Origin of the sequence: Aeromonas jandaei, from assembly GCF_037890695.1 — a bacterium.
In the GTDB taxonomy this organism is placed as follows: Bacteria; Pseudomonadota; Gammaproteobacteria; order Enterobacterales; family Aeromonadaceae; genus Aeromonas; species Aeromonas jandaei.
The window spans coordinates 1474689-1531341 of the sequence record NZ_CP149571.1 but is presented as its reverse complement, the minus strand read 5'-3'; the positions used below and the strand labels follow the sequence as shown (position 1 = coordinate 1531341).

Here is a 56653-nt window from a genome sequence, read left to right as displayed (position 1 = left end):
AGGCGCCGAACAGGTAGGGCACCAGCCAGCCGAAGCGGTAGACGTTGCGAATAAGCCCCATGTACTTGTCGGAGATAAAACGCTGGCTGCAGCACCCTTCGCACACCAGATCCTGCCACTCGCTCCAGAAGCTGTCGGGCATGGAGAAGTTGAAGTGCACCCCGGCGATCACCTGCATCAGGCTGCCGTAGCGATTCTTCAACCCCTGCCGGTAGAGGGTCTTCATTTTGCCGATGTTGGAGCTGCCGTACTGGGCCAGCCGGATGCTCTCCTCACCGCCGACGAAGCAGGGCATGGAGAGCGGCCAGATCCGCTCGTCACCCAGATGACGCATCACGTGGTGATGGATGTCACCCAGTTGCTCCATCAGGCTGTCGAGGGAGTCGGTAGCCGGGGTGATGAACTCCAGCAGGCTCTCCGAGTAGTCGGTGGTGATGTTGGGATGGGTCAGGGCCGAGCCCAGCGACCGGGGATGGTCACTCTGGGCGAGTCGACCATCTGGCGTGATGCGCAGACATTCACGCTCGATCCCGCGCCGGATCCCCTTGAGAGCAGTCAATCGCTCGGGAGATCCCAGCGCAGTCAGCAACTCGGTGAGTGACAAGCTTGTTGTAGTCATATTCACGGCTCATGTGAGGCCGCCCCATCCGGGGCGGCTCTTGATTTTTATAAAGCGTCAGTTACGGCAACTGCAGCGGATAGATGGGAAGATGAAGCTCCTTAAGGGGTTTTTCAAGCTTTTGCTTGTCTCCCACCACCACGATCACCATGTCGGCCGGATTGAGCCAGCGGGCTGCACTCGCCTTGAGCGTCTCGGCCGACACCGTCTTGATCAGGTTGTTCTGGGCCTGCACATAGTCCGGCTTCAGGTCATACATCACCATCTGCAACAGGAAGCCCGCCTTCTGGCCCAAGGTCTCGTAAGAGAGGGCATCCTGCTGGGAAACTGCGCTGCGCATATAGGCCAGCTCGACCGGCGTCGGGCCGCTCTTGCGGTAGTTGTCCATCTCCTTGAGGAACTGGCGAATGGCATCCACGGTCGCATCGGTACGCACATTGGCGCCGGTGGCAAAGGTGCCCACCTCGCGGTTGGCGGAGAAGCCGGAGCTGGCACCGTAGGTGTAGCCCTTGTCTTCGCGCAGGTTGAGGTTGATGCGGCTGTTGAAGTTGCCACCCAGGTTGAAGTTCATCAGCCCGGCGGTGAAGTAGTCACCCGTGGTATCGAACGGCATGGCGCGGCGACCAATGCGGATCACCGACTGGGGCGCCCCCGGTTTGTCCACCAGATAGATGCCCGGCTTGGCCTGCTTGCCCTTGAGTTTGAGATCCCCCAGAGCCGGCGTCGCCCCTTTCCAGTCGCTCAGGAAGCCGAGCTGCTCTTCGATCAGCTTCTGGCTCACATCGCCCGCCACCACTACCTTGCCGTTGGAGGGGTTGTAGTAGGCCTGATAGTAGTGCTTCACATCCGCCAGCGTCAGCTTGGCCACATCGGCAGGTACCCCGTCGGAGGGTTGGCCAAGGCGGTTGTTCTTGCCATAGACCAGCTCGCGGAACGCCTGTCCCGCCAGCCATTCAGGCTGCTGCTGGGCCTGTTGCATCCCCTGCAGCAGCTGCGCCTTGACCCGCTCGAAGTCCGCCTCCCGCATACCGGGGCGCTCGAACACTTCGCGCACCAGCGCCAGCGTCTGTGGCAACTTGTCGGCCAGCGAGCTGATGGTGATCAGCGTGTTGTACTGGGCACTGGAGACATCGATGCTTGAGCCCAGTTTTTGCAGCTCGTCGCTGAGCTGCCCCTCGGTCAGGCGCACCGACCCCTGCCCCATCATGGCGGCGGTCAGATTGGCCAGCCCCAGTTGCCCCTTCTCCTCTGCCCGGATACCGCCCGGCAGGGCGATCATGATGGAAACCGCAGGGATCTCGTCACTTCGGGTGCCGATGATCTCGATGTTCTTGTCGAGTTTGCCGTGCCAGATGGCGGGCACCTTGACGCTCACCGCATCGGCCGCCTTGGGCTGTACGCTGCGATCGAAACTGTCTTTTACCGGTCGCTCGGCCAGCGCCTGATCATGCTTGCTGTAGTCCGGCAGCTCGCGTTTGGCCGGGGTGAAATTCGGGGTGGCGACCTGCCACTCGGCCTTGCCTTTGGGTACCACGCTCAGCACTACCGCCGGCTTGTTGGCAATGAACTGGTCGTAGGCAGTTTTGACCTGCTCCGGCGTCACCTTGCCGATGGCGTCGAGGGTCTTGAAGACGTAGTTGGGATCCTGGGCAAACACCTGACCCATGGCGAGCTGACTCACCTTGCCGGAGACGCTGTCGAGCCCCCAGATGGCCGAGGCGCGATAGCTATTGATCGCCTTCTCCAGATCCTCCGGCTTGAGGCCGCGCTGGGCGAACTCGCCGATCACCTTGTCCACTTCGCTCTTGAGGGTCTTGAGGCTGCCATCCACTGCCGGGTTGGGGTAGGCGTAGACGGTCAGGGTACAGGCCAGCTCTTCGCAGTAGTGCGAGGCGCCCGCATCGATCGCCTTGCCGGTCTTGACCAGCGACTGGTAGAGCATGGAGCTGGCGCTGCCGCCCAGCACGTCGGCAAACATATCGAGTGCCGGCTCCTGCGGGTCACCAAGGGACACGGTCGGATAGCTGATATAGAGCAGCGGCAGGTGCACCTTGTCCTGCAGCGTCACGTAGCGGGTCTCGGGCAGGGTAACCGGTTTTGGCGTCGGCTCGGCCACTTCCGGGCCGCGCGGGATGGAGCCAAAGTACTTCTCGATCCAGTCGAGGGCCTGCTTGGTATCAAAATCGCCGCCCAGAGTCAGAGTCGCGTTGTTGGGGCCATACCAGCGCAGGAAGAACTGCTTGAGGTCGTTGACGTCAACCCGGTCGAGATCCTCCACATAGCCGATGGGCTGCCAGGAGTAGGGGTGAGTGCGCGGATAGAGCGCCTCGCCCACCTTCTCGCTCACCAGACCGTAGGGCTGGTTGTCGATGCGCTGGGCCCGCTCGTTCTTGACGGTGGCGCGCTGGATCTCGAACTTCTTCTGGCTCACCGCATCGAGCAGGAAGCCCATCCGGTCGGCCTCCAGCCACAGCACCTTCTCCAGCTGGTTGGCCGGCACGGTTTCGTAGTAGTTGGTGCGGTCCTTGTTGGTGGTGCCGTTCATGTCACCACCGGCTTCGTTGATGATCCGCATATGCTCCTGATCACCGACGTGCTTGGAGCCCTGGAACATCATGTGCTCGAAGAAGTGGGCAAAACCGGACTTGCCGACCGTCTCGCGTGACGACCCGACGTGATAGGTCACGTCGAGATGCACCAGCGGATCGGATTTGTCGGGCGCCAGAATGACGGTCAGGCCGTTGTCCAGCTTGTACATCTGATAAGGGATGGCGAGCTTGCCCTCCTCCTTGACCTGCTCGGAGACCAGAGTCGGAGCCGCCAGCACGGGCAGGGTGAAGCCCAGCAGAATGGTTAAAGGTATGACTTTGTTCACGGTAACCTCGTGAGTGACAAAAAGGGCTAGAAGATCTGACTGGCCAGTAGAAATACCAGAGCGTAACGCAACAATTTGCCGAGCCCTATCAGGACAAGAGAGCGCCAGAAGGAGAGGCGCAGCCAGCCGGCCAGCAGACAGAGTCCATCACCGACCACCGGCGTCCAGGCAAGCAGCAGACACCAGTGGCCATGTTGTTTGAGCCAGCCGAGGGCTTTTTGTTCCCCACGGCCTTGAAAATCTTCCGGTTTTTTCTTGAAGGTGGCGAGCCAGCCAAGCCACCAGGTGGTCATGGAGCCAAGGGTGTTGCCCAGCGTCGCCCACAGCAGCAGGCTCGCCATGCTCCACTCCCCTTTGGCCGCCATGGCCCCCAGCAGCACTTCCGAGCTGCCGGGCAACAGAGTGGCTGAGGTAAAGGCGCTCAAAAAGAGCCACCCCAGCCCCATCTCCATCATCCCGCTCATACAGGATAACCGTCGGCGGCGGGCATGCGCAGCAGCAGCTTGCCGCGTACATGGCCCCCTTCGATGCGCTGATGGGCCAGCGCCCCCTCGCTCAGGGCAAATTCACCAGCGATGGCAATCTTTACTTCGCCCTGGCGCAGCAGCATCAGCATCTGGCTCAGCTGCTTCTGATCGGGGTGCACCAGCATGCCGACCACCTCGATACCGGCAGCCGCGCCAGCATCCTTGATGAGCTGGGCTGTGATGGTGGGCACAGTCACCAGCCGGCCACCCGGCTTGACGCACGCCAGCGCAGCCTTGCCGCTCTCGCCACCCACCAGATCCAGCACCAGATCGAACTGGCCATCGGCGATCGCCTCGGCGAACCATTCGGCCTGATGGTAATCCACCATCCGGTTCGCCCCGAGACTATGGAGGAAGCTGTGGTTGTCGCCGCTCGCCGTGGCTACCACGTGGGCACCATAGGCAGCGGCAAACTGCACCGCCAGATGACCGACACCGCCAGCGCCGGCCAGAACCAGCACTCGATGCCCCGCCTTCAGCTCACCATGCTCGAACAGTCCCTGCCAGGCGGTGAGACCGGCCAGTGGCAACGCCGCCCCCTGCTGGAGACTCACCCCGTCAAGCTTGACCAGCTCATGCTCGCTCGCCACCACGGATTCAGCGTAACCACCGGCAGCAAGGGGAAAACCGACCATGCCACACACCAGAGCGCCCTCGGCCAGCGAGGCCACGCCGGGGCCCACTCGCTCCACCACGCCAGCCACGTCATAACCGGGCGTCCAGGGCAGCTTGTCCTTGTTCTGAGCCGCCGCCCAGCCAAGACCGGCCCGGGTCTTGGCATCGATGGGGTTGACCCCCGCAAAGCAGATGCGCACCCGTACTTCGCCATCGGCAGGCACCTTGTCGAGAGAGGGGTTGAGCTTGAGTACCGAGGGGTCGCCGAATGCGGTAATCTGTAGTTGCGTCATTGCACAAGCCATCCTGTTGATGCATCGAGGGTCAACAGAATAACAGCGAGGAGACCATGGCTCGAATGTTTCTTATTCCTCTGTTGCTGGCGCTGGGGTGGTGGGCATTCCTGCTCTACTTCCGCATCCCGCTCAAACAGGGGGCCAAGGGGTTTTACTGGATCATCGGCATCGGTGGCGGGCTGGCCGCCTTCCTCAGCCTGATGATGGTGCTGACCAACTAATGGTTACGCGTTCGATATCGAATAAAGGGAGCAACAATGCTAAGCGGACTGAATCATTTGACCTTGGCTACGGGAGATCTTGAAAAGAGCTTTACGTTTTACGTTGATTTACTAGGTTTTCGCCCCAAGGTGCGATGGGCTCGCGGGGCCTATTTAACCCTAGGAGAGTTGTGGCTCTGCCTTTCCTGTGACCCAGCTAAGCCCGCCGAAGACTATAGCCATGTCGCCCTGAGTATCTCCGCGGAACATTTCCCCGAATTCTGTGCCCGCCTGCGCCAAGCGGGCATCGAAGAGTGGAAGACAAACAGCAGCGAAGGGGACTCCTTCTATTTAAAAGACCCGGATGGTCATCAACTAGAGATCCATGTTGGCGACCTTGCCAGTCGCCTCGATTCACTCAAAACACGTCCTTATGAGGGCTTGGTCTGGTTCGAATAAAACGGGTTCAATCGCTGTCAGTACGCAGATGATAATGGCGATTGCTCCCCTGCCCCAACACCCCCTGCGACAGCAGATGGTGGAACACCCGATCCACCTCCTCCAGCGAGAGTGATAGCGCCTGCGCCACCGAGCGCTTGCTGCACTTGAGCTCACCGCTCTCCAGCGCGCCGCGCACCTGTGCCAGCACCTCGGGTGCAGGCTCGGGCGGCAGCATGGGCTCGGGCTGGGCTGCCTGAGCCAGTGCTTCCTGCTCCTCGGCACGGGCGCGTGCCTGCTGCCAGCGCCACATCCGGCGAAAACGGCTCTCCTCACCGATCAGGCTGACGAAGAAGGCACCGAATACGTCGAGCAGCACCGAGAGGAAACAGACCAGCAGAAACTGCACCTGGCTGATGCTCATCCCGACCCCGTCCGCCAGACTGCTCATCAGCCCCAGCATGGAGGATTGCTCATTGACCGGCTTGGCATCGCGCTGCTGACGCAACTCATCCTGCTGCAAGCGCAGCTTGGTGTTGGCGTGCTGCAACGAGGAGACGCCGCTGGAGATACGCTCCAGCTCGATATATTTGCGGGCCGCCTCTTCGTTTAGCTGGATCTGCCGCTCGATGCTGGCGATCTGTTCGTCAAAACGGGCGATCTCCCGTTCATGGCGCGCCTGCTGGCTCAGCACCGTATTGGTGGCACTGTTGATACCGCCGATACTGCCACCGATGGAGATGGCCGCCAGCACGCTGTAGAACAGCAACGACCAGAAGGCACCACTCAGATCCCGGCGCGCCTTGCGCTCGCCATACTCGTACCAGACGTAGAACTTGCCCAGCTCGAAAATGATCGCCAGACCGCCAAACAGCCACTTCATCAGCGGGTTGTCATCGATGGAGAGAAACAGCAGCAGGGAGAAGATGATGGAGGCCAGAATGGCCAGCCCGGTAAAACTGTATACCGTGGTGAGCGCGAACCATCCCTTGGGATAGCGCAGCGCGGAAGCGTCCTGTGTGGTCATGGTGAAACTGTGGTGCAGTGCAGGAAAAGTTGGCTGCCGATTATAGTCGGCAGAGCCGTTCAGAGAAGGGCAAACACCTGAATTCCTTCATATTGCAAACCAGCTGCCCAGAGTGCGACCAAAACGGACAAATTGGCAGCAGAAAAGCGCTACAATCCCCCTCCTGACTTCATCGTGTGGCGAGATGGGATACGATTCCGCCCGGGTTCAGCCCGCAGACGTATACTCATCCGCCGTTGCAATTATCCGAGGCCATCATGAACAGAACGACCCCTTTGCTCCTCTCACTCTTGCTGCTCGCCGGCGCAGCCCATGCCGACCAACCATCCCAGGAGAGCAGCGGCTCAACCTTCTCTGTCGATGCGATGACCTTCAATCTGGACTGGGATGACAAGCAGTTTGGCTGGAGCCAGAAAGAGTGCCTCGATCTGGGGGTAAACGACTATATTCCCTCTGACTGCAAGGGGATGAGAGTCAATGTCGAGAGCGAAGAGAATCGCAACCAGCCGCCCAGTACCAACCAGATGCCCGCTCCGCAGGGCAACAACCAGTAATCAGATGAGCAGGGGCCGAGTGGCCCCGCCGTTATGCTGCGTTACCAGTAGTTCTCCGCACTGATATTGCCGGGCGCCCGCCGCAGGTTCTTGGCCAATCCCAGTGCCAGCAAGGTTTGCTGGGTCTCTTTCACCATCTCCGGATTGCCACAGATAAGCACCTGACTCAGTTCGGGTGAGAACTCCAACCCTACCCGCTGCTGCAACTGGCCGCTGGCAATCGCTGCCGGGATCCTGCCAACCATTGCATCGTGCCATTCCTCTCGACTGACAAAGGGCACGTAACGAAAGCGCTCGCCATGTTGCTCGGCAAAGCTGGCGATCAAAGCCTGATAGCTCAGCTCTTCGCCTTTGCGCACCCCGTGTACCAGCACCAGATTCTCGAAACGGTTGAAGGCCTCGCCCTCGGCCAGCATGGAGAGGAAGGGGCCAATGGCGGTGCCGGTCGAGAGCAGCCAGAGATCGCGTCCGGCCGGAACCTCATCCAGTGTCAGAAAGCCGGTGGCCAGAGACTGCACCAGCAGGGTATCGCCCGCTTGCAGCGAGCCGAGGGAAGGGGTCAGCTCACCGCTCGGGATCTCGACCAGATAGAATTCGTGGTATGGCGCAGAGGGAGGATTGACGAAGGAGTAGGCGCGCTGAATGCGCCGCTCGCCCTGCTCAAGGGCCAGTTTGGTGAATTGACCTGCCTTGTAGGGGGCCAGATCGGCCGCTACCCGCAGGGAGAACAGAGTGGGTGTCCATTCGATGCGTTCGATGACGCGACCTTCGACCCAGGCCATAGAGATCTCCTCCAGAGGAACAGAGCTTCACTCTACCCCCGGGCCTGAAAATAAAAAACCCGCGCAAGTGCGCGGGTTTTCTCTGCAAAAGCGAATCGCTATTACAGGGCAACAACCTGGATCTGTACGGTTGCTTTAACGTCAGCGTGCAGCTGAACAGCAACTTCGTAGTCACCGGTGTTACGCAGAACGTTGCCCATGCGGACTTCGCTCTTGGCAACGGCTACGCCGGCAGCAGTGATGGCTTCAGCCACGTCACGGGTACCGATGGAACCGAACAGCTTGCCTTCGTCGCCAGACTTGGAAGCGATAACCACGGTAGCCAGTTCGGCCAGCTTGGCAGCACGCTCTTCAGCAGCAGCTTTGTTGGCAGCCAGTTTGGCTTCCAGCTCAGCGCGACGAGCACCGAAAGCTTCGATGTTGGCCTTGGTGGCCATAACAGCTTTGCCTTGCGGGATCAGGTAGTTACGGGCATAACCAGATTTCACGGAAACTTGGTCACCCAGACCGCCCAGTTTGGCGATTTTGTCGAGCAGGATAACTTGCATTACCTTTCCTCTATAAATTTCGTTGAGTTAGGCTTAAGTGCCGGACCGATTCTTACTTGTTGTGCAGATCGGTGTACGGCAGCAGAGCCAGGTAACGAGCACGCTTGATGGCGCGTGCCAGCTGACGCTGATACTTGGCGCGGGTACCGGTGATACGGCTCGGTACGATCTTGCCAGATTCAGTGATGTAGTTTTTCAGAGTAACGATATCTTTGTAGTCGATCTCGGTAACGTTCTCGGCGGTGAAGCGGCAGAACTTACGACGACGGAAATAACGTGCCATGGCCTTTATCCTCTAGTCAGTGATCCAGAATTACTCTTCGGAAGCAGCTTCAGTAGCTTCTTCGCGGCGCTCGTCGTCACGACGGGTGAAGCGCTCTTCTTTGGCCTTGGCCATCGGAGAAACTTCAGTCACGGCGTGCTTGGTGCGCATGATCATGTTGCGGATAACGGCATCGTTGAAGCGGAAGTTGGTTTCCAGCTCATCGATAACGGCTTGCTCTGCTTCTACGTTCATCAGAACGTAGTGGGCTTTGTGCAGTTTGTCGATCGGGTAAGCCAGCTGACGACGGCCCCAATCTTCCAGGCGATGAATGGTACCACCGGAAGTGGTGATGGCGCCGGTGTAACGCTCGATCATGCCGGGAACTTGCTCGCTCTGGTCCGGATGAACCATGAAGACGATTTCGTAATGACGCATTTTAGCTCCTTACGGATTAATTCAGCCTCCGCCCAGGTGCAGCCAGACCTCGGAGGCAAGGAACATAATGGTGTTTAGTCGCTGCTTTTCTAGGGCGGCGTATTGTACGAAATCGCATCCCTCACTGCAACTGACGACCTCAAAAGTTTTTCCCGATGGATATGATACAAAAGACCAATTGATAACAATTATCATTTAGATCTATTCTCTCTCCATATCCTGATGGAGGGTGATGCCATGCAACCCGCACTGACTACAACGATTCCAAGCCGCAAATTCAAACTGACCCTGCTCGGGCCCGCCTTTATCGCTGCCATCGGCTACATAGATCCGGGCAACTTCGCTACCAATATTCAAGCCGGCTCTACTTTCGGCTACCAGCTGCTCTGGGTGGTGGTGTGGGCCAACCTGATGGCCATGGTGGTGCAGACCCTCTCGGCCAAACTCGGCATCGTCACCGGCAAGAATCTGGCTGAGCATATCCGCGACCGACTGCCGAGACCGGCAGTCTGGGCATATTGGGTACAGGCGGAGATTATCGCCATGGCCACCGATCTCGCCGAATTTATCGGCGCCGCCGTCGGCTTCAAGCTGCTGCTTGGCGTGACCTTGCTTGAAGGAGCCTGTATCACCGCCGTGGTGACCTGGGGGATCCTGATGTTGCAATCTCGCGGCCAGAAACCGCTGGAATTCGTGGTGGGCGGTCTGCTGCTGTTTGTTGCGGCGGCCTACATCGTCGAGCTGATCTTCTCCCGCCCCCATCTGCCGAGTCTGCTGGAGGGTGCCCTCTTCCCGGGTCTACCCAACAGTGATGCCGTCTATCTGGCCGCCGGTGTGCTCGGTGCCACCGTGATGCCACACGTCATCTATCTGCACTCGGCGCTGACCCAGCACACTCAGGATCAGGGCTCGGTCAGCCAGCGGCTGCATACCACCCGGGTCGATGTGGCCATCGCCATGACCATCGCCGGCTTCGTCAATCTGGCAATGATGGCAATGGCGGCGGCCGCCTTTCATAGCTCGGGCCACCAGCAGGTAGCGGAGCTGGAGTCAGCCTACCAGACCCTCACCCCGCTGCTGGGTCAGGCGGCGGCCACCCTGTTTGGCCTCTCGCTGGTCGCCTCCGGCATCAGCTCTACCGTGGTGGGGACGCTGGCCGGGCAAGTAGTGATGCAGGGTTTTGTCCGCTTTACCATCCCGCTCTGGCTGCGCCGCGCCATCACCATGACCCCCGCCTTCGTGGTGATCTCCATGGGCTTCAACACGACAGAGATATTGGTATTGAGTCAGGTAATCCTGAGTTTTGGCATCGCGCTGGCGCTGATCCCGCTGCTGATGCTGACCGGTGATCGGGCGCTGATGGGGAAACATCGCAACCATCCGGTCACCCAGGCCATCGGCCGTCTTATCGTTGCACTGGTGATCGGGCTCAATGCCTACCTGCTGGTTGCCATGATCTAGCAACCAGTCACCAAACAGGAGGCTCATTAACACTGGTTAATGAGCCTCTTCGTACTTTGGCGTATGCTGCCGCTTTCTCTTCTCATTTATCGTTGCGGGAGCCTTGCCATGGAACATACCCGAGCCAGCTTCGTACTGGGCCATCATCAGGAGCAGGCCAGCGTGGTCTGCTGCCAGCCCGGTGACACCACGCTGCTGGTCACCGACCTCACCCCCTTTCATCCCCAAAGCCATCTCTGGCCCGATCAGCCGGGAGATGTGGGTCATGCATGCTGGGAAGGGGGCGAAGCCGCTATTGGCCCTTGCCGGATGGGGGCCATCAGCCCTGATGGCAAGCTGTTCGTCGACGCCGATATTCCGGTCAAACGGGGGGCGGAAGGATGGCATTTCGTGGTGGTACACCCGCTTATCGGTGACCACGAGCTGGCCGTCGGCAGTCAGGTCGAGTTGCAGGTCGATAGCGCGGCCCGCCACGCCCTGAGCCTTGGCCATAGCGGTTGCCATCTGGCGGCGCTCGCTCTCAACCGGACTCTCACCCCTTACTGGCGTAAAGAAGTGAGTGAGCGCGATGCACTGGGTCAACCCGATTTCGACCGCCTCGCCATTCAGAGCTCGCGAGTCGAGCCTTGCGGTTCGCGCGAGCAGTACCGCATCGGCAAGAGTCTGCGCAAAAAGGGGGTCAACAACGAGGCGTTGCTGGCAGATTTGGCGCTGATTGAAGAGAAGGTCAACCGGCAGCTGGCCGACTGGATCGCAGCCGGGGGCGAGATCCGCCGTAGCCGCGCTGGCGAGGCGATCATCGATTCGCGCTACTGGCACTGCACGCTGGAAGGCCAGGAGGTGACCATTCCCTGTGGCGGTACCCATGTTACCTCGCTCGCCGAGTTGGGAGAGGTAAGGGTAACGCTCAATCCTGCTGAGGAGGGATTCACGCTCCATACCCAAGTGACAGCGCCGGCAGCATAAGGGCGGGAAACGCGCCACACTGCTGCTGGTCAGCGACAAACTGCTTCATTTTTGGCCAGCGTCTCATTAGAATGCGCCTCCCACAGGAGGCACATCACCCATGAGTAGTACCCATCTGCGCACCACTTCGGATCGGCTCCGCTATCTGGTTCTCTATGAAGGCATTGGTCTGGCCATGGTTGCCCCGCTTATCAGCCAGCTGTTTGGCCAGGGTGTCGCCGAGGTCGGTTCACTGGCGATCTTCTTCTCCATCGTCGCCACTGCATGGACCTATGGCTGGAACCTGCTGTTTGACAAGGCGCTACTGACTCTGTGCGGGCGCACCAACAAGCGCCCTCTTGATCGCTTCCTGCATGCGTTTGGCTACGAAGCGAGCTTTATGATGCTCTCCCTCCCCTGCGTCATGTTCTGGCTCGATCTGGGGTTATGGGAAGCGCTACTGCTGGATCTCGGCTTCGTCGCCTTCTACCTCGTCTACATCATTCTCTTTACCTGGGCCTACGAGCAGATCTGGCCATTGCCAGCGACCGCGCAGCAGACGGCCTGATGCGCAGAGTGCGCTTGCGAAAACCAAGGTAGGGAAGGGTAAAACCGAAAGCCCCAATAAAAACAATGCCAGTCAGCAAGCTGACTGGCATTGGACAAAACAGACTTTAAGACTTACTTGACGGCGTCTTTCAGAGCCTTGCCAGCCACGAATGAAGGCACGTTGGCTGCAGCAATCTGGATCTCTTTACCAGTTTGCGGGTTACGGCCAGTGCGGCCTGCGCGGTGGGTGACCTTGAAGGTGCCAAAACCGACCAGCTGCACAGCATCACCTTCTTTCAAGCTCTGGGTAATACCATTGATGATCTCTTCCAGAGCCACTTTGGCCTGAGCTTTGCTCAGATCTGCTTTGGCGGCAATCGCATCGACAAGTTGAGCTTTGTTCATAACATTTCCTTTATGATCGGGCATTTAGCGCTGGGTCACTCTATGCAAAAAAAAACGCTCAAGCAAAGGCTTTATCGAGCAGGGGGCGTCAAACGCTGGGGTTTTCATCAAGATCTGCGGAAAAAGTCACATTCCAGCCCTGAAAAACCCTGAACCAACCGGCCTCTCATCCTTCAACAAGCTCAATTTGACACCCACCTCAATACCACTTAACAATATCCCGGCAAGCCTATTGACGCTTGGTCAGATTTTCCCTAGTTATAGGGAGTGTCACTGTTCAAACGGCTAGGAAGCCCCATCAATCGCCCGGCCTTGCCCCATGGAGGGATTATGTTGACGAAACTGGAACAGACCAAACAGGCGCTGGCAGGAAAACACAAGGCTATCGACGACTGGCTGGATGCACGGCAAGCCCTGCTGGTCGAATACATGCGGCTGGCTGGCCTTACTCCGGCCCGAACCAAACAGCGATGCCTGCCCAAACCCGAAGAGCTGCAGCACTTCTGTGACAGACTGGTCGACTACGTCAGCGCAGGCCACTTCGAAATCTACAATCACGTGGTCACCGCCTTCGAGCAGGCCAGCGGCGAAACGCTGGAGCTCGCCAAGCGCATCTATCCCCATATCCGTACCAGCACCGAACTGGCTCTCGAGTTCAACGACAAGTACAGCGAGGCCGATGAAGCCCAACTGCTGCTGCTCGATGATGACCTCAATGAACTGGGACCGGTGCTGGAGGAGCGCTTCAAACAGGAAGATCGTCTGGTCAAGGCACTCCATGTGGTGGAATCCCTTAGTGCACAACAGGCTTGAACGCCATTTTCGGAGCAAGTTCAAGATACGGGCAGTCAAGGTGGATTACACTCAAAGCAATGACCATCGGGTCCACACTGATTGCATACAAGGAGATGAGCATGTCTGAGCGCCGCCGTTTTGCACGGATCCTCTACTTGACCATGGCTGAACTCACGCAGGGGGAACGCAAGTGGCGCACTCAGCTTGTCGATATTTCCCTGCAGGGTGCGCTGCTAATCCGGCCTGACGACTGGGTGAGCAATGAGAACAAAGAGTACCAGCTGAGCTTTGTCCTGAGCGGCAGTGACATCGAGATCAAGATGCAGGTAGAGCTGAACCATGAGGCCAGCAAGAAGCTGGGCTTCTACTGCCATCACATCGACATCGACAGCGCCACTCACCTGAGGCGGATGATCGAACTCAATGTGGGCGATGAGGAGCTGCTGCACCGAGAGCTGGAGCAGCTGCTGAGCGAGCATCTGGAACACAGCCAGCCCTGACGTTCCATATTTCCCCGTAATCCCGTAATTAAGAAGAGCGCCTTGGCGCTCTTCTTATTTTCGTTCATCCCAAGACATAGTCTTTTAGCTGCACCGGATTACAGCGCCTCGAGCGCATCAGACAACTTCTTGACCGGTACTACTTCCATCCCTTCGATTGGGTGCTTGGGGGCGTTGGCGTGCGGCACGATGGCGCGACGGAAACCATGCTTGGCCGCCTCTTGCAGTCGCTCCTGACCGGACGGCACCGGGCGAATTTCGCCGGAGAGGCCGACCTCGCCAAACACCACCAGATCCTTGGGCAGTGACTGATCACGGAAGCTGGAGACCATGGCCAGCAGCAGCGCCAGGTCAGCACTGGTCTCTTCCACCTTGACCCCGCCAACCACGTTGATGAAGACATCCTGATCCGCCATCTGCAGACCACCGTGGCGGTGCAATACAGCCAGCAGCATAGCGAGCCGGTTGTGATCCATCCCCACCGCCACCCGGCGCGGATTGGAGAGCTGGGAGTAATCCACCAGCGCCTGCAGCTCCACCAGCAGCGGTCGGGTGCCCTCCCAGATCACCATCACGATGGAGCCGGGAGCCTGCTCCTCTCCCCTGCTAAGGAAAATGGCAGAGGGATTGCTGACCTCCCGCATTCCCTGCCCGGTCATGGCAAAGACGCCAAGCTCGTTGACCGCCCCGAAACGGTTCTTGTGGGAGCGCAGGGTACGAAAACGGGAGTCATGGCCACCGTCGAGCAGCACGGAGCAGTCGATACAGTGTTCCAGCACCTTGGGGCCGGCCAGCGTACCATCCTTGGTCACATGGCCCACCATGAAGATGGCCACGTGGTTCTGCTTAGCATAGCGAGTGAGCAGCGCTGCGGCCTCGCGCACCTGCGAGACGGAACCGGGCGCCGACTGCACATCAGCCACATGCATCACCTGAATGGAGTCGATAACCATGATCTGCGGCTGCTCCTGCTGGGCAATCAGGCAGATCTGCTCGACGCTGGTCTCCGACAGCATCCGCAACTTGTCGGTAGGCAATCCGAGCCGATTGGCGCGCATCGCCACCTGCTGGAGCGACTCCTCACCGGTGACATAGAGGGTTTTCATCCGCTCTGCCAGACCACACATAGTCTGCAGCAGCAGGGTCGACTTGCCTGCCCCCGGGTTGCCGCCGATAAGGATGGCAGAGCCCGGCACCACGCCGCCACCAAGTACCCGATCCAGCTCCTTGAAGCCGGAGGAGAAACGGGGGATCTCGGTGGTAGCTATCTCTGCCAGTGTCTGCACCTGACTGCCAATTGCACCGGCATAACCGGTATAGCGGGCACTCTTGCCGACAGGAGTCACCGACCCGAGGCGCACCTCGGTAATGGTGTTCCACTCCTTGCACTCACTGCACTGACCCTGCCAGCGTGTGAAGTCGGCACCACATTCGGAACAAACATAAGCAGTTTTATTTTTGGCCATTGATAACTCGGGGACAGGATGAATTCCTGCTTGATATACTTGTTTGCGACCGACAGATCAAACCCAGAATCGGAAAAGTGACTTTCCGTGGCAGGAACACATGGATTCAGAACACCAACAATATCTGATTGAACAACTTGTCCCCTTGTTGCGGGAGAAAGATTTCGAGGAGATCTTCAACCGCATGACCCAGGAAGAGAACAGCAACAGCCGTTTTCTGCTCAAAATGGAGCTAAAACGCAAATGCTCTCCGTGCCGCAGGGTCATCGACATGCGCGATGAGCTGGCAGATGAGTGTCTGATCCATGAATTCGACGGCATTACCCACTTCATGCCGGCCGAGGCAATCAACCTGTTCCAGTCCCAGTGCTATCTCTACCGTGACGCCTATACCATAGGAGTCAACGAGGCTCTGCAACAGTGGCAAAAACAGCAGCACCACGCTCGCGTCGATGGCCACCTCACCCCGCCGGCCAGTCCGTTCAGGCAATACGATGTCAACACCATCGCCTTCGCCAGCTATTACGGCCGCCGTCAGGAGCGGATGCACTTCAGCTCGCCAGTGCTGCTCAAGCTGCCGGATGGTGAAAAGCTGTTTGCCAAGAGTTCCGATCTCTCCCTCGGTGGGATGCGCATCTCGGTGCCCTATCTGCCCAGTTACCATACCGGCGCTCAGGTCGAGGTCTTCTTCACCGGGCTGGAGCGCGACAACCCCAACCCGGTACTGCACCAACCGGTCAACTACCAGATCCTCGGGGAAGAGAGCAAAGAGGGGAAATTCTGGCTGCGACTGGTACGCACTGGCGAGCAACCCGCCTTTGACGCTTTTTTGAAAGAGTTCATCGAAGTCAACAAGGTGCGTTACCGGGTCAGCGTCGACTACCTGCTCTCTGCCGCCATCATCAAGGGGTACGAGCAGTTCTACCTGCCACGCATGACCGGCATGCCGCTCTTCTTCGGGACCGGCGACAGCCCCTGCCTCGAGATAGCGCTGCGTACCGAGAACAACCAGCATCTGCTGGAGTACTGGCGTGACGAGAAGAACCGCGATGCGCTGGCGGGGCTATTCAGTGCCGAGCGGATGAAGCGACTCTGCCCCGCCCCCGGTGCCACCAGCGAAACCCTTATTTACTGCTTCACCCACACGGTGCGCAGCCATATCTACTTCTTCTCGGCAACTGCCGAGGAGCTGCGCCAGAGCGGCCTGACAGCCCTCTTCTTCCAAGTGGGCTCACGTCGCCCCAGCTGGCGCGTCTACAAGTTCACGCTGGAGGCGTGCGAACTGCTCGAAGCGGACGTTGGCCAGCTGCAGGGGCTCGAAAACCCGCAGTTGCAGGACATACTGCTGCTCGAGCGCCTCAAGCAGATCGGCTATTGCGGCCTGCTGCAGGAGATCAGTCAGGAGTCCCAGCGCGAAGAGTTCTATCAGGAGGGGGAACCTGGCAGCAACGCCAACGAGTTGCAGCGTTTTGGCCACGAGCAGGGGGTTGCCCCCTTCGAGATCGAGACCCTGCACTATGTCCAGCTGCGCAAGGAGCTGCGCTACATCCACAAGACGGCGGTCGCCATCCACCACAACGGCAAGTCCTGGCTGGGCTGGACCCGCGACATCTCGGCCCATGGCTTGCAGATCGAGCTGGAAGAGGCGTTTGTTGGCGAAAAGAACGATGTGGTGACCATTGCCCTGCCCCGCTTGCAGGAGCTCTCCAAGAGCATGGATTTGCAGCATCTCTCCTATCGGCTGGTCAGTCTCAACATGACCCGCACCGTGCTGCATCTCTGCATCGAGGGGGATTCCGATCGCCACACCGGTCGCCAGTTCTTCAGCCTGCTCATCGAGAGCAACCAGAACAAGCTCAAGGCGGCGCAGGAGCAGCGCCGTTACCGCGGGCTGGCCCGCGCCCTGCGCAACATCTACACCCACCACCTGTTCAACTCGCCGGTCTACATCAACAAGCTGAAGGGGGCCCCCAAACCCGCCTCCATCGGCAAGTCGCTCAAGCCGCGCAGCCTGCAACGGCTGCTCACCGCCTGCGCCGAGCTGCCGGAGCAGGAGAACCTCTATCCGCTGTTTCAGGGAGAGCTGCTCAAGGAGCTGCTTATGACGCCGCTGCGCAGCATAGAGCGGGAGGACAAGCCGAAGGAGGAGGAGGTCTACATCGCCAGCATCCAGACCAGAGCGGGCCTGCCCATCTTCCGCAGCCGTCTCGCCAGCGAGTTCACCGGCGTGAAGGAGAAACGCCAGTTTATCGAGCTGGCACTACAGGAAGGGGAGTTCTACTCGGTGCTGGTCGGCGTCTCCCGCACCGGGCGCCCCGACACCAACTTCATTGCCAACGAGCTGGATTACATCGCCAAATTTGCCATTCACAAGGCGAAAAAGCTGGAGGAGGAGCTCTGGAGCGTCGTCGGGGTCGGCGAGCTGACCGACACCACCCAGGCGACCCTGTTCCGCCTCGGCATCACGCAGCCACTCAACTGATCCCGGCCACAAGAAACAGGGCGCATCATGCGCCCTGTTTTTTTATCACGCGGCCTGCGGATCCAGCAGCCAGTCGAGGATCCGGGGGAAGTGATCCTCCTGCGCCTGCGGCGCGGTCAGCATATTGATATGGTCGTAATCGAGCCGGTTGCCATTGTCCCGGCCAAGCCGGGTATGACGGGTCTTTGAGCCCATCTCGTCGCTGAAACGGCGCACGTCGGTGGGGTGGCCCAGCACCTTGTCCGCCTTGGCCGAGATCATCCAGAGCGGCGGCCAGTTGACCTGGGCTGCTGCCTCATCATAGGCAAAACCGTCGTGCGGATCCTGCCAGGGGCCGCACTTGACCCAGGGGATGGTCTCCTGCAGGTAGCGCAGCGGCTCGTCATCGGCACCAATCTTGAGATCCCGGGCGGCCAGAAAACCACGGCGACGTGCCAGCCAGGGGGCCAGCCGGTTCCAGATTAGATCCACCTTCAACCAGCGCTCGGGATTTTGCACCGACACCCCGCGCTTGGTACCGAAGAAGAGCAGGCTGGCCACCTGCTCCGCCAGTTCGGGAAAGCGCACCAGCGTGGAGGCCATGATGACGCCGCCCCAGGAGTGAGCCACCCAGTGCACCTTGAAGCCGTGGTGGCGCGCGGCAATCCAGCGGTGCAGAGCGGGCAGATCCTCGGTGATGAGTTCATGCTGACCGTGCTCCGCCTGCTCGGCGATGGCGGGGGTACTGAGCCCGCGCCCGCGCAGATCTGCGACATAGACCTGAAAACCGTGGCGAGCCAGAAAGCAGGCCAATCCCTTGCCCGACTCGGTATAGAAGATGCGACCGTTCTCGATGGCGCCGTGCACCATCAGGATGGGTTCACCATGAACGGCCGCCCCCGGCTTGATATGGCGGACGTGCAGTTGATGCTCGCCACAGGGTACAAAGAGTGATTTCTGCAACAATTCCATTTCGATTGGTTTCCTCCATGAAACAATATCAGGGGCGATCCCAGCGCCTTTCGCTACAGGCGCGCGCCGAGAGCAGGCAGAGCACACCCTCCAGATCATGATGATTGAGGGTCGCGGCAGCCTGCGCCCGCACCAGCGGCTTGGCATGGATGGCAATGCCAAGACCCGCCACCGCCATCATTTTGAGATCGTTGGCACCATCGCCGATGGCCACGGTCTGGGAGGGCGCAATGGCATACTCGGCCGCCAGCTGCTGCAACACCTCGGCTTTGACGCTGGCATCGACGATACGCCCGCTCACCTTGCCGGTCAGCAGGCCCCCTTCCACCGCCAGCTCGTTGGCGAAGATGGCATCCAGCCCCAGCTCCCGCTGCAACTGGCCGGCAAAGCGGGTAAAACCGCCGGAAGCGATTGCCACACGCCACCCCGCCTGTTTGAGGGTATCGACCATCAGCTGCAAGCCCGGCATCCAGGGCATCCATGCCGCCACCTCATCGAGGATGGCGACGGGCGCCCCCTCAAGCAGCGCCACCCGATTGCGCAGACTGTCGGCAAACTCCAGCTTGCCCTGCATGGCGGCCGCGGTCACCGCCGCCACCTGATCGCCCACCCCCGCCAGCCGCGCTATCTCGTCGATGCACTCGATGCGGATCGCGGTGGAGTCCATATCCATCACCAGCAGGCCGGGCTCACTCAGGGTAGGCAGCGCGGGCAAATGACAGAGATCGCTCTCCCACTCCCTCTCCTTGAGCGCGACCACCAGCTCGGGCGAGAAGCGGTCGGTACCGAGCAGCAGCAACGGGCAACCCGCTACCTCGGTCGCCGGATAGAGGGTCGCCGCCACCCCGTGCTCAGCCAACAAGGGCGCCAGCTCTTCCAGAGAGGCCGGCCCCAGCGCCTTGCCAAACAGCACCAGCCAGCCAGCCGCAAGGGGCGTCCCGGTCGGTTGCAGGGCATCCGGGGTCAGCTGCCACCAGGGAGAAGATAATAGGTGGGCGGGCCATTCGGATAAGGAGGTGGGGAGCCGGGACAACAACATAAGCGATACGCCTTCCATGGTGATCAAGGGGTTAACAATAGTGGCCCAGAGTAGCGTATTGCTTTTTGCGCAGGCAAGCGCCAAGATCCCGCAACTTCCGGTCAGCATGAGGTCTCGCGCTTGCAGCGTCATCTTCCCATCAAACGTGTGCTCAGTCTGGTAGCCGGCCTGCTGCTCGGCTGCTGGGTACTGGTTGTGCTACTCCATATGCAGGGAGAGAGCCAGGCCGCCCTGCACAGCGAAGCGCGCAACCGCGCCCAGGCGCTGGTCGCCTATGCCGCCCGCGACATGAAGCGCTGGATCAAGGAGGACAACAGCAGCGAGCTGGAGCGACTGGCACGGGATCTGGCGACCGAGCCGGAGATCCTCGATGTCACCCTCTATGATGGACGCGGCATCCCGCTCGCCCAGTCGGAACAGGCCGTACCGCTGGAGAGCCTGCTCCCCATCGGCAGCGACAACAAGTCGATGCCGGAGCAGGGCAAGGGACGCATCCAGTTCGTGCAGGAGATCCAGGACGGAGCCCAGACCCTCGGCTATCTGCGCATCACGCTGGAAGAGCAGCAGATGCTGGCGGACAAAGATACCCGGCTGAAAGTGACACAGGAGAAACAGCGGCTGATGCTGCTGGTCGCCCTGCTGGCCGGCGTACTTATCTCCTACGGCATTCGCCGCAACTACATGCGGGTGCGCAAGCACAAGAAAAAGAGTGCGCCCCCCTCTCCGCCACCGGAAAACTGATGGCCCGGACAGAGTGCAGATAAAAAAACGGCGGCCCGCAGGCCGCCGTTTTTTTATTCGCAAGGAGATTACTTGTCGCCCAGCAGGACGGAATCCAGTGCGATTTCGATCATGTCGTTGAAGGTCAGCTGACGCTCTTCAGAGGTGGTCTGCTCACCGGTACGGATATGGTCGGAGACGGTGCAGATGGTCAGTGCCTTGGCACCGTACTCTGCGGCTACGCCGTAGATACCGGCGGCTTCCATCTCGACACCCAGGATGCCGTATTTTTCCATGACGTCGAACATGGAGGGATCCGGAGTGTAGAACAGGTCGGCGGAGAAGATGTTGCCCACACGCACGGCAACGCCCTTGTTCTTGGCGGCCTGTACGGCATTGGCAACCAGGTCGAAGTCAGCGATGGCTGCGAAGTCGTGATCCTTGAAGCGCAGACGGTTTACTTTGGAGTCGGTACAGGCACCCATACCGATTACCACGTCACGCAGTTTCACATCTTCACGCACGGCACCGCAGGAGCCGACGCGGATCAGGGTCTTCACACCGTAATCGGTGATCAGCTCTTTGGCGTAGATGGAGCAGGAGGGGATACCCATGCCGTGGCCCATTACGGAGATACGACGGCCCTTGTAGGTACCGGTAAAGCCGAACATGTTGCGCACGTCGCAGATCTGCTCGACGTTCTCCAGGAAAGTCTCGGCGATGTACTTGGCGCGCAGGGGGTCGCCCGGCATCAGCACGGTATCAGCAAAGGCGCCATCTTTCGCATTGATATGAGGAGTTGCCATTCTCTTGATTCCTTCACACTTGGGTTGAGTTTTATTGTCTTTATTAAAATTGCCCGCCACCAGAGTGGCGGGCGGGTAAATTACAGGAAGCTGGTACCGTATGCCAGTTTGGGCAGACCGTGGTACGCCGCAATGCTCTGGCCGATATCGGCGAAGGTCTCGCGACGGCCGACGGAACCGGCTTTGACCGGCTTGCCGTAGAACAGTACCGGGATGTACTCGCGGGTATGGTCGGTGCCGCTCCAGGTCGGGTCACAACCGTGGTCTGCGGTCAGCACCACCACGTCGCCATCCTGCAGCAGGTCGAACAGCTCCGGCAGGCGGGAGTCGAAATACTCCAGCGCATCGGCGTAGCCCTTCACGTCGCGACGGTGACCGTAAGATGAATCGAAGTCGACGAAGTTGGTGAAAACGATGGTGTTGTCACCGGCCGCTTTCACCTCTTCCAGGGTGCGATCCCACAGCTCGGTCAGACCGGTACCCTTCACCTTCTTGGTGATGCCCTGCTCGGCATAGATGTCGGCGATCTTGCCGATGGAAACCACCTGGCCACCCGCTTCTTTCATGTAGTCCAGCACGGTCGGCGCCGGCGGCAGCACGGAGTAGTCGTGACGGTTGCCGGTACGCTTGAAGTTGCCTTTGCCACTGCCCACGAACGGACGCGCGATAACGCGGCCAATGTTGTAAGGCTCCAGCAGCTCGCGTACGATGTGGCACAGCTCATAGAGCTTCTCGAGGCCGTAGGTCTCTTCGTGGCAGGCGATCTGGAACACCGAGTCGGCAGAGGTGTAGAGGATCGGCTTGCCGGTCCGCATATGCTCTTCGCCCAGATCATCCAGCACCTGGGTACCGGAAGCGTGGCAGTTGCCGAGGTAACCCGGCAGACCAGCCTTTTCGACGATGGCGTCCAGCAGCTCCTGCGGGAAGCTGTTGGTGTGATCCTTGAAGTAGCCCCACTCGAACAGTACGGGCACACCAGCGATCTCCCAGTGACCGGACGGCGTGTCCTTACCGGAGGAGAGCTCCTGAGCGTAGCCGTAGGCACCGACCACCTCGATATCTTTCTTAAGACCTGCCGGGAAGGTGCCGGAAGCCTGCTCGCAAGCGTGGCCGAGGCCCAGCTTGCTCAGGTTCGGCAGATTGAGGGCACCGCGGCCCTGCGCTTCACCAGCCGCACACGCCTTGGCGATATGGCCAAGGGTATTGGCGCCCGTGTCTCCGAACTTGTCAGCATCGGCGGCAGCGCCGATACCGAAAGAGTCCATCATCAGGATAAAGGTACGTTTCATGGGACTTCCCCTTGTTACAAATCAGCCAGGGTGATACGGCGGTACACTTCAGGCAGTGCCTCGGGCCGCTCGCCACCAATCCGGACAGCTGCCTGCACCATGCTGGCAGCCTGAGCATATTGCTCTTCAGTCTGAGCGTGGATCATGGCGATCGGCTTGTCAGCATCGACGCTCTGACCCAGGCGGATAAAGTCGGTCAGACCAACCGCATAATCAAGTTTGTCACCGGCAGCGCGGCGACCACCGCCCATGGCGACCACGGCCAGACCCAGTTCGCGGGTATCCATGGCGGTCACGAAGCCGCTGTTGGCCGCGAAGACCGGGCGCACGATGGCGGCCTTGGGCAGGTAAGCGTCGTAACGCTCCATGAAATCGGCCGGGCCGCCCAGGCCAGTCACCATGCGACCGAAGATCTCGGCAGCCTTGCCGTTATCCAGCACCGCCTGCAGCTTGGTGCGGGCATCGCGCTCGTCGCTGGCAAGACCGGCGGAGATCAGCATTTCGGCGCACAGCGCCATGGTCACTTCGTGGATGCGCGGATTGCGGTATTCACCGGTCAGGTAGCGCACCGCTTCACGCACTTCCACCGCGTTACCGGCGCTGGAGGCCAGCACCTGGTTCATGTCAGTCAAGAGCGCAGAGGTGCGGCAACCGGCACCGTTGGCCACGGCCACAATGCTCTTGGCCAGCTCTTCGGACGCTTCAAAGGTCGGCATAAAGGCACCGGAGCCCACTTTCACATCCATCACCAGCGCTTCGAGCCCGGAGGCGAGCTTCTTGGAGAGGATGGAGCCGGTGATCATGGCGACAGATTCGACGGTGGCAGTGATGTCACGTACTGCATAGATACGCTTGTCGGCCGGGGCGAGATCGCCAGTCTGGCCGATGATGGCGACACCCGCCTCTTTCACCACTTTCAGGAAACGATCGTTGTCGACCGAGGTCTGGTAGCCGGGAATGGCATCCAGTTTGTCGAGGGTACCGCCGGTATGGCCCAGACCACGGCCGGAGATCATCGGCACGAAACCGCCGCAGGCGGCGACCATCGGGCCAAGCATCAGGGAGACAACGTCACCCACACCGCCGGTGGAGTGCTTGTCGACAATCGGGCCACCCAGATTGAGGTGATCCCAGGTCAATACCATGCCGGAGTCGCGCATGGCGCAGGTCAGGGCAACCCGCTCATCCATGGTCATATCTTTGAAGTAGACCGCCATCGCCAGCGCCGCAATCTGGCCCTCGCCGATGGTGTTGTTGGTAATGCCCTGAACGAAGAATTGAATCTCTTGGGTACTGAGCGCTTCACCGTTGCGCTTCTTGCGAATAATTTCTTGAGGCAAAAACATCTTTCATTCCCTCCGCCATTGCTGGCGTTACACAAGCCTGAATCCTTGCCCGCGCACCACAGGTGGGGGCTTAACAGGGCGAACAGCAGTCCGCCCTCTCATCAACCTATTAGTAACCGCTGGTGTTGGCCGGCTTGTCGCCATGCCCCAGAGTGGCCAGCAGACTGGCCAGCAGGCTGGATGCACCAAAGCGGAAGGTACGGGCGGATACCCAGTCCTTGCCGAGGATCTCTTCGGCCATGGCCAGGTACTGACCCGCCACGGCGGCGTCTTTCACGCCACCGGCCGGCTTGAAGCCAACTTTCGGATTCTTGGCCTTGATCACTTCCATCATGATGCGCGCCGCTTCCGGGGTCGCATTGACCGGCACCTTGCCGGTGGAGGTCTTGATGAAGTCGGCACCGGCCTCGATACAGATTTCGGAAGCGCGACGGATCAACGCCTCTTCTTTCAGTTCGCCGGTTTCGATGATCACTTTCAGCAGCACGTTGGCACCACAGGCCTCTTTACAGGCTTTGACCAGATCAAAACCGATCTGTTCGTTGCCAGCCATGAAAGCGCGGTACGGGAAGACCACGTCCACTTCGTCGGCACCGTAGGCGACAGCGGCACGGGTCTCGGCCACGGCGATCTCGATGTCGTCGTTGCCGTGCGGGAAGTTGGTCACGGTCGCAATGCGCACGTCGGCAGCGCCGATCTCACGCAGGGTCTTGCGAGCGATGGGAATGAAACGGGGGTAGATGCAGACGGCGGCGGTCAGACCGGCCGGTGACTTGGCCTTGTGGCACAGGTCGATCACCTTCTGATCGGTATCGTCGTCGTTCAGGGTGGTCAGGTCCATCAGGTTCAGGGCGCGCTGGGCGGCCAGTTTCAGATCACTCATTCTGTTCTCCAAAGTCTCGATTTGATCCAGATAACCGGGCACCACCACAAGCTCCGAAAAGGAGATAGCAGTAGCAATTCCCAGCTATACGGGAATGGAATTACAGTGCGAAGGCTGAGGCACAACGACTGTAAATAAGGCAAGAGCCCTGTCACTTTCTTACAAAAGTGCGGACTTGGTTCCATGAAGACTTGAGAAAGGCAGAACAACTCCGACCCGACTTCCCAATCAATTCCATTTGACCGCCAACACCCGATTTCATCGAGCATTAGTCATTGCCAGCACCCTGCTGGCAACGCCTATTTCAGCCGAGATACCCCCTGTTTGCAAGCCGGATTTGCCAATTTCAGAGGTACCTCACATCTGGCAAATCCGCATTCAAAAATGCCTTACGAAAAGAAGCGCGTCAGGATCCAGGAGTAGGCCAGCCCCCCCAGATAGACCCCGACAATCCCCATCACCCCGGACAAAACGGGAGGTGCCGGGATCGGCAATTTGAGGAAAGAAAACAACAAACCGACTATAAAGCCGGCCACCATCGCCAGTAGCACTTCATTCATATAACCTCCGATTTGACTCATTTTATTATTAGTTTAGATAGGAAAACGGTTGTCACCGCTCCATACGCGAACGCCACGGCAGATGCCGTGGCGTTCGTGTTTATACCCTGTCAGTCAGGCTGATATTACATGCCGGACAGTGCCAGGAAGAAGCCTGCGATAGTCGCAGACATCAGGTTGGACAGAGAGCCAGCCAATACGGCTTTCAGACCAAATTTCGCAATGGTGCCGCGGCGGTTCGGTGCCATCGACCCCAGACCACCCAGCAGAATGGCAACAGAGGAGAGGTTGGCAAAACCACACAGGGCAAAGGAGATGATCGCCTTGGTGTGATCGGACATGGCCACACCGTTGATCAGCACCTCGTTTTTCAGGTACGGAGCGAAGTTCAGATAAGCCACGAACTCGTTCACTACCAGTTTCTGACCGATGAAGGAACCGGCAACAATCGCTTCACTCCAGGGCACACCGATCAGGAAAGCCAGCGGGGAGAAGATCCAGCCCAGCAGCAGTTCCAGAGAGAGCTGCGGATAACCGAACCAGCCACCCACACCGGAGAAGATACCGTTGATCATGGCGATCAGGCCGATGAAGGCCAGCAGCATGGCGCCGACGTTCAAAGCCAGTTGCATACCGGCAGAAGCGCCAGCAGCAGCAGCGTCAATCACGTTGGCCGGCTTGTCGTCCAGCTCGGCATCTGCGGAGCTTTCGTCATAGTTCGGGGTCTCGGTTTCCGGTACCAGCAGCTTGGCGAACAGCAGACCACCTGGTGCAGCCATGAAGGAGGCTGCGATCAGGTACTCCATCTTGACGCCCATGGAGGCGTAGCCAGCCAGAACGGAACCGGCAACAGATGCCAGACCACCACACATGACCGCGAACAGCTCGGAGTCAGTCATCTTGGAGATGTAGGGACGAACCACCAGCGGGGCTTCAGTCTGACCTACGAAGATGTTGGCAGTCGCAGAGAGGGATTCGGTACGGGAAGTGCCCAGCACTTTCTGCAGACCACCACCCAGCAACTTGATGACCATCTGCATGATGCCCAAGTAGTAGAGCACAGCGATCAGGGAAGAGAAGAAGATGATGACCGGCAGAACACGGAAGGCAAAGATAAAGCCGCCGCCACCGAACACTTCAAACATCTTGTTGCTGACCAGACCACCGAACAGGAATTCGATACCATTCTGGCCATAGCTGATGACGCTGGAGACTGCATCGGATACACCGACCAGAATATCGCGCCCTACCGGTACATAGAGTACAAACGCACCCAGACCAGCTTGAATTGCAAACGCACCGGCTACGGTACGGACGTTGATTGCCTTGCGATTGCTGGAGAACAGCACCGCGATAAGGACGAGCGTCGCCATCCCTACCAGACCCATGAACAAATTCATTATTATCTTCCTCTAGTAGCACCTGGCTTGTTAGTGAGTTGTAAACAAACCCAACTAATCAAGGGGAGCGCATTATACTAATTAAAGTCCGATAAAATAGAATGCTGGTCACATTTTATCGGTATCAAATTATTCAAGTGTCACAAAATTAGACAGCAAACGATTTTTACGCTTATTTTTTTCCCTGATAGCTCAACCACTTGTTACACCAATGTTTCATTGTCTTTTGCGATGCCGGAAAAGTCGCTCGGCATTATCAATTAACATGATTGAAACATATTCTGCGGGTTCTTCTCGTATCCCCATCAATATCGCCGCAATTTCCGGCAGCGCTTCCGGTGTATTTCGCTCTCCTTGCCGCCCCTGTAGCGGCATATCCGGTGCATCGGTTTCCAGCACCAGCGATTCAAGCGGCATGGCCCGAAATACCTCACGGGTTTTGTTGGCCCGCTCATAGCTGATGACCCCGCCGACACCAAGATAAAAGCCCAACTGCCAGAACGCCTCTGCTTGTTGCAGCGAACCGCTGAAGGCGTGGATCACGCCACCGCGAACCGGTTTGAAGCGACGCAGCAGCTTGGCCACAGTGTCATTGGCCCGTACCGAATGAACTATCAATGGCAGCTCGAAATCGACTGCCAGCTTGATCTGCGCCTCGAACAGTTCGAACTGCCCCGCCTGAGGTACATGGGAGCGCAGATCCAGTCCGCACTCACCGATGGCTACCAGCCCCTCGGGACGGCTCGATACCAGCTCCTGCAGCCGATCTATTACCCCCTCCTCTTGTTCACCGGCGTGCCAGGGATGAACACCCAGGCCATAACACACGCCTGTGTGCTGGTTGGCCAGCGCCATCACACGGTGCCAGTTGGTCTCGGCAATAGCAGGAATGATATACTCCGTCACCCCGGATGCCTGGCAACGAGCCAGCAATGCCTCCCTGTCCTCGTCAAAGTCAGGAAAATCGAGGTGGCAATGGGTATCTGTCAGCTGCATATCACTCACACCTGTTTGTGGGATTTAATGGGTCATTGAAGATGATGAACAACAAACACCGTGGTTTTACCCTGATTGAGCTGGTGCTGGTCATCATCGTACTGGGGATCCTGGCAGTGGTAGCCCTGCCCCGTTTTATCAATATCAAGGACGATGCGCTCAAAAGCATGGTATCGGCGACTGCGGGCAATTTTGCCAGTGCGGCCCGTCTGGCCAATGCCGGCTGGGCGGTGGTAGTGAAGGGGCAATCCGTCGCGCTCTACAACCTGAGCAGTTTTGGCAACAGCACGATAGATATCAATCGCTATGGCTGGCCGGTGGGCTCCGAAGAGGATTACAACAAGCCGGTAGACACCCCCTATCAACCGGGATCTGGCAACCATATCTCGGTCAGCAACCAGTCAGACTGCCGACTGCTTTTTACCGATCTGCTGGATGGCAGTCAGAGCGTTGCGTCAACGGATCAGCCTGACGCAGTGCAGAAGCGGGCTGATTACCTTTCCACCATGATTGGCCCGGGTCATCCGGATGAAGATGAAGGCAACGAGGTGCACTATAACTGCCGCTATATTCTGCGCGATTCTGTCGGTCGCTTCCCGGATTACCCGAATGGCCTGGGTTTTGAATACAACAGCGTTACCGGTGCCGTGACCCGCAATTTTCAGTAAGTGAACCATCACTGCCGGGATTGCACTCTTTCGATGGCTCCTCATCATAACGAACCGGCGTACAACAGCGCCGGTTATCCTGAGTAAGTCCCCACTCTTCACACCACTCGTCGTAACGGGCCAACCAGCGTAGCAACACCCCTTTCATCGGCACTCCCTCCCGCAGTTGAAACACAAGCAGGAGAACATCCTAGCAGAGCGGAGAAAGTGAACAAGTCATCACGATGCGACGCAAACAGCGATAAAAAAACCGGCCAGCATTGCTGACCGGTTTTTCTCATCTTGACTCGATAGCATTAGAGGCTTTTGAGCTTCTCTTCCGGCAGGGCCAGCTCGTCGTTGTGGTTAACGCCGATGCCACGCTCCAGCACATGGCGAGCGATGGCATGAGCCTCTTCCAGCGAATGCATGCTGTAGGTACCGCACTGATACTCGTTCAGCTCAGGGATCTTGCCCTGCTCCTGCACAGTCAGCACATCGCTCATGGCTGCTTGCCAGGCGGCAGCGACACGGGCCTCGTCCGGCGCGCCGATCAGGCTCATGTAGAAGCCGGTACGGCAACCCATGGGGGAGATGTCGATGATCTCTACACCGTTGCCGTTCAGATGATCACGCATGAAACCGGCGAACAGGTGCTCGAGGGTATGGATACCGCGCTCGGAGAGGATCTCCTTGTTCGGTACGCAGAAACGCAGGTCGAACACGGTAATGGTGTCTTTATTCGGGGTCTGCATGGTTTTGGCCACACGCACCGCTGGCGCTTCCATACGGGTGTGGTCAACGGTAAAACTGTCCAATAACGGCATTTCTGACTCCTGATTGGGTTACCAGAACCAGCCCCCGCGGGAGAGCTGATCCTTGCATTGTCGATACTGGGCGCCGTAGCGCTGGGCGCGAGCTTCCACCTTGCGCGAGGTTTTCATCAACCACCCCTTGCTGCGATAGCTGCCACGCCGATAGCCACCCCACCCTTCGTGATAATTGAGATACTGGCCATAGGCATCCCACTTGGAGGTGCCATTGAGCCGCTGGGCCTTGTTAGTGTACCAGCCCATAAAATCGATGGCGTCGGCAAAGTCATCGCGATCGCTCCAACTATTGCCGGTCTCTCGCTGGTAATCAGCCCAGGTCTCGTCTTTCACCTGAGCGTAGCCATAAGCCGAGCTCGCCCGCCCGGTCGGAATAAAGAGGAAATACTCCATCGGCGGCTGGGCGTCGTGTACGAAGGAGGACTCCTGATACATCATGGCCATCACCACATGGATCGGCGTCCCCCACTTCTCGTTCATCTTGAGCGCGGCCTTGTGCCACTCCGGCTTCTCGCGAAAGATCTGGCACAGGTTTTCCGGCTGAGCCGGCGGGCGGGTACTGCACGCAGTGAGTACTGCCAGCAGGCCCGCCACCGCCACGATGCGCTTTCGGGACATCAGAGCAGAACTTGTTTTGCTCTCCTGAACATAACGAGGCAAAAACGACATCAGATAGCGTCTTCGTTCTCTTCGCCGGTACGGATACGAATGACGCGCTCCACCTCGCAAACGAAGATCTTGCCGTCACCAATCTTGCCGGTGCGGGCGGTGTTCTGGATCGCTTCCAGACAGGCGTCGAGATCCTCGTCCTGCACTACCAGCTCCACCTTCACTTTCGGCAGGAAGTCGACCATGTACTCGGCACCGCGATAGAGCTCGGTGTGCCCCTTCTGGCGGCCGAAGCCTTTGACTTCGGAGACGGTCATGCCGTTGATGCCAATCTCGGCCAAGGCCTCGCGCACATCGTCCAGCTTGAACGGTTTGATGATGGCTTCAATCTTCTTCATGGTGACTCCTTACCAGTTCTGTTTGCCAAACCCGGAAGTAATGGGGTAACGGCGATCCTTACCAAAGTTGCGGGCCGTGATGCGGGGCCCAACCGCCGCCTGACGGCGCTTGTATTCGTTGAGATCCACGAGGCGGATCACCTTGCGCACCACCGCCTCCTCGAAGCCCTCTGCCACCATGTCGGCTACGGACGCATCCTCTTCCACGTAGCGCTTCAAGATGGCATCCAGGATGTCGTACGGCGGCAGGCTGTCCTGATCCACCTGATCCGGCGCCAATTCTGCTGAAGGCGGACGGTCGATAACCCGCTGCGGGATCACGTAGTCGACCGAGTTGCGATATTCGCACAACTTGAAGACCAGCGTCTTCGGCACATCTTTCAACACGTCAAAACCGCCCGCCATGTCACCATAAAGAGTCGCATAGCCCACCGCCATCTCGCTCTTGTTGCCGGTAGTCAGCACAATACGACGACGTTTGTTGGAGAGCGCCATCAAGAGCACACCACGGCAGCGCGCCTGCAGGTTCTCTTCGGTGGTATCGCGGGCGGTACCTTCAAACAGCGGCGCCAGCTGGGTCATAAACCCTTCGAACATCGGCTCGATGGAGATGATGTTGAACTCGACCCCCATCCGCTCGGCCTGCTCCTTGGCATCCTCCACGCTCATCTGGGCGGTATAGCGGAACGGCATCATCACCGCCTGCACCTTGTCGGCCCCGATGGCATCGGCCGCAATGGCCAGCGTCAGCGCCGAGTCGATGCCGCCGGAGAGGCCCAGCACAGCACCGTGGAAACCGTTCTTGGTGACATAGTCGCGCACCGCCAGCACCAGAGCCTGATAGGTCTCAGCCAACGGCTCCAGCGGCGCAGCCGGTTCCCGCTCTTTCACCGGTTGACCATCCGCAAAGCGTACCAGCGCCAGCTCTTCGGCAAACGGTGCCAATTTGTGGGTCAACTCACCCTGGCTGTTGAACACCTTGGAGCAGCCGTCAAAAATCAGCTCGTCCTGACCGCATACCTGATTGAGGTAAACCAGCGGCAGGCCGGTCTGATCGCAGCGTTCAGTCATCAGTTCTCGGCGGATCCAGGGTTTCTCCTGATCGTAGGGAGACGCATTGATGGTGAGCAGCAGATCGGCCCCTGCCGCCTTGGCGGCCAGCGCCGGGCCCGGCTGCCAGAGGTCTTCGCAGATGAGCAGCCCCAGATTGTGACCACGGAAGGGAACCACACAAGTTTCAGTCGCGGCGGTGAAGTAGCGCTTCTCGTCGAATACCCCGTAGTTGGGCAGGTCCTGCTTGAAGTAACGGGCAATCAGCTTGCCGTGCTCATAGAGGGAGGCTGCGTTATAGAGCGCCTCCCCTTCACGCCAGGGATGCCCTACCAAAATGGCGCAGTTCCCCTGCCATTCGGCAATGCGAGCCAGCGCGGCATCGACCCGGATCATCAGGTCGGCGCGCAGCAGCAGATCTTCCGGTGGATAACCGGTCAGGGCCAGCTCGGAGCAGACCAGCAGATCGGCACCTTGCTGTTCGGCTTGAGCGGCCGCAGCGAGCACTTTGTCAGTGTTATCTTCGATGGCGCCTACCGTCAGATTCAACTGGGCAAGCATCAGAGAGAGGGCTTTTGCCATGGCGATGCATCTTGAATTCGAAAATGATGGGGAATGATAAAGAAAAGGGGGGCGATCTGCCAGTTCAAGACTGGTGTAACCATGTGACAGCCATCGGCAGTAAGGATAAGCTGTAGATAGTCACGGAACGACACACCTCAGGCCACCATGAAACAACGCGGATTTACCTTGCTGGAGCTGATGATCGCCATTGCACTGGGGGTCATACTACTTGCCATTGGTATTCCTGCCCTAAGCGACCTGCTCAAAGAGAACACCGCCAACTATGAAAGTGAGCGGTTGATGAAACACCTGCGCTTCGCGCGTAACGAAGCAATCAGTGAGCAGCAAACCGTAAGCGCCTGCCTCATCAACAATGCAAGCCAGTGTGTTTCCAGCAATTCAACACAGTTCCTGGTATTTGCCGATACCAATAACAACTCCCAACTTGATAACGGTGAAACAGAGTTGGCACGTACCCCAACCTTTTCATCCAGCGCAGCTATCACCTCGACCAGAACCCGGGTTCTGTTTGCTCCAGACGGTACCAGCCTGGGTACCAATATGACCATTAAAGTCTGCGTGAGCCAAGAACCGGAGATTGACCTGGTTCTTGCCGTTTCTGGCCGCAGTAGCAGGACAGACACCACAACAATCTGTCCTTGAGCCAATCATCTTGCACTACTGCTATCTTGGCTGCTCTTTCTCTTGTTTTCGGGCGGACTCGAGAGTGAAAGGCCGATCGACAGGCTGACATTCCAGCACTTTCCTCACCATCAGCAGCTGCCCGTTCATCTCAAACCCCTTCTCCTGGAAGGCAATCTCAGGCTTTTTGTTATCCGCAATAGCGCCCTGCAATACAACATTCGCCCCATTCTCCAGTTCGACATAGCACTTACGATCTACCGCTGCATGAGCGCAGCTAACGCCCAGCAGAGTCAACAACAGCATATTCGCTCTCATTGGGGTTCATCCTCGTAGAGATATATCTTCTTGGGAGTCATATCCATTTCGGCCTCATCGGCCCCCTCTGAACATTGCCCAGCCCCGGTACAGCGGGTAGGTTGATTATTCCCATCACTTTTCAGAATAACCTCCTCACCCGGAGCACCACCGATAATACGGATCTTGGCATCATCACCAGCATGTACCACGAGGTCATCAGCTACTTTATTATTGACCTCGACATAGCGTTCCGGAGACTGATTACCAGCCTGATCGACCGTGTAGCGGAATGATGTGCCATAGTGCATATCGACCATATATTGACGCATGGCACCTATCGACTGAATGGTACACTCCTCAAAAGATTGCACCTGCGGCAGGAAGGAGGTGAAGTAAAGTTTGCCCTGAAGGACAACCCCTGCTCCCATCGACTTCTCTCCCGTTTGATCCAGCCAATATTTCCACCCCATCTTGCTGGTCAGGGTTTTCTTGATCGCCAATATCTGCGTATCCGTTTTACCAAGGAAGGGGTCAGTTGTTACATCGTATAGTTGATCAATAGTGATCGCCGATGGAGGAGTGACGGTGCGGTAGGATTTGGGTACAACCTGATAGTCCCGCAGCATGAAATAGGCATTGTTGACGGTCGATTCTGATGATGGGCGATTACGGTCGCCAGAACCAATCAAGACCGCATCGAAGGGGCGTTCGCTATAAACATACTGGCTATTTTTTACTTCCCACCCCTTATTGATTGTTCTTACCAATACAGGTTGAGTGAAGAAGCGCCGATCTTCACTTTGCTGTGTGTCGGAACCCAGACTGGCAAATTTGAATACACTCCAATCTGTTTTATTGGTTCCTGGCAAATCCATTCGCCAGATATTTCCGCCAGTATCGCTGGCATAAATACGGTCGACTTTACCATCTCCATCACTATCAAGAGTCGCCACACCACCGGGCATACTGTCCAGCATGGTGCTGACTTGCAGGTTTGTCGTACTGTTGGCTGCTGGCGTTGCACTGTATATCAGAGCACCGGTATTAGCATTCACTATATAAATACCTGTTCCACTGCTATCAGAACTACCCAACCCGAGAGTACTTTTATTCAGATCATAACCACCAGCAAAAATCACTACCGGATCGGAGACGCCGGGAACAAATGCCACTTCAGGGACAGACCAGGTCTGCCCCAACTGGGAAAAACCACTCGAATCTGGTGTAATGGACCACTTCAGTGTTGGTGCATCTGGATTTGTGACATCAAAGGCATAATAGTTTTTACCGCCACTGCGCAACCCGACAAACATCCAGACATAATCGCCCTCTGATGCTTTTATCACCCCATTCTGGTTAGCATCTTTGATGAGTGCTACAGGAGAGGAGTCGACACCAAATACGTGAGCAGATGACTCACTATTTTGCCGTAACGCTTTTTGAGTAGCTAGCAGCGGATAAGGCATCATGGCCCAGGTTTCATCAACAGATGAACCCAGATCCTTGAACATATGCAAAAAACCGGCATTGGTCCCCATGATAATACGCAAGTCCGGCGTACAGCTAGTCTGCCCTTGTGCAACCGTACAACCGTAGTTGATCACCAAAGGTCTGGAGTGCAGGGGATCACCCAATATATATTTCCTGATTGTCGTACTGCTGTCGTTATCTTCATTGTCGACATCACTACCAGTAATCCAGCTGAACATATTATCCAGTTCAGAGACGTCAGATAACTGCATGAGTGAACGTAGCGCCTCAGCACTGCCAGCCATTATCTGGGCATTGCTGCGCGTAAAACTATCAAGGCGTTTTGGCGATGCCTTGTCATTGATGAGATAAAGATTACGGTTGCTTTTATCGGCAAGCATCTCCTGCACACCACCTTTTGCAACCAGATTACCGTCATCCTCTGATGACCAAAAAGTTCTGGCCCCCTCCAGAATTGTGCCATCACTCTTTATCGCCGGTAATGTAGTGGTATCAACTACATATCCCTTGTCAGACAAGACCAGCTTTTTCAAATTACCTTTCCATCGTGGACCCGTATCAGGTTCAAACATGGCATAGTAAATATTATTAAGACTTCTGGTTCGGTCAAAGTTATTTGTTGCAATAGCGGGAGATACCAGAGAGGTATTGATGCGCAATATGGCCAGTAAAGATGACTTCAGTGCCTGACTGAGTGCTTCGGCACTGGTCGCAGGATAATATAGTCCGCCACCACGACGAGCTGTTTCCGCTAACAGGTTACCTGCACCAGTAACAGCATCATCACCGAATCCAACTGTAAATGTTGTAACAGTCTGAACTCCGGGGGAACCCGGGTTTATATCCTTGTTTCTCATATAGCCAGCCAGTGCAGCAATATAGCTGGTGCTGCCACTACTGCCATATCCAACAGTTGTACCATATGCAGCTTTTTCAGTCGCATTGAGATTATCCAGCAACCCCTGCACTAACGAGTTGGCATTGGTATCCTGGGTTGGTTCACCATCAGTTATATAAATGACATAGCCATTGTTAGAGCATTTATCATAAGGAGCTTTATAGGTTCCGACAGGGTTTTCTGCCAACGTATCCCGAGTCGGAGTTCGTGAGCTATCGTCATCACCATAATAAACTGAGCGGCCACCAAATAAACGATAGGCTTCATATAGCGTTTCACATAGCGGCGTATTAGTTTCTGCTCCAAGGCTATCTATGGTCGACAATAAGTTCTGTTCCGCCGTAACACCATTACCGATATCGGTATCGTTACTCAGAATACGACGAACGATACGCCCACCATTTCGGCCACCATTGCTGTCATTGTAGTTATATACAGCCAGTCCAAAATCAACACCAGGAGTTGAAGATATCAATCCCTTCACAGCATCCTTGGCAACCTGAAGTCGTGACTGGACGCTATGTCCTGACGGCCCATAATACCACCTGATGTAATTTGCACTATATAAGGTAACTGCAGTATTACTCCCCGCAGCAGCATTGCTGATATTCGTTGTGTAATACCATAAGCCACTACTATTTGAAGTCTTATTTACTGGGTAACCATTCGAGATGCTTCCAACAACCAAACTTGGACCAGAATAGGGGTTACTGTTGTTACTGGAAATTATATCTTGCTTGCAATCAACCAATACAATATTCGATTCAGTTCGGCCAGAAACTGATCCCCATGTACCCTGCCGCGGCTTCCCTCCAGAATAACTAGAGTAGGTATAGTTCCAGACTTGTGACTGAAAGTAACCAATGTTCGACAATGGTGTTTTTGAAGATGCACAGGCATTTATACTGTCTTGAAATCGCTGGGTATTGGTGATAGTTGGAACTGTACCATCAGTAGAAAAGTAGACATACTTTTTACTATTTCCGGTATCTGGATCATTACTGAGTGCTGGATATGTCGTATTTGGATCGTAAGCTTCTCTAACCACATCCATGGTTGAGCTCATACTCCCTGAATTATCAAAGATAACCAGGATTTTTGGTCTGAAGTCACCTGCTTTTGAAAAATCATAAATAAACAGTTCGGTGTCATCAGAATAACTGCTGCTTGCCAAGACCGGCATGGCGGCCATTACGGTGCAAAGCAGCAAGGCTCGTCCATGTTCGCGCATATCCTATGCTCCTATTCCGCCTTTAACAGGGGTTGCTCTACCCCGGCAGTCCAATTCATTGCACGACTGTTCTTGCCATATGTTGCTGCAGCCTGCAGCTCAACATAACGACAAGAAGGGATAACATTCTGGCTACTGGCATCCACTTTCCGCTTGCAGACACTTTCACCACGCCGTTCCATATTGACCGTATTTCCATTAACCGAGATTGCAGAACTGGCCCCCATTGTCGCAATCTTGCTCGACAGACCAGCTTGCAATAACGCACTCTCTATCATCCCTTCAATCCGATGCTCAGCCTGCTGCAAACTGGCTGCAGCCCCCGCCATTTTGAGATCCACACCACTGGACTGCATCATCACGACAGCGATCAGGGTCAGCGGTACCAGGATGACCAAAGCCACGATCAATGCAACACCTCTGGCTCGTCTCATTTGCCACCTCCAGCAATGGCTGCAGGGTTACGCAACGCGATGGATGTCTCCAGAAGCAATCGTCGAAAACCATCACCGCTACCGGCGACCTGAATATTACCAACCTGATATGTATTGTTATTTATATATTTCGATGAAGCTTGCAGAGAGCGAACAAGAATAAACAGACGGGCAGCAATGACACGCCCTTCATTCCATTCATTACTGGCAACAGAACTGATTGATACATATTTATCTATTCGCCCATCCTGAACTGGACTGGTATCTACACCGTATAGCAAAGTTATTTTTTCTATACCTTGTGCCAGTGCGCCAGATATATCCCATGATCCATCGTTGGCAGTCAGCATTCGCTTGTGTAATTCAGGGACTCCACTGTTATCCACAATATGGTAGATGTAATGCTGATACTCCCATAACTGTCTATTTGGCATAGCAGTATTATCAGGAGGGGCTTCGTTGCCGCGAAATATAACAGCAGACTGAGGCGTCGTTGCCATATAGAACCTATTTGCAGAGAGTGCACTGTCTGCCAAGGGGAAACCTATCAACCGCTTGATGCTGATGATGTCTGAATTCGCAACCCTGTTGGCCGATGCAATACAGCTGAATGCATTGCCTGTGATCAGCTTGTTGGCATCAATATGTGTCGCCCATACACCACGTACTGGTGCGGATGCTGATGGGAAACTTCCTTCACCACGCTCATCCAAGCAATCTTTGCTGGAGGTAATAGCAGCACCAGATGTTTTCGTTACCCCAACGTTCAGCTGCATCGGCATACCGGTATAATCGCCCCAAAAACCGGCCCACTTGAGATCCTGGGCTATCAGACGCATCGCCAATCGCCCGTTTTCCTGCAACTCGCTCTGGTCAAACGCATCTTCAGAAGTCGTTCGAGAAGCAACGAACACACTCAGCACACCACCTAGCAGAAAAACACCGATCACCATAGCAATCAGCCATTCCACCAAGGTAAAGCCACGGTTGTTCATAAGGTGGTCGTCAATACGTATTGACGCCTCGTCAAGTCGACCCCGGATATGCCGCAAGCATTGGTTGTGGCTGATGCGATAGCACTTGAACCATCATGGGAGGCCTTGCGACCAGCCCAGAAAATGGCCACGGTCAGCGAGTCACTCGCCCCCTTGATGATGCAACCGACAGGATTGTTGAGCGTGGAGCCGGCGCCCGATGCGGCACTACCTATCAGGGACTGACGCCAGTAGTAGAGATCGAGCGCCAGCATATTGGCATCACTGCAGTTGCTCATGGTGCCATCAGCATTGGCACAGGATGGTAGCGATGATGTACTCGAACTGACGATCCAGGTATTACTGGCTTGCGCCTCCCAGATAGCTCGATTGACCTTGATCCGCTCCACCATGTCGTTTGCCAGCCAGCTGGCTATGGTGCGTTGCCTCGCCTCATATCCTGCGAATTTGGATTGCGCCTGCATGGCGACCAGCCCCAGCAGGCCAAAAGAGAGCACAACAGCAGCAATCATCACTTCAAGCAGGCTGAAACCGGAGGGCACACTATCAAAACCTGTGCGTTTCATGACCTAGTTCCAGCAATTATTGTTGGTTGCATTGCTGATATTTTTTGCGCTCTTGGTGCCATTTTGGTCGATAGAGAAAATAATGCAGTCTCGGTCAGAGCCCTGTGCACCAGAGGCTGTCGCAGTCAGGGTATAGGTATTAGCGGCAGCAGAAATAACCAGATGGTAAAAACCGGAATCTGAATTGTCAGAGATATTGAGTGCCGACGCCGAAGAGGCGTACTGATTGAAGTCCATAAAATAGCTCTCTTGCCGGTTGGCGGTATCAAGCAGCATCTTTTTCGCATCGACACGATGACTGGTCAGCAAATATTGCTGATAAGCGGGATAAGCGATGGTGCCAAGGATCGCCACAATGGCGACAACAACCATCAACTCAATAAGAGAAAAGCCACGAAAGTATCCAATCATATCCCATCCTTGGTGACAGACTGCTTCATAAGTTTAACGCCGAGCCTGTCACTAGAACAAACCCGGCGTCAATATCATTGCACTTTATTCTTAAGCCTTGCTGGCGTCACTCAAATAATTCTAAGTTCCGGCGGCACTTCAAACACCACGTTCTCTTCGCGACCGGGGTGCTCGGCAACCACCTTGCCACCCAACTCACGCAGGCGAGCGATGACGGATTGCACCAGCACCTCGGGGGCGGAGGCACCTGCGGTCACGCCAATCGCCTTGACCCCTGCCAGCCACTCGGCATCAATCATGGAGGCATCGTCGATGAGGTAGGCCTTGGCACCCACCTTCTCGGCCAACTCCCGTAAGCGGTTCGAGTTGGAGGAGTTGCGCGACCCCACCACCAGCATGGCTTCCACCAGCCCCGCCATTTCCCGCACCGCATCCTGACGGTTCTGGGTGGCGTAGCAGATGTCATCCTTGCGCGGCCCCTGAATGTTGGGGAAGTGCTTGCGCAGCGCATCGATGACATCCGAGGTCTCATCCACGCTCAGGGTGGTCTGGGTGACGAAACAGAGGTCATCCGGGTTCTTCACCTTGAGTTTGGCCACATCTTCCGGCGTCTCCACCAGATACATGCCACCCTCACGGTTCTCGTACTGACCCATGGTGCCGATCACCTCGGGGTGGCCGGCATGACCGATAAGCACGGCTTCGGAGCCCTTGCGACTGGCACGATGGACTTCCATATGCACCTTGGTCACCAGCGGACAGGTTGCATCGAATACCTTGAGGGCGCGGGACTTGGCCATCTCGCGCACCGCCTTGGAGACGCCGTGGGCGGAGAAGATAACAATGCTGTCATCCGGTACCTCGTCCAGCTCTTCGACGAAGACGGCACCCGCATCTTTCAGCTTGTTCACCACATAGCGGTTATGTACCACTTCGTGACGAACATAGATGGGAGCACCGAACTTCTCCAGCGCACTCTCGACGATGCTGATGGCACGGTCGACACCAGCGCAGAAGCCACGGGGGTTAGCCAGCAGAATATCCATCAGTGAACCTTCTCCTCGTCATCAACCCCCAGGATCTCCACCTCGAAGGTGACGGTGTGACCGGCCAGGGGGTGGTTGAAATCGACCGTGACCGACATCCCTTCCACCGCTCGGATGATCCCCGGCAGCTCGCTGCCGTTGGGCTGGTCGAACAGGATGATGGTGCCAACCTTGGGCTCCACATCGGCGCCAAACTTGGCGCGATCCAGATGGTAGATGTTGTCGGGGTTGGAGAGGCCAAAGGCCTCCTCCGGCGCCAGCGTAAAGCTCTTGCTCTCCCCTTCGCGCAGCCCCAACAGGCACTGCTCGAAGCTTGGCGTCAGACTGCCATCGCCCATCCGCAGACGGGCCGGTTTACCGTGCAGCGCCGTGCTGTCGGCCACCGAGTCATCTTCCAGCTTGATGGTGAAGTGAAACAGCACGCTGCTGTCAGCGGTGATCTGCTGGCTCATGCCTGCTCCTTTTTCTCGCCACGAAAGCCATCCAGCACGATCATGGCGGCACCGATGAAGATGAAGCTGTCGGCCAGGTTGAACGCAGGCCAGTGAGCGGAACCCCAGTAAAAATCGAGGAAGTCGACCACATGGCCCAGCACCAGTCGATCAAAGACGTTACCGAGGGCGCCGCCAATGATGAAGGAGTAGGCGATGCCGCTCCAGTACTGGGTCACCGACTGCTTGCGTAACCAGTGGATCAGCAGGCCACAGATGGCAAAAGCGAGCAGGGCAAAGAACCAGCGCTGCCAGCCACCCTGATCAGCCAGGAAGCTGAAAGCAGCACCCTTGTTGTAGACGTGAACCAGGTTGAAGAAGGGGGTGATCTCCACCCCCGGGTAACCAAATGGCAGCAACTTGACCACGGCGAGCTTGCTCGCCTGGTCCAGAACAAAGGCCAGCACCGCCAGCCACAGCCAACGCAGGCCGCTTTTATGTTGAGTCATGTTCATCAGGCAAATTGACGCGTTTCGCCGTCACCCTCGACGTTGGTGACGCAGCGGCCACAGATCTCTTCGTGACCGGCGATGGTGCCCACGTCTTCTACGTGGTGCCAGCAGCGGTCGCACTTGGCGGCGGCAGACTGGGCCACACTCAGCCACAGGTCATCGCGCTCGGTCGCCACGGCATCTGCCGGTGCGGCATCGACGCTGACTACCTTGGCCTTGGAGGTGAGCAACACGAAGCGCAGCTCATCAGCCAGTGCGTTCAGACGCACAGCCAGCTCCGGTTTAGCGAACAGGGTCAGCTCGGCCTGCAGGGAACCGCCGATGCGCTTCTCGCCACGAGCCACTTCCAGCGCCTTGTTCACTTCACCGCGCACGGTGAGGATCTCGGCCCAGAACTCGTCGTTCAGCACTTCGCCCGCTTCCAGCCCGAACAGGCCATCGTACCACTCCTCGGTGAAGACGAACTCACCGCGTTCGCCCGGCAGCAGAGCCCAGATCTCATCGGCGGTGAAGCTCATGATCGGCGCCATCCAGCGCACCATGGCCTCGGCGATGTGATAGAGGGCAGTCTGGCAGGAGCGACGGGCCAAGCTGTCGGCCTTGGCGGTGTACTGACGGTCCTTGATGACATCCAGATAGAAGGAGCCCATCTCGATGGAGCAGAACTGCATCAGCTTCTGGGTCACGCCGTGGAAGTTGTACTCGTCGAACGCAGCCACGATCTCGGCCTGTACCGCTTTGGCACGGCCCACAGCCCAGCGATCCACCACCACCATGTCGGCAGGCGCTACCATGTCGGTCGCCGGATTGAAGCCGTTCAGGTTGGCCAGCAGGAAGCGGGCAGTGTTGCGAATACGACGATAAGCATCGGCAGAGCGCTTGAGGATCTCGTCGGAGACGGTCATCTCGCCGGTGTAGTCAGTGCTCGCTACCCACAGACGCAGAATGTCGGCACCCAGCTTGTTCATTACGTCTTGCGGGCTTACCACGTTGCCGATGGACTTGGACATCTTGCGACCCTGACCATCCACGGTGAAGCCGTGAGTCAGCACCTGGTTGTAGGGAGCCTTGTCTTTCATCGCCACGCCGATCATCAGGGAGGACATGAACCAGCCACGGTGCTGGTCAGAACCTTCCAGATACATGTCGGCCGGCTTGCCGTTGAACTCGGGACGGGCATCGACCACGGAGGCGTGGGTAGAACCGGAGTCAAACCAGACGTCGAGGGTGTCAGGCACTTTCTCGTAGTTGTCGGCATCGGCGCCCAGCAGCTCGGCCTTGTCCAGATCCCACCAGGCCTGGATACCGGACTGCTCGACCCGCTTGGCCACCTCTTCCATCAGGCGTACAGATTCCGGATGCAGTGCCTGAGTCTCCTTGTGAACGAACAGGGAGATGGGCACGCCCCAGGTACGCTGACGGGAGATACACCAGTCAGGACGGTTCTCGACCATCGCCTGGATGCGGTTTTTACCCCAGGCCGGCACCCAGCCGCTCTGACCGTGCTGGGCAATGCCCTCTTTCTCGATACGCTCGATCTCTTCCAGTGCGCGCTTGCGCAGACCCTTCTGCTCCATGCTGATGAACCACTGCGGGGTGGCACGGAAGATGATCGGGGTCTTGTGACGCCAGCAGTGCGGATAGGAGTGGTTGAACACCTTGTGGTGCAGCAGGGCGCCACGCTCGGTCAACACCTCGACAACAGCTGCGTTGGCCTTGAATACGTGCTGGCCGGCAAACAGTTCGGTATCCGGCAGATAGACGCCGTTGCTGCCAACCGGGTTGGCCACTTCCAGACCGTACTTCTGACCGACTACGAAGTCTTCCTGACCGTGGCCAGGGGCGGTGTGAACGGCACCGGTACCGGCATCCAGAGTGACGTGATCGCCCAGTACCACCGGCACATCAAAGCTGTAGAAGGGGTGGTTAAAGCGCAGCAGCTCCAGAGCCGCACCTTTGGCGTAGCCCAAGTTGTGGTAGTGCTCGATACCGGCGCGATCCATCACATCCTTGACCAGCTCGGCGGCCAGGATCAGACGCTCGGGGTTCTCCCCTTCAACCTGAACCAGTGCGTAGTCCAGATCGGCGTGCATGGCGATGGCGCGGTTGGCCGGCAGGGTTCACGGGGTAGTGGTCCAGATCACGGCAGAGAGGGTGCCTTTGCCGGTGTGGCCTTCGGCGCAGTCAAACTTGGCGGCAACAGCGGCCTCGTCGACGGCCTTGAAGCGCACGTCGATGGAGGGGGAGTTCTTGTCGTAGTACTCAACCTCGGCTTCAGCCAGCGCGGAGCCGCAATCGGTACACCAGTGCACCGGCTTGGAGCCTTTGTGCAGGTGGCCGTTTTCAACAATCTTGGCCATGGAGCGGATGATGTTGGCTTCGGTGCCAAAATCCATGGTCAGGTAGGGATGTTCCCAGTCACCCAGCACGCCCAGACGGATGAAGTCGGTCTTCTGCGCTTCGATCTGGGTCTTGGCGTATTTGCGGCACTCGGCGCGGAATTCGGCAGCGGAAACCTTCTCGCCCGGCTTGCCGACCATGCCTTCTACTTTCAGTTCGATAGGCAGACCGTGGCAATCCCAACCCGGCACATAGGGGGAATCGAAGCCAGAGAGGCCCTTGGACTTGATGATGATGTCTTTGAGGATCTTGTTGACCGAGTGACCGATGTGAATGTTGCCGTTCGCATAGGGGGGGCCATCGTGCAGAATGAAAGAAGGCTTGCCCGCTTTGGCGCGGCGAATAGCGCCGTAGAGATCCTGATCGTACCAACGTTTCAGCATGTTGGGTTCGCGCTTGGCCAGATCGCCACGCATCGGAAACTCGGTTTCCGGAAGATTCAGGGTGTGTTTATAGTCGCTCATCAGTCCTGGGTTCCCTTCTTTTCTAAAAGAGTGCTGGGTAAATGAAATTGCGGCAGCCCGAACCAGGCTCGGGCCGCCAGGGCATCTCGTTCGATCTGCTCCTTCAAGGCAGAGAAAGAGTCAAATTTCTGCTCTTCGCGCAGCTTGTGGCGAAGCAGCACCTTGACCTGTTGACCGTAAAGGTCACCAGAAAAATCAAACAGATGTACTTCCAATCTGGCTTGTGTACCGCTCAAGGTCGGCCGTACACCCACATTGGCTACACCGGGGAAGGTCTTGCCGGAACATATCACTTCCACCGCAAACACGCCACCGACCGGGATTACCTGACGCTTGAGGGCCAGATTGGCGGTGGGAAAACCTATGGTGCGCCCCAGCTTGTCGCCGTGGGCCACCCGGCCGCTGATGGCATAAGGACGGCCGAGCATCAGCTCAACCTCCGCCATGCGGCCCGCCTTGAGCGCCTCACGCACCAGCGTGCTACTGACCCGCTGACGGGATAGCTGGAAGCTCTGGGTGCTGATCACCTCGAAACCGAAGCGCTGGCCCGCCGCCTCCAGCAGGTGGAAGTCCCCTTCCCGCCCCTTGCCGAAGCGAAAATCGTCGCCGACCACCAGATAGCGCACGCCAAGCTTCTCGACCAGCAGTTGCTCGATGAAGGTGGCAGCAGCCTGACTGGCAAAGCGGTGGCTGAAGCGTACGCAGAGCATGCGGTCGATCTGCAACTCCTTGAGCGCTTCATACTTCTCGCGCAAGCGGCTCAGGCGTGCCGGCGCCTCGCTACCGGCAAACAGCTCCAGCGGCTGCGGCTCGAACAGCATGACGCAGGCGGGCAATCCCAGCTGGGCCGCTTTCTCCCTGAGACGTGCCAGTACCGCATGGTGACCCTGATGAACCCCATCAAAGTTGCCAATGGTCAATACACATCCCCAGTGACGGGGCTTGAGATTGTGAATACCGCGAATAAGCTCCATCGCTGCCTTGTGCGTTGCTGCTGTCGAAATCGCCGGATTATATATCAGGCGGCCATCAGGGTCAGCCCTGTTGCGGCCCCGATTTCAGCTCTCGGGGCCGAAATACCAACTCACTTGACGCCTTCAAGCCTCGGACATGGATCAATCTTCACGACCCGATTTCAGATCTCTTGGCCGGATCCCCAGTGCCAGCAGGACTCCGGCATAGATGGCCCCCCCCAGCACCAGCAACATGGTCAGCTGCAGGCTCGCCTTGCCCATGCTCCATTCCCCCCATTGGGTCAGGTCTGGCGACAGGTAGAGGAGTACTCCCCCCATCAGCAGGCTCGCCGTCAGCAACTTGAGGCAAAAGATCCCGGTATGGCGGGAAGGCCGGTAGACGCTCTGCTGATGGAGCCCCTTGAACAGCAGGGCTGCGTTCAGCGTGCCCGAACAGGCGGTCGAGAGCGCCAGCCCCACGTAACCGAGCGGATAGATGAAGAGGAGGTTGCAGACCATGTTGGCGGCCATAGAGATCATCCCGATCCGTACCGGCGTTTTGGTGTCCTGACGGGCGTAGTAACCGGGCGCCAGCACCTTGATCAGCATCAGCGACAGCAAACCGGAGGTGGATGCCAGCAAGCTGGCGCTCGACATGGTCACCTCATGCAAGCCGAACTCGCCGCGCATGAACAGTACCCGCAGGATCGGCTCACGCAGCACGGCAATCCCCACCATGGCGGGCAAACCGAGCAGCATCACCATCCGAACCCCCCAGTCCATGGTGCGGGAGAAGTCGGCCGGATCGGCATCCACATGCTTCTTGGCCAATGCCGGTAGGATAACGGTACTGATGGCGACACCGAACATGCCGAGCGGGAACTCCAGCAAGCGATCCGAGTAGTAGAGGTAGCTGATGGCACCGGTCGCCAGAAACGAGGCAAGCATGGTGTTGACCAACAGGTTGATCTGGCTGACCGATACCCCGAACAGCGCCGGGATCATCAGGGTGCGGATCTTCACGACCCCCGGATGGTGCCAACCCCACTTGGGCCACACCAGCATGTTGATCTGGCGCAGGAACGGGAACTGGAACAGGAACTGTACCAGACCACCGAGGAAGACACCGATGGCCAGCGCCAGTTCGGGATCGTCCAGCCAGGGCGAGATCCACCAGGCGGCAGCGATCATGGTGATGTTGAGGAAGATCGGCGTGAAAGAGGAGACCCCGAAGCGACCGAAAGTATTGAGAATGGCCCCCGCCATGGCGGTAAAGGTAATGAACCAGAGGTAGGGGAAGGTGATTTTGAGCATCAGGCTCGCCATCTCGAACTTCTCGGCAGCCGGCCCGCCATGGAGCCAGTCCCAGAACCAGCCCCAGCCAAACAGGGCGGTCAGCACGCCGGAGCCCAGCACCCCGAGCAGGGTCACCACAGTCACTATCCCGCCGAGAGTCCCCGCCACCGCAGCCAGCAGTTCACGCACTTCACTCTCATCGCCCTTTTTCCGGTACTCGGTCATCACGGGGACAAAGGCCTGATTGAAGGCACCTTCTGCGAACAGACGACGCAGGAAGTTGGGAATGCGATTGGCAAAGAAGAAGACGTCTGCGGCAACCCCGGCACCGAGCAGATTGGCGATGACCACATCGCGCACCAAGCCCATCACACGGGATGCCAACGTCATTCCGGACACAATAATTCCGGATTTGATCAATTTCTTACTCAAGACGAGGCCTCTGGAACTGTCAGAATGAAAAGAATGCTGCTAGAATCGGCCGACAGTTTAACCGTCTCCCATCTGACACACCACCGGGGGGCGGTGTTTATTTGCACAAATCATTTGACAATATGTGGTTGGGAAGGCATATTTCCGGGCCTTTTCAATACACTCGCTAAGACAGTTTTAGGAGTTTTACCTTGGCTAACATCAAATCTGCTAAGAAGCGCGCTCTTCAGTCAGAGAAACGCCGTCAGCACAACGCCAGCCGTCGTTCCATGACCCGTACCTACCTGAAGAAAGTCATCGCTGCTATCGCCTCTGGCGACAAAGCTGCCGCGACTGCCGCTTTCGCTGTTGCTCAGCCGATCATGGATCGTATGGCGACCAAAGGCCTGATCCACAAGAACAAAGCTGCTCGTCACAAGAGCCGCCTGTCTGCCCAGATCAAAGCTATGGCTTAATCAGCTTCTGCTGATAAAAGCTGAAAAAACCGGCCTAGTGCCGGTTTTTTATTTATCTGCGCTGCAGTAAAGCCGATGCAGCAAGGAGATCATCTCGCGCACCTCGTGGCTGCGCAGCGAATAGTAGACCGTCTGGGCCTCTTTTCGCGTGTTGACCAGCTCATCGCGCCGCAGCAATGCCAGATGCTGTGACAACGCAGACTGGCTCAATCCCAACCGCTCGTTGAGTTCCCCCACCGACAGCTCCCGCTCCAGCAAATGGCACAGGATAAAGAGCCGCCGCTCATTGGCCAACGCCTTGAGCAGGGCGACCGCCTGACCCGCACTGGCTTCCATCTCTTCAAGTTGCATCACACCTCTCCTCTGCCACTCATCGCCGATGATACGTGGTGACGGGTCGTTTTAAAACGACAGTGATGCTGGCTGGATGGCGGAGAAGTTCTCCTCCCCGGCAAAGAGGAAGGTGAAATCACTCTCGCACACCCGTTTTACCGCCGGATGCTGGATCATCCGCTCGGCGAAGATGACGTAGTACTCCTCCATCAGATCCTGGGTCTCGCCCAGCAACATCACCCCCTCCCCCTCAAGGATCTCCTCCCGATAGATGGTGGGGGCCATAAAGATACCCTGATTGAAGAAGCCAAACGCCTTCATCAGCGCCGCATCGTCAAACTCGCCAAGGATGCTGGGGGAGACCCCCTGCTGTTCAAACCACTGGGTAAGCTGGCGCCCCATGGCTGTTCGGCGCCCCGGGATTAGCAGCTTGCGCTCCTCAAGGCAGGCCGGAAAAGGGAGCGATGGCAGCGGCGCCTTACAGAAGAAGCTGACACCACAGCCACCAAGCCGCTTGGAGAGCAGGCCCGCATGCTGGCTGGAATCCACCGGACAGTCGGAGAGGATCATGTCGAGCTTGTGCTCGCTCAGCTGCTCCAGCAGCAGTTCGTGGGTCGATTCGAAGCAACGCAGGTGGATGGAGCCATCGTTGGGGATGACTGAGAGCAGCACACGACTGGCAAGGCGCTTGGAGAGGGCATCGGCGATGCCGACGTCGAACAGGATCTGGCTCTCCTTGCGGTAGTTGACGATATCGAGCATCTCGTAGGAGAGGCTGAACATCTTGTCGGCGTAGCGAAACACCAGCTGACCCAGCTCGGTTGCCTCAAGGGTGCGCCCCTTGCGCTTGAGCAACTTGCCGCCCAAACGCTGCTCCAGCAGCTTGATCTGGCCGGTCACCGTCTGCGGAGTCAAAAAAAGGGCTTCTGCCGCCTGAGTGACAGAGCCCTTCTTCTGCGTCATCCAGAAATAGTAGAGATGGTTGTAGTTAAGGTGTGACATCCGATGGGGTTCCCGCCTGGCGCGGGCTCCGGTAGCAGCTGAGTTCAACCGCCAGAATGTCATACATGTCGCTGACCGAGTCAACCTTGTTCGCACCGAACTGCGCCATCAGGTCGGCCTTGAGCCGCGCCTTGTCGGGCTGGCGATCACCGCAGTAGCGCTTGTTGGAACGCTTGACCATCTCCCCTGCCCGGCTGCTCAGCGCCCGCTCGGAGAAGGTTTCGCCAAAGCGGGCCTTGGCCTGCTTGTCCCCCAGCAGCACGGCGCTATCCACCACACCGTTGAGATAGGCAGAGCAGCTTGCCGAAGCGGCATCCTGCCTGCAATCCTCAAACCCGCCCGCCCATGTCAGCGGGCTTAGCAACATTACTGCCAGCCATGCCTGTTTTTTCATAGTCCCTCCGCACTCTGATCCCCGTCACACTTGGGAAGAGCCAATCGCAAGGCCAGATAACCGACTACCGCCGCCAGGGTGGAGCCCACCAGAATACCGAGGCGAGAGTAGCTGCCGTAATCCAGCCCACCATGCTCGAATGCCAGCGATGCGATAAACATCGACATGGTGAAACCAATGCCACAAAGGATGCTGACCGCAAAGATCTGCTTGAAGTTGACTCCCGGTGGCAACTGCGCCACACCCAGCTTGACCGACAGCCAGCTGATGGTGAATACCCCGAGCGGCTTGCCGATAAACAGCCCCAACATGATGCCCATAGGCACCGGGCTCAGCAGGGATGAGAGACCGATCCCCTCCAGCGATACCCCCGCGTTGGCAAAGGCAAACAGCGGCAGGATCAGGTAGGCACTCCAGGGGTGCAGGGCATGCTCCAGATGCTTGAGCGGCGAGGCATAGCGCTTGCCGTTAAGCGGGATCATGAAACCAACCACCACGCCAGCCAGGGTCGCATGGACACCGGATTTCAGCACCGCCACCCAGAGCACCAGCCCGACCAGCATGTAGAGGCTGATCCGATCCTCGCCGCGGCGGTTCATCCAGAACAGCGTCAGGGTCGCCAGAATACCGACCGTCAATGCCGCCAGCGACAGCTGCTGGGTGTAGAACAGCGCGATGATGATGATGACACCCAGATCATCCATGATGGCAAGCGCCAACAGGAACACCTTGAGGCTCACCGGCACCCGCTTGCCGAGCAGCGCCATCACCCCGAGGGCAAAGGCAATATCGGTCGCGGCCGGAATCGCCCAGCCAGCGCGCGCCACTTCGTCCGAGTAGTTGAAGAAGGCGTAGATCAGGGCCGGAGCCAGCATACCGCCCACCGCAGCAATGGCCGGGAAGGTCGCCTGCACCCGGGATGAGAGCGCACCTTCCAGCATCTCGCGCTTCACTTCGAGCCCGACCAGCAGGAAGAAGATCGCCATGAAGCCATCGTTGATCCAGAGCAGCAACGGCTTGTCGATATCCAGTGCCGCAATGCGTACCTGCACCGGCGTATCGAGGAAGGCCTGGTAGCTTCCAGAGAGGCCGGAATTGGCCAATATCATTGCCAGCATGGCCGCCATGATCAGAATAATTCCGGAGGCGGCCTCCAGCTTCAGGAACTTTTTGATTACGTCGCTCATGGTTAAAATATCCACAGAATTACTTTACGTTGAGTCTATAACCGATAACAACTCTTGGAAAATCGTTTCTTACTGCTCAATACAACGAAAAAACCGAAATAAAACCAAAACAGCTCCGCCAAAGGCATCTTTCATAGCGGTGTGGCCAGTTCTCGATTTTCAATCACAAAAATGAATATCTAACTGTTTTTAAGCATAAAAAAGGCGCCCTGGGGCGCCTTGCAATCAGATGGCGACGGGCGCCTTGATGCCGGGATGGGGGTCATAACCCTCTATCTCGAAATCCTCGAACTTGTAATCGAAGATGGAGTCCGGCTTGCGCTTGATCACCAGAGTTGGCAGCGGACGCGGCTCACGGGTGAGCTGCAGTGCAGTCTGCTCCATGTGGTTGGAGTAGAGGTGCACATCGCCGCCGGTCCAGACAAAGTCACCCACTTCCAGACCACACTGCTGGGCCATCATATGGGTCAGCAAAGCATAGCTGGCAATGTTGAACGGCAAGCCGAGGAACACGTCACAGCTGCGCTGGTAGAGCTGGCAGGAGAGCTTGCCGTCCGCCACGTAGAACTGGAAGAAGGCATGGCAGGGAGCCAGCGCCATCTTGTCCAGCTCGCCCACGTTCCAGGCGGAGACGATGATGCGGCGCGAATCCGGGTTGTGCTTGATGTCATCCACCGCTTTCTGGATCTGATCCACCACGCCACCGTCGGCGGTCGGCCAGGAGCGCCACTGGGCGCCATAAACCGGTCCCAGATCGCCGTTCTCGTCGGCCCACTCATCCCAGATGCTGACGCCGTTCTCTTTCAGATAGGCGGTGTTGGTATCGCCATTGAGGAACCAGAGCAGCTCATGAATGATGGAGCGCAGGTGGCACTTCTTGGTGGTCACCAGCGGAAAACCCTCTGCCAGATTGAAGCGCATCTGATGACCAAACAGAGAGACGGTGCCGGTACCGGTGCGATCGGACTTGACGGTCCCCTCGTCCAGGATCTTCTGCATCAGGTCGAGATAGGCTCTCATTGCTTTGCCTCCTTCACGGCGTTACCGAACAACTGCGGGCGCTTGTAGGCAGCCCAAATCATCAGGGCTCCGATGAAGATCATCGGGGTGGAGAGGATCTGGCCCATGCTGATCTCGTTGAAATAGAGGCCCAGCTGGCTGTCTGGCTGGCGGACAAACTCCACCAGGAAGCGGAACAGGCCGTAGAACAGCAGGAACATGCCGGAGATGGCACCGCGCGGCGGGTTCTTGCGCCAGAACAGATTGAGGATGATGAACAGCACCACCCCTTCCAGCGCGAACTGGTAGAGCTGGGAGGGATGACGCGGCTCGGGGCCGGCCTCCGGGAAGATGATGGCCCAGGGCACATCGGTGATCCGGCCCCACAGCTCGCCGTTGAGGAAGTTGCCAATGCGGCCGACGCCGAGGCCAAACGGAATGAGCGGAGCCACAAAGTCGGCCACGGTGAAGAAGTGGCGCTTGGTCTTGTGGGCAAACCAGATCATGGCAGTGATCACCCCGATCAGACCGCCGTGGAACGACATGCCGCCGGTCCAGATCTTGAACAGGTAGGTCGGATCCGCAAGGAAGAGATCGAAGTTGTAGAAAAGTACGTAACCGACACGGCCACCGAGGATCACCCCGAGGAAGCCGTAGAAGAGCAGGTCAGAGACCTCGTTGCGTGTCCAGCCGCTGTTCGGCGCATCGGCGCGACGGCCAGCCAGCCACATGGCAAACGCAAAACCGAACAGGTACATGAGACCATACCAGCGTACCGATAGTGGTCCCAAACTGAATGCTACGGGATCAATCTGCGAGAAAACCCAATATCCATCGTGCTGCATAAGCGGCCCCAGTCATAAGAAAAGCCGCATTTTCCGATCATTCGCCAGCAGGGACAAGGCATGTTTATCAATCAACCGATTTTCGGTTTGTGACCTGCACGCAACAAACCGCCCAAACCGTGCTCTTCCAGATAGCGGGCAAACAGGCCGCGCAGCACGTGGGGATTGTCGTGCTTGAGACCATCGGCCAGCAGTTCGGTCAGCTCGCTCAGGGTCGATTGGCGCAGGACATACTTGATCCGGGCGATGTTGTGGGTGTTCATACTGAAGCGGCGATAGCCCATGGCCAGCAACAGCAGCACGCCGACCGGATCGCCAGCCAGCTCGCCACAGACCGAGACCGGCTTCTGATAGCGGTTGGAGGCATCGACCAGCAGTTGCAACGCGCGGATCACCGCCGGATGGAACGCATCGTAGATGTTGGCGACGCGGGAGTTGTTGCGATCCACAGCCAGCAGGTACTGGGTCAGATCGTTGCTGCCCACCGACCAGAAGTCGATGAGCGGCGCCATCTCCGGCAGGATGTAGAGGGCGGAAGGCACCTCGATCATTACCCCGAGGCTGGGATAGCGGATCTCGGCATTGCGGCTGGCCGCCTCTTCCGATACTTCGCGCCATGCCTGATCCAGCAGACGGCGGGACGCCTTGATTTCACTGACACTGCTGATCATCGGCAGCATGATGGCCAGATTGTCGAGCCCTTCGCTGGCCCGCAACATCGCCTTGAGCTGCACCAGAAACAGTTCGGGGTGATCCAGTGTGAGCCGGATCCCCCGCCAGCCAAGGAAGGGATTTTCCTCGACGATGGGGAAATAGGGCAGTTGCTTGTCTCCGCCCACATCCAGCGTCCGCATGCAGACCGGGCGGTTGCGATAGGTCTCGAGAATGCCGCGATAGCGGGCAGTCTGCTCCCACTCGGAGGGGAAGCTGTCCTGCAGCATGAAGGGGATCTCGGTGCGATAGAGGCCCACCCCGTCCGCCAGATGATTGAGAGAGATCTCGGTATCGGCGCTGAGCCCTGCGTTAAGCAGCAGGGAGACCTTGGTACCGTCCGCCGTCTCCGAAGGCTGGTTGTCGACGCTGCGCACCAGACTGTCGAGTGCCCGCTCTTCGCTCAGCAACTGGCGATACTCGGTCAGGATCACCTGATTGGGTTCGATGAAGAGATCACCGCTATAGCCATCGACAACCAGCATGCGGCCACCGATATCACCGAGCGGCAGATCCACCCCCATGATGGCAGCCACCCCCATGGCGCGGGCCAAGATGGCGGCGTGGGAGTTGGTGCCCCCCTTGAGCGAGACCACCCCGGTCAGGTATTCGCGGGGGACTTCCGCCAGAATGGTGGCAGTCACCTCATCGGCGACCAGCACCACGGGCTCACCGATGGAAATATGTTCCGGCTCGTTCTGCACCAGGCGACTGATGAGGCGCTGGGCGATATCCTTCACATCGGTGGATCGCTCCTGCAGGTAGGGATCCTTCATCCCCTTGAACTGCTCGATGAGGCGATCGCTGACCAGCTTGACGGCGGAGACCGCGGTCCAGTGCTCCTTGCTCACCTTGTTGCGGATCGGCTTGATATAGCCGGGATCGGCGAGCAAATGGAGATAGATGTCGAAGATGGCGACAGAATCTTCGCTGTAACTCTCGCGAAAGCGCAGCGCCAGGCTCTCCAGATCGTGGCGAACCTCTTCTACCGCCAACTCCAGCCGTTCCAGCTGGCCGGCATGATCCTCATCCTTGCGCGGAGTGATGGAAGAGAGCGCCTTGCGCGGCCGCCACACCCAGGCCTTGGCCATAGCAATACCGCTGGCACCGGCAATGCCGCGCAGCGGCTTGCTCCAGTCAGTCTTCTGCAACCACCCCTTGGCCTGCGCCTGAGCGATATGCGCTGCCAGCTGGGCCGCCAGCGTGACCATGAAGGACTCTTCCCCCTCATCGAAACGGCGGCTCTCTTTTTGCTGCACCACCAGAATGCCGACCACCTGACGCTGGTGCATGATGGGGGCGCCCAGAAATGAGCGAAACGCCTCTTCGGCGACATCTGGCAGGAATTTAAAGCTGGGGTGTGCAGGGGCATCGGCCAGGTTGATCAGCTCTTCCCGCTGACCGACCAGACCGACGATACCCTGCTCGAAGGGCAGAGTGACCTTGCCGACCGCCGAAGGAGCAAGACCATCGGTCGCCGCCAGCCGGTAGCGGCGCATCTCGGGTTCCGAAACGTAGACAGAGCAGCAGTCCACCACCATGGCTTGCCGGGTCTGGCTCACCAGTGCCTGCAAGGCCTGTTCCAGGGTGTTGGCCCCGGCCATGCTCTCGACGATACGTCTCAGTTCCGTTAACAACTAATCTGTGCTCCTTAGCGAGCGCGGTTGCGCCGCCCATCCTTCTTGTTGACCTGCTGCACTGCCGGCGCCGGCATCGCCAGCGGAGCAAACTCCTTCATGACCCGGCGGTAAACCTCCCGCTTGAACGAGACGACCTGGCGTACCGGGTACCAGAAGCTGACCCAGCGCCAGTCGTCAAATTCGGGATGACCATGACAACCGAACTGGATCCGCGACTCTCGGCCCGAATTGAGCTGCAACAGGAACCATTTTTGTTTTTGGCCAATACAGACCGGTGAACTGTCCCAGCGGACAAGACGTTTGGGTAAACGGTATTTAAGCCAGTTACGACTGGTGGCCATGATGGTCACATCTTCGGGCTTGAGGCCTATCTCCTCATACAGCTCGCGATACATGGCCTGTTCCGGCGTTTCACCATCATCAACTCCCCCCTGCGGAAACTGCCAGGAGTGCTGCCCATAGCGTTTAGCCCACAACACCTGTCCTTCACGGTTACAGATCACGATACCGACATTGGGACGAAATCCGTCGCCATCAATCACGTGATCACCTTATAAAGGCTGAATCTATAAAGAGATTGTTCCACATTCACTTCGTGGCAGCAAACAAGGAGTGACTCCCGGCGTTCATGAATAACTTTCAATTTCACACATACTTATAAACAAACGGGAAGATCTGCTCTACCAAGTTGCCCACCCAGACTGTGCATAAGCCTGTGAGCAAGCTGGTATATACAGTACTTTTTAACTGTAAGTGAAAAGCAGACTATCACCTCACAGATCAGAGTTAAAACTAATTTTTATTTATTATACATGCAGTTAAACACAAACAACTGGATCTGGATCCATGGTTTTGCTCACGCAGGATCCGCGACAACGATTGTGAACAAGTTCTACTGCTCAAAGATCCACCAAGGCCAAATTATCCACAGGAGTGGCACAATATCTGCCCTGTTTCCTCGATGAAAATGGGGTCGGACTCACAATTTTTTGTAACATATCAGATACTCCTCCCACTTTATGCCACTTATCCAAGATTTCTGTGGATAACTGTGTGTAACATCATCCTCAAACCCTTGGACAACTATTTCGGACCCGGATCGGCTGAATATCCTTGCTCGATAAAAAAGACAAATATCTTTAAAATCATAATCATAAGACCTACATAGCCGAATTATCCCCATTTACCCTTATCTACTCAGGATCGGTTATAAAAACAGCGATCCTCCCGGGATCCTGCCCTGTTAGAATAGGTCGAGCAATATGGAGCCAAACATGCCAAACAATCCCCAATCCGAACAGGAGTTGCTGAGCCGTGCCTACGCCATGGCAGGCTTCACACTGGCTCAGCTGGCCGCCGAGGCAGGTGTGGCGGTGCCCAAAGATCTGCGCCGGGACAAGGGATGGGTGGGCCAGTTGATCGAGCTGCAGCTGGGGGCCAGTGCCGGCAGCAAGCCGGAGCAGGACTTTCCGGATCTCGGGATCGAGCTCAAGACGATCCCGGTCGATCCTCAAGGCCGACCGCTGGAAACCACCTTTGTCTGCGTTGCGCCGCTGATCGGCGTCAGCGGTCAGCGCTGGGAGGAGTCCAACGTGCGCAACAAGCTGTCACGAGTGCTCTGGATCCCGGTGGAAGGCAGCCGCGAGATCCCGGTTGGCGAGCGGCGGGTGGGGATGCCGCTGATGTGGAGCCCCAGCGAGGAGGAAGATCAGCTGCTGCGCCAGGACTGGGAAGAGCTGATGGACATGATAGTGCTGGGAGAGGTGGAGCAGATCAGCGCACGCCACGGCCAGGTGATGCAGTTGCGCCCCAAGGCCGCCAACAACAAGGCATTGACTCGCGCCATCGGGCGCGATGGTCAACCGATTATGACCCTGCCCCGCGGCTTTTATCTCAAGATCGATTTCACCCACAGCCTGCTGCAACGCTATTTTGCCCTGCCAGTTTGATCTGCTTTATCAACATCTTTGTCATAAGGTGGTATAAAAATAGGCAGGAGCCATTTTTAACTCACAGACAAGGAGGCGTCATGCCACTTACCAAGCAGTTTCTCAAGTCCAAACCAGAGGTGAAGGTGACCTTCGCCGTCGAGAAAGAAGCCGCAGCAGGCGCGCAGCAGGTGATGCTGATCGGCGAGTTCACCCAGTGGCAACCGGTCGAATTGAAGCGCATGAAGAGCGGTGAGTTCAAGGCCACCCTCAACCTGCCGACCGACGGGCCGGAGAGTTTCGAGTATTGCTACCAGTTCATCACTTCGGAGGGAGAGACCCTGTACGAGAATGACTGGCAAGCCGACGCTTACGTACCCAGCCCCTACGGCCGCGATAACTCGGTGGTGCGAGTGATCCAATAACAACAACCTGATAGCCAATAGACGGATACAAAAAAGGCTCGCCATTGGCGAGCCTTTTCACTACCTGTCGAGCTTTTCGCCGACATACCGACACCAATTCGAATCGAATTAGTTGAGCTTCTCTTTGATACGAGCAGCTTTACCGGACAGGTTGCGCAGGTAGTACAGTTTGGCGCGGCGAACATCACCACGACGCTTCAGTTCTACACTGTGGATCAGCGGAGAGTGAGTCTGGAATACACGCTCAACACCTTCGCCGTTGGAGATCTTGCGAACGGTGAAAGCAGAGTGCAGACCGCGGTTACGCTTGGCAATTACGATGCCTTCGAAAGCCTGCAGACGCTCTTTACCACCTTCTTT

59 protein-coding genes and 1 pseudogene (2 of these 60 only partly in view) are annotated in these 56653 nt (G+C 57.5%); 15 read left to right on the top strand and 45 right to left on the bottom strand.

All coding sequences use genetic code 11. The features are described 5' to 3' along the window. The 4 genes from gshA to WE862_RS07450 all read right to left on the bottom strand — a co-directional run. Positions 1–619, bottom strand: partial view of a glutamate--cysteine ligase gene (gene gshA / locus WE862_RS07465; RefSeq protein WP_042030690.1) — the start only. Its footprint begins 980 nt before the window's first position; 619 of the gene's 1599 nt are visible here — the first part of the coding sequence; it begins with the start codon at positions 617–619; its stop codon lies beyond the left edge, outside the window. 61 nt (positions 620–680) lie between these two features. After that, a complete protein-coding gene (locus WE862_RS07460; RefSeq protein WP_042030693.1) occupies positions 681–3494 on the bottom strand; it encodes a M16 family metallopeptidase in 2814 nt (937 codons plus the stop codon). Positions 3495–3520: 26 nt separating this feature from the next. Further along, positions 3521–3958, bottom strand: a complete 438-nt coding sequence (locus WE862_RS07455) for a YqaA family protein (RefSeq protein ID WP_033112967.1) — start codon at positions 3956–3958, stop codon at positions 3521–3523. Then, positions 3955–4929 carry an NADP-dependent oxidoreductase gene (locus WE862_RS07450; protein WP_052448103.1) on the bottom strand — a complete coding sequence of 325 codons (975 nt, stop codon included), beginning with the start codon at positions 4927–4929 and terminating at the stop codon, positions 3955–3957. The genes WE862_RS07455 and WE862_RS07450 overlap by 4 nt, the downstream gene beginning before the upstream one ends. Before the next feature lie 56 nt (positions 4930–4985). On the opposite strand from WE862_RS07450, the gene WE862_RS07445 reads away from it, so the two are divergent. Together WE862_RS07445 and fos are read left to right on the top strand one after the other, a co-directional pair. Then, on the top strand, positions 4986–5153 hold the full coding sequence (locus tag WE862_RS07445; RefSeq protein ID WP_162516863.1) for a hypothetical protein: 168 nt from the start codon (positions 4986–4988) through the stop codon (positions 5151–5153). A 36-nt stretch (positions 5154–5189) separates the two neighbouring features. After that, positions 5190–5591 carry a fosfomycin resistance glutathione transferase gene (fos, locus tag WE862_RS07440; RefSeq protein ID WP_042030698.1) on the top strand — a complete coding sequence of 134 codons (402 nt, stop codon included), beginning with the start codon at positions 5190–5192 and terminating at the stop codon, positions 5589–5591. A 7-nt stretch (positions 5592–5598) separates the two neighbouring features. Here fos and WE862_RS07435 read toward each other — a convergent pair whose 3' ends face one another. Then, entirely contained in the window at positions 5599–6597 is a 999-nt protein-coding gene (locus WE862_RS07435; RefSeq protein WP_033112964.1) for a hypothetical protein, read from the bottom strand. 257 nt (positions 6598–6854) lie between these two features. Between WE862_RS07435 and WE862_RS07430 the strand changes: the two genes are divergently transcribed. After that, entirely contained in the window at positions 6855–7151 is a 297-nt protein-coding gene (locus WE862_RS07430; RefSeq protein WP_041209119.1) for a hypothetical protein, read from the top strand. A 41-nt stretch (positions 7152–7192) separates the two neighbouring features. Here WE862_RS07430 and WE862_RS07425 read toward each other — a convergent pair whose 3' ends face one another. The 4 genes from WE862_RS07425 to rpsF all read right to left on the bottom strand — a co-directional run bounded on the left by WE862_RS07425 (position 7193) and on the right by rpsF (position 9181). Then, positions 7193–7933, bottom strand: coding sequence for a ferredoxin--NADP reductase (locus WE862_RS07425; RefSeq protein WP_042030700.1), 741 nt, complete (start codon positions 7931–7933; stop codon positions 7193–7195). A 101-nt stretch (positions 7934–8034) separates the two neighbouring features. Next, complete coding sequence (gene rplI / locus WE862_RS07420) at positions 8035–8481, bottom strand: 50S ribosomal protein L9 (RefSeq protein WP_005340490.1); 447 nt, start codon at positions 8479–8481, stop codon at positions 8035–8037. 52 nt (positions 8482–8533) lie between these two features. Next, complete coding sequence (gene rpsR, locus WE862_RS07415; RefSeq protein WP_005308890.1) at positions 8534–8764, bottom strand: 30S ribosomal protein S18; 231 nt, start codon at positions 8762–8764, stop codon at positions 8534–8536. 30 nt (positions 8765–8794) lie between these two features. After that, positions 8795–9181 (bottom strand): 30S ribosomal protein S6, encoded by a 387-nt coding sequence (gene rpsF, locus WE862_RS07410; protein ID WP_005308887.1) that lies wholly within the window; start codon positions 9179–9181, stop codon positions 8795–8797. Positions 9182–9418: 237 nt separating this feature from the next. Between rpsF and WE862_RS07405 the strand changes: the two genes are divergently transcribed. From WE862_RS07405 to WE862_RS07395, 3 genes are all read left to right on the top strand, one after another. Continuing rightward, positions 9419–10642: an Nramp family divalent metal transporter gene (locus tag WE862_RS07405; protein WP_042030702.1), complete on the top strand. Its 1224-nt coding sequence runs from the start codon at positions 9419–9421 to the stop codon at positions 10640–10642. Between the two features lie 108 nt (positions 10643–10750). Then, entirely contained in the window at positions 10751–11608 is an 858-nt protein-coding gene (locus WE862_RS07400) for a hypothetical protein (protein ID WP_042030703.1), read from the top strand. 100 nt (positions 11609–11708) lie between these two features. Then, the gene (locus tag WE862_RS07395; RefSeq protein ID WP_052448104.1) at positions 11709–12155 is read left to right on the top strand and encodes a PACE efflux transporter; all 447 of its coding nucleotides are present in this window, start codon (positions 11709–11711) and stop codon (positions 12153–12155) included. A 113-nt stretch (positions 12156–12268) separates the two neighbouring features. On the opposite strand, the gene hupA is transcribed toward WE862_RS07395, so the two are convergent. Then, positions 12269–12541 (bottom strand): nucleoid-associated protein HU-alpha, encoded by a 273-nt coding sequence (hupA, locus tag WE862_RS07390; protein WP_005340484.1) that lies wholly within the window; start codon positions 12539–12541, stop codon positions 12269–12271. Between the two features lie 330 nt (positions 12542–12871). On the opposite strand from hupA, the gene WE862_RS07385 reads away from it, so the two are divergent. Together WE862_RS07385 and WE862_RS07380 are read left to right on the top strand one after the other, a co-directional pair. Continuing rightward, positions 12872–13354 carry an Rsd/AlgQ family anti-sigma factor gene (locus tag WE862_RS07385; protein ID WP_033112959.1) on the top strand — a complete coding sequence of 161 codons (483 nt, stop codon included), beginning with the start codon at positions 12872–12874 and terminating at the stop codon, positions 13352–13354. Between the two features lie 101 nt (positions 13355–13455). Further along, the gene (locus WE862_RS07380) at positions 13456–13836 is read left to right on the top strand and encodes a PilZ domain-containing protein (protein ID WP_041209115.1); all 381 of its coding nucleotides are present in this window, start codon (positions 13456–13458) and stop codon (positions 13834–13836) included. Between the two features lie 98 nt (positions 13837–13934). On the opposite strand, the gene radA is transcribed toward WE862_RS07380, so the two are convergent. Further along, positions 13935–15302, bottom strand: coding sequence for a DNA repair protein RadA (gene radA, locus WE862_RS07375; RefSeq protein WP_042030705.1), 1368 nt, complete (start codon positions 15300–15302; stop codon positions 13935–13937). Between the two features lie 100 nt (positions 15303–15402). On the opposite strand from radA, the gene WE862_RS07370 reads away from it, so the two are divergent. After that, positions 15403–17784: a PilZ domain-containing protein gene (locus WE862_RS07370; protein ID WP_042030707.1), complete on the top strand. Its 2382-nt coding sequence runs from the start codon at positions 15403–15405 to the stop codon at positions 17782–17784. Positions 17785–17829: 45 nt separating this feature from the next. Here the strand turns inward: WE862_RS07370 and WE862_RS07365 are convergent, their stop codons facing one another. Together WE862_RS07365 and serB are read right to left on the bottom strand one after the other, a co-directional pair. Continuing rightward, positions 17830–18735, bottom strand: a complete 906-nt coding sequence (locus WE862_RS07365; protein WP_042030708.1) for an alpha/beta fold hydrolase — start codon at positions 18733–18735, stop codon at positions 17830–17832. A 28-nt stretch (positions 18736–18763) separates the two neighbouring features. Continuing rightward, entirely contained in the window at positions 18764–19774 is a 1011-nt protein-coding gene (gene serB, locus WE862_RS07360) for a phosphoserine phosphatase SerB (protein ID WP_042030710.1), read from the bottom strand. A gap of 120 nt (positions 19775–19894) precedes the next feature. On the opposite strand from serB, the gene WE862_RS07355 reads away from it, so the two are divergent. Beyond that, positions 19895–20515 (top strand): AhpA/YtjB family protein, encoded by a 621-nt coding sequence (locus WE862_RS07355; protein ID WP_041209110.1) that lies wholly within the window; start codon positions 19895–19897, stop codon positions 20513–20515. 68 nt (positions 20516–20583) lie between these two features. On the opposite strand, the gene deoD is transcribed toward WE862_RS07355, so the two are convergent. The 7 genes from deoD to WE862_RS07320 form a co-directional block, all read right to left on the bottom strand. Then, on the bottom strand, positions 20584–21300 hold the full coding sequence (gene deoD / locus WE862_RS07350) for a purine-nucleoside phosphorylase (RefSeq protein WP_005340471.1): 717 nt from the start codon (positions 21298–21300) through the stop codon (positions 20584–20586). 80 nt (positions 21301–21380) lie between these two features. Next, positions 21381–22589, bottom strand: a complete 1209-nt coding sequence (locus WE862_RS07345) for a phosphopentomutase (protein WP_042030711.1) — start codon at positions 22587–22589, stop codon at positions 21381–21383. Positions 22590–22603: 14 nt separating this feature from the next. Further along, positions 22604–23935 carry a thymidine phosphorylase gene (gene deoA, locus WE862_RS07340; RefSeq protein ID WP_042030712.1) on the bottom strand — a complete coding sequence of 444 codons (1332 nt, stop codon included), beginning with the start codon at positions 23933–23935 and terminating at the stop codon, positions 22604–22606. A gap of 109 nt (positions 23936–24044) precedes the next feature. After that, positions 24045–24818 carry a deoxyribose-phosphate aldolase gene (deoC, locus tag WE862_RS07335; protein ID WP_042030713.1) on the bottom strand — a complete coding sequence of 258 codons (774 nt, stop codon included), beginning with the start codon at positions 24816–24818 and terminating at the stop codon, positions 24045–24047. Positions 24819–25207: 389 nt separating this feature from the next. Beyond that, entirely contained in the window at positions 25208–25378 is a 171-nt protein-coding gene (locus tag WE862_RS07330) for a XapX domain-containing protein (protein WP_005340467.1), read from the bottom strand. Between the two features lie 125 nt (positions 25379–25503). After that, entirely contained in the window at positions 25504–26778 is a 1275-nt protein-coding gene (locus tag WE862_RS07325) for a NupC/NupG family nucleoside CNT transporter (RefSeq protein ID WP_033112949.1), read from the bottom strand. 216 nt (positions 26779–26994) lie between these two features. Next, complete coding sequence (locus WE862_RS07320; RefSeq protein WP_042030715.1) at positions 26995–27774, bottom strand: TatD family hydrolase; 780 nt, start codon at positions 27772–27774, stop codon at positions 26995–26997. 41 nt (positions 27775–27815) lie between these two features. Between WE862_RS07320 and WE862_RS07315 the strand changes: the two genes are divergently transcribed. Beyond that, positions 27816–28442, top strand: a complete 627-nt coding sequence (locus WE862_RS07315; protein ID WP_042030717.1) for a type II secretion system protein — start codon at positions 27816–27818, stop codon at positions 28440–28442. Positions 28443–28738: 296 nt separating this feature from the next. On the opposite strand, the gene luxS is transcribed toward WE862_RS07315, so the two are convergent. From luxS to WE862_RS07290, 4 genes are read right to left on the bottom strand one after another with little or no spacing between them, the layout of a single operon-like run. Further along, positions 28739–29248, bottom strand: coding sequence for an S-ribosylhomocysteine lyase (luxS, locus tag WE862_RS07305; RefSeq protein ID WP_042030719.1), 510 nt, complete (start codon positions 29246–29248; stop codon positions 28739–28741). An 18-nt stretch (positions 29249–29266) separates the two neighbouring features. Next, positions 29267–29869, bottom strand: coding sequence for a transglycosylase SLT domain-containing protein (locus WE862_RS07300; protein WP_042030721.1), 603 nt, complete (start codon positions 29867–29869; stop codon positions 29267–29269). Positions 29870–29919: 50 nt separating this feature from the next. Beyond that, a complete protein-coding gene (gene glnB, locus WE862_RS07295; RefSeq protein WP_005308848.1) occupies positions 29920–30258 on the bottom strand; it encodes a nitrogen regulatory protein P-II in 339 nt (112 codons plus the stop codon). A gap of 9 nt (positions 30259–30267) precedes the next feature. Further along, a complete protein-coding gene (locus tag WE862_RS07290; RefSeq protein WP_042030723.1) occupies positions 30268–31890 on the bottom strand; it encodes an NAD+ synthase in 1623 nt (540 codons plus the stop codon). Positions 31891–32037: 147 nt separating this feature from the next. Here WE862_RS07290 and WE862_RS07285 point away from each other — a divergent pair, with 147 nt between their 5' ends. Then, entirely contained in the window at positions 32038–32535 is a 498-nt protein-coding gene (locus WE862_RS07285) for a GspH/FimT family pseudopilin (protein WP_042030725.1), read from the top strand. A 21-nt stretch (positions 32536–32556) separates the two neighbouring features. Here the strand turns inward: WE862_RS07285 and tapY2 are convergent, their stop codons facing one another. From tapY2 to murJ, 12 genes and pseudogenes are all read right to left on the bottom strand, one after another. Next, a complete protein-coding gene (gene tapY2, locus WE862_RS07280) occupies positions 32557–32820 on the bottom strand; it encodes a type IVa secretion system protein TapY2 (protein ID WP_269780164.1) in 264 nt (87 codons plus the stop codon). An 8-nt stretch (positions 32821–32828) separates the two neighbouring features. Then, positions 32829–36434 carry a pilus assembly protein gene (locus WE862_RS07275; RefSeq protein ID WP_042030727.1) on the bottom strand — a complete coding sequence of 1202 codons (3606 nt, stop codon included), beginning with the start codon at positions 36432–36434 and terminating at the stop codon, positions 32829–32831. A gap of 11 nt (positions 36435–36445) precedes the next feature. After that, a complete protein-coding gene (locus WE862_RS07270; RefSeq protein WP_041209101.1) occupies positions 36446–36868 on the bottom strand; it encodes a pilus assembly PilX family protein in 423 nt (140 codons plus the stop codon). Continuing rightward, the gene (locus WE862_RS07265) at positions 36865–37863 is read right to left on the bottom strand and encodes a PilW family protein (protein ID WP_082035439.1); all 999 of its coding nucleotides are present in this window, start codon (positions 37861–37863) and stop codon (positions 36865–36867) included. The genes WE862_RS07270 and WE862_RS07265 overlap by 4 nt, the downstream gene beginning before the upstream one ends. Next, positions 37860–38429: a type IV pilus modification protein PilV gene (pilV, locus tag WE862_RS07260; protein ID WP_042030728.1), complete on the bottom strand. Its 570-nt coding sequence runs from the start codon at positions 38427–38429 to the stop codon at positions 37860–37862. Before pilV ends, WE862_RS07265 begins: the two co-directional genes overlap by 4 nt. A 3-nt stretch (positions 38430–38432) precedes the next feature. Next, complete coding sequence (tppA, locus tag WE862_RS07255; RefSeq protein ID WP_042030729.1) at positions 38433–38840, bottom strand: type IVa pilus pseudopilin TppA; 408 nt, start codon at positions 38838–38840, stop codon at positions 38433–38435. 110 nt (positions 38841–38950) lie between these two features. Beyond that, positions 38951–39886 (bottom strand): 4-hydroxy-3-methylbut-2-enyl diphosphate reductase, encoded by a 936-nt coding sequence (gene ispH / locus WE862_RS07250; RefSeq protein WP_042030731.1) that lies wholly within the window; start codon positions 39884–39886, stop codon positions 38951–38953. Beyond that, positions 39886–40338, bottom strand: a complete 453-nt coding sequence (fkpB, locus tag WE862_RS07245; RefSeq protein WP_042030732.1) for an FKBP-type peptidyl-prolyl cis-trans isomerase — start codon at positions 40336–40338, stop codon at positions 39886–39888. The genes ispH and fkpB overlap by 1 nt, the downstream gene beginning before the upstream one ends. Next, positions 40335–40832 (bottom strand): signal peptidase II, encoded by a 498-nt coding sequence (gene lspA / locus WE862_RS07240; protein WP_042030734.1) that lies wholly within the window; start codon positions 40830–40832, stop codon positions 40335–40337. The genes fkpB and lspA overlap by 4 nt, the downstream gene beginning before the upstream one ends. After that, positions 40832–43693 (bottom strand): annotated as a pseudogene (gene ileS / locus WE862_RS07235) (isoleucine--tRNA ligase). The gene lspA and the pseudogene ileS overlap by 1 nt, the downstream one beginning before the upstream one ends. Continuing rightward, positions 43693–44667, bottom strand: coding sequence for a bifunctional riboflavin kinase/FAD synthetase (gene ribF, locus WE862_RS07230; RefSeq protein WP_042030736.1), 975 nt, complete (start codon positions 44665–44667; stop codon positions 43693–43695). Before ribF ends, ileS begins: the two are co-directional and overlap by 1 nt. Before the next feature lie 141 nt (positions 44668–44808). Then, positions 44809–46374: a murein biosynthesis integral membrane protein MurJ gene (gene murJ / locus WE862_RS07225; RefSeq protein WP_042030737.1), complete on the bottom strand. Its 1566-nt coding sequence runs from the start codon at positions 46372–46374 to the stop codon at positions 44809–44811. A 191-nt stretch (positions 46375–46565) separates the two neighbouring features. On the opposite strand from murJ, the gene rpsT reads away from it, so the two are divergent. Then, positions 46566–46829: a 30S ribosomal protein S20 gene (rpsT, locus tag WE862_RS07220; protein ID WP_005308808.1), complete on the top strand. Its 264-nt coding sequence runs from the start codon at positions 46566–46568 to the stop codon at positions 46827–46829. 48 nt (positions 46830–46877) lie between these two features. Here the strand turns inward: rpsT and WE862_RS07215 are convergent, their stop codons facing one another. From WE862_RS07215 to rppH, 8 genes are all read right to left on the bottom strand, one after another. Continuing rightward, positions 46878–47180 carry an ArsR/SmtB family transcription factor gene (locus WE862_RS07215; RefSeq protein ID WP_042030738.1) on the bottom strand — a complete coding sequence of 101 codons (303 nt, stop codon included), beginning with the start codon at positions 47178–47180 and terminating at the stop codon, positions 46878–46880. A 51-nt stretch (positions 47181–47231) separates the two neighbouring features. Continuing rightward, on the bottom strand, positions 47232–48164 hold the full coding sequence (nhaR, locus tag WE862_RS07210) for a transcriptional activator NhaR (RefSeq protein ID WP_042030739.1): 933 nt from the start codon (positions 48162–48164) through the stop codon (positions 47232–47234). Continuing rightward, positions 48151–48558 (bottom strand): hypothetical protein, encoded by a 408-nt coding sequence (locus WE862_RS07205; protein ID WP_042030740.1) that lies wholly within the window; start codon positions 48556–48558, stop codon positions 48151–48153. Before WE862_RS07205 ends, nhaR begins: the two co-directional genes overlap by 14 nt. Then, on the bottom strand, positions 48555–49745 hold the full coding sequence (nhaA, locus tag WE862_RS07200; RefSeq protein ID WP_033114070.1) for a Na+/H+ antiporter NhaA: 1191 nt from the start codon (positions 49743–49745) through the stop codon (positions 48555–48557). Before nhaA ends, WE862_RS07205 begins: the two co-directional genes overlap by 4 nt. A gap of 225 nt (positions 49746–49970) precedes the next feature. Next, positions 49971–50765 (bottom strand): thymidylate synthase, encoded by a 795-nt coding sequence (gene thyA, locus WE862_RS07195; protein ID WP_033114069.1) that lies wholly within the window; start codon positions 50763–50765, stop codon positions 49971–49973. Further along, positions 50762–51589: a prolipoprotein diacylglyceryl transferase gene (lgt, locus tag WE862_RS07190; protein WP_042030741.1), complete on the bottom strand. Its 828-nt coding sequence runs from the start codon at positions 51587–51589 to the stop codon at positions 50762–50764. The genes thyA and lgt overlap by 4 nt, the downstream gene beginning before the upstream one ends. 71 nt (positions 51590–51660) lie before the next feature. Further along, complete coding sequence (ptsP, locus tag WE862_RS07185; RefSeq protein WP_042030742.1) at positions 51661–53937, bottom strand: phosphoenolpyruvate--protein phosphotransferase; 2277 nt, start codon at positions 53935–53937, stop codon at positions 51661–51663. A gap of 14 nt (positions 53938–53951) precedes the next feature. Next, complete coding sequence (gene rppH, locus WE862_RS07180) at positions 53952–54482, bottom strand: RNA pyrophosphohydrolase (RefSeq protein WP_033114066.1); 531 nt, start codon at positions 54480–54482, stop codon at positions 53952–53954. Positions 54483–55214: 732 nt separating this feature from the next. On the opposite strand from rppH, the gene mutH reads away from it, so the two are divergent. Together mutH and WE862_RS07170 are read left to right on the top strand one after the other, a co-directional pair. Beyond that, positions 55215–55889 carry a DNA mismatch repair endonuclease MutH gene (mutH, locus tag WE862_RS07175; RefSeq protein ID WP_042030744.1) on the top strand — a complete coding sequence of 225 codons (675 nt, stop codon included), beginning with the start codon at positions 55215–55217 and terminating at the stop codon, positions 55887–55889. Positions 55890–55969: 80 nt separating this feature from the next. Continuing rightward, complete coding sequence (locus tag WE862_RS07170) at positions 55970–56293, top strand: isoamylase early set domain-containing protein (protein WP_042030746.1); 324 nt, start codon at positions 55970–55972, stop codon at positions 56291–56293. Positions 56294–56401: 108 nt separating this feature from the next. Here WE862_RS07170 and rplS read toward each other — a convergent pair whose 3' ends face one another. Then, on the bottom strand, positions 56402–56653 hold the 3' portion of the coding sequence (gene rplS, locus WE862_RS07165; protein WP_005308701.1) for a 50S ribosomal protein L19. Its footprint extends 96 nt past the window's final position; only the last 252 of its 348 coding nucleotides appear in the window; the start codon falls outside the window, past its right edge; its stop codon occupies positions 56402–56404.

Excerpts from the sequence above, each read along its gene's own strand:
- WE862_RS07455 (WP_033112967.1), bottom strand. The coding sequence starts at position 3,958 with ATGAGCGGGATGATGGAGATGGGGCTGGGGTGGCTCTTTTTGAGCGCC.
- WE862_RS07450 (WP_052448103.1), bottom strand. The coding sequence starts at position 4,929 with ATGACGCAACTACAGATTACCGCATTCGGCGACCCCTCGGTACTCAAG.
- WE862_RS07445 (WP_162516863.1), top strand. The coding sequence starts at position 4,986 with ATGGCTCGAATGTTTCTTATTCCTCTGTTGCTGGCGCTGGGGTGGTGG.
- fos (WP_042030698.1), top strand. The coding sequence starts at position 5,190 with ATGCTAAGCGGACTGAATCATTTGACCTTGGCTACGGGAGATCTTGAA.
- WE862_RS07435 (WP_033112964.1), bottom strand. The coding sequence starts at position 6,597 with ATGACCACACAGGACGCTTCCGCGCTGCGCTATCCCAAGGGATGGTTC.
- WE862_RS07430 (WP_041209119.1), top strand. The coding sequence starts at position 6,855 with ATGAACAGAACGACCCCTTTGCTCCTCTCACTCTTGCTGCTCGCCGGC.
- WE862_RS07425 (WP_042030700.1), bottom strand. The coding sequence starts at position 7,933 with ATGGCCTGGGTCGAAGGTCGCGTCATCGAACGCATCGAATGGACACCC.
- rplI (WP_005340490.1), bottom strand. The coding sequence starts at position 8,481 with ATGCAAGTTATCCTGCTCGACAAAATCGCCAAACTGGGCGGTCTGGGT.
- rpsR (WP_005308890.1), bottom strand. The coding sequence starts at position 8,764 with ATGGCACGTTATTTCCGTCGTCGTAAGTTCTGCCGCTTCACCGCCGAG.
- rpsF (WP_005308887.1), bottom strand. The coding sequence starts at position 9,181 with ATGCGTCATTACGAAATCGTCTTCATGGTTCATCCGGACCAGAGCGAG.
- WE862_RS07405 (WP_042030702.1), top strand. The coding sequence starts at position 9,419 with ATGCAACCCGCACTGACTACAACGATTCCAAGCCGCAAATTCAAACTG.
- WE862_RS07400 (WP_042030703.1), top strand. The coding sequence starts at position 10,751 with ATGGAACATACCCGAGCCAGCTTCGTACTGGGCCATCATCAGGAGCAG.
- WE862_RS07395 (WP_052448104.1), top strand. The coding sequence starts at position 11,709 with ATGAGTAGTACCCATCTGCGCACCACTTCGGATCGGCTCCGCTATCTG.
- hupA (WP_005340484.1), bottom strand. The coding sequence starts at position 12,541 with ATGAACAAAGCTCAACTTGTCGATGCGATTGCCGCCAAAGCAGATCTG.
- WE862_RS07385 (WP_033112959.1), top strand. The coding sequence starts at position 12,872 with ATGTTGACGAAACTGGAACAGACCAAACAGGCGCTGGCAGGAAAACAC.
- WE862_RS07380 (WP_041209115.1), top strand. The coding sequence starts at position 13,456 with ATGTCTGAGCGCCGCCGTTTTGCACGGATCCTCTACTTGACCATGGCT.
- radA (WP_042030705.1), bottom strand. The coding sequence starts at position 15,302 with ATGGCCAAAAATAAAACTGCTTATGTTTGTTCCGAATGTGGTGCCGAC.
- WE862_RS07370 (WP_042030707.1), top strand. The coding sequence starts at position 15,403 with ATGGATTCAGAACACCAACAATATCTGATTGAACAACTTGTCCCCTTG.
- WE862_RS07365 (WP_042030708.1), bottom strand. The coding sequence starts at position 18,735 with ATGGAATTGTTGCAGAAATCACTCTTTGTACCCTGTGGCGAGCATCAA.
- serB (WP_042030710.1), bottom strand. The coding sequence starts at position 19,774 with ATGTTGTTGTCCCGGCTCCCCACCTCCTTATCCGAATGGCCCGCCCAC.
- deoD (WP_005340471.1), bottom strand. The coding sequence starts at position 21,300 with ATGGCAACTCCTCATATCAATGCGAAAGATGGCGCCTTTGCTGATACC.
- WE862_RS07345 (WP_042030711.1), bottom strand. The coding sequence starts at position 22,589 with ATGAAACGTACCTTTATCCTGATGATGGACTCTTTCGGTATCGGCGCT.
- deoA (WP_042030712.1), bottom strand. The coding sequence starts at position 23,935 with ATGTTTTTGCCTCAAGAAATTATTCGCAAGAAGCGCAACGGTGAAGCG.
- deoC (WP_042030713.1), bottom strand. The coding sequence starts at position 24,818 with ATGAGTGATCTGAAACTGGCCGCCCAGCGCGCCCTGAACCTGATGGAC.
- WE862_RS07330 (WP_005340467.1), bottom strand. The coding sequence starts at position 25,378 with ATGAATGAAGTGCTACTGGCGATGGTGGCCGGCTTTATAGTCGGTTTG.
- WE862_RS07325 (WP_033112949.1), bottom strand. The coding sequence starts at position 26,778 with ATGAATTTGTTCATGGGTCTGGTAGGGATGGCGACGCTCGTCCTTATC.
- WE862_RS07320 (WP_042030715.1), bottom strand. The coding sequence starts at position 27,774 with ATGCAGCTGACAGATACCCATTGCCACCTCGATTTTCCTGACTTTGAC.
- WE862_RS07315 (WP_042030717.1), top strand. The coding sequence starts at position 27,816 with ATGATGAACAACAAACACCGTGGTTTTACCCTGATTGAGCTGGTGCTG.
- luxS (WP_042030719.1), bottom strand. The coding sequence starts at position 29,248 with ATGCCGTTATTGGACAGTTTTACCGTTGACCACACCCGTATGGAAGCG.
- WE862_RS07300 (WP_042030721.1), bottom strand. The coding sequence starts at position 29,869 with ATGTCCCGAAAGCGCATCGTGGCGGTGGCGGGCCTGCTGGCAGTACTC.
- glnB (WP_005308848.1), bottom strand. The coding sequence starts at position 30,258 with ATGAAGAAGATTGAAGCCATCATCAAACCGTTCAAGCTGGACGATGTG.
- WE862_RS07290 (WP_042030723.1), bottom strand. The coding sequence starts at position 31,890 with ATGGCAAAAGCCCTCTCTCTGATGCTTGCCCAGTTGAATCTGACGGTA.
- WE862_RS07285 (WP_042030725.1), top strand. The coding sequence starts at position 32,038 with ATGAAACAACGCGGATTTACCTTGCTGGAGCTGATGATCGCCATTGCA.
- tapY2 (WP_269780164.1), bottom strand. The coding sequence starts at position 32,820 with ATGCTGTTGTTGACTCTGCTGGGCGTTAGCTGCGCTCATGCAGCGGTA.
- WE862_RS07275 (WP_042030727.1), bottom strand. The coding sequence starts at position 36,434 with ATGCGCGAACATGGACGAGCCTTGCTGCTTTGCACCGTAATGGCCGCC.
- WE862_RS07270 (WP_041209101.1), bottom strand. The coding sequence starts at position 36,868 with ATGAGACGAGCCAGAGGTGTTGCATTGATCGTGGCTTTGGTCATCCTG.
- WE862_RS07265 (WP_082035439.1), bottom strand. The coding sequence starts at position 37,863 with ATGAACAACCGTGGCTTTACCTTGGTGGAATGGCTGATTGCTATGGTG.
- pilV (WP_042030728.1), bottom strand. The coding sequence starts at position 38,429 with ATGAAACGCACAGGTTTTGATAGTGTGCCCTCCGGTTTCAGCCTGCTT.
- tppA (WP_042030729.1), bottom strand. The coding sequence starts at position 38,840 with ATGATTGGATACTTTCGTGGCTTTTCTCTTATTGAGTTGATGGTTGTT.
- ispH (WP_042030731.1), bottom strand. The coding sequence starts at position 39,886 with ATGGATATTCTGCTGGCTAACCCCCGTGGCTTCTGCGCTGGTGTCGAC.
- fkpB (WP_042030732.1), bottom strand. The coding sequence starts at position 40,338 with ATGAGCCAGCAGATCACCGCTGACAGCAGCGTGCTGTTTCACTTCACC.
- lspA (WP_042030734.1), bottom strand. The coding sequence starts at position 40,832 with ATGAACATGACTCAACATAAAAGCGGCCTGCGTTGGCTGTGGCTGGCG.
- ribF (WP_042030736.1), bottom strand. The coding sequence starts at position 44,667 with ATGGAGCTTATTCGCGGTATTCACAATCTCAAGCCCCGTCACTGGGGA.
- WE862_RS07215 (WP_042030738.1), bottom strand. The coding sequence starts at position 47,180 with ATGCAACTTGAAGAGATGGAAGCCAGTGCGGGTCAGGCGGTCGCCCTG.
- nhaR (WP_042030739.1), bottom strand. The coding sequence starts at position 48,164 with ATGTCACACCTTAACTACAACCATCTCTACTATTTCTGGATGACGCAG.
- WE862_RS07205 (WP_042030740.1), bottom strand. The coding sequence starts at position 48,558 with ATGAAAAAACAGGCATGGCTGGCAGTAATGTTGCTAAGCCCGCTGACA.
- nhaA (WP_033114070.1), bottom strand. The coding sequence starts at position 49,745 with ATGAGCGACGTAATCAAAAAGTTCCTGAAGCTGGAGGCCGCCTCCGGA.
- thyA (WP_033114069.1), bottom strand. The coding sequence starts at position 50,765 with ATGAGAGCCTATCTCGACCTGATGCAGAAGATCCTGGACGAGGGGACC.
- lgt (WP_042030741.1), bottom strand. The coding sequence starts at position 51,589 with ATGCAGCACGATGGATATTGGGTTTTCTCGCAGATTGATCCCGTAGCA.
- mutH (WP_042030744.1), top strand. The coding sequence starts at position 55,215 with ATGCCAAACAATCCCCAATCCGAACAGGAGTTGCTGAGCCGTGCCTAC.
- WE862_RS07170 (WP_042030746.1), top strand. The coding sequence starts at position 55,970 with ATGCCACTTACCAAGCAGTTTCTCAAGTCCAAACCAGAGGTGAAGGTG.